The sequence below is a fragment of the Xanthomonas sp. F1 genome, from assembly GCF_014199855.1.
In genome coordinates, this window is sequence record NZ_JACHOK010000001.1 from 457562 (window position 1) to 515232 (window position 57671).

The following is a 57671-nucleotide window of genomic DNA, read 5'->3' on the forward strand; positions in this document are numbered from 1 at the left end:
CGCCTTGGCGCCCTGCTCGCGCTGCCGGTTGGCATAGACGCTGAGCGCCTCCTGCCATTGTTGGGTGGACGGCGCGGCCTGGGCCATCAGCACCTTCAGTGCCTCCGCGTCCTTGTCCTGCATGCCCAGATCCAGCACCTCCTGGTTGGCGACACGCGTACGCGCATACGCATCGTCGATCGCCTTGCGCATCTGCACGCCGACCGGGCTGGTATTGGGAATCGCGTAGAGCTTGTCGTGGATCTCGCCGTAATAGCGGCGCTGCTCGTCGACGACCTTGGCGAAGCCCTCGTTCTCTTCCCGGGTGGTCGGCAGCACGATGTTGCGCAGGTTGATCGCGATCAGCGAGCTCGCGTTGCGCATTTCGCCGGTGTAGTCGAGGATCTGCATGCGCCGATTGACGATGGTATCCATCATGTCGCGTGACTGTTTCAACGTCAGCAGGCCAGCGCCGACGAGGGTGCAGGACAACAGGATGAGGACACCGAAGGCGCAGGCAAGCCGCGTCCCGACGTTGTAGCGTTGCAGGAAACCGATCATGGGGGGTACCAAGTGAGAAAGGGGGGGAGCCCCCGTCACGACCTGGGATCGCGCACGACACTGCCAGGCGAAAAGCCCGGACGCGATGCGACGGAGAAGAAGACGAAGACACTTCCAGCACCGACCGCATCGGGGATGTCACGTGCGGGGACTCGCTTTATGTAGCGGCGGCCGCGCGCGATTCTTGATGCGTAACTGAGCACACTTTTTGAAGCCCCTCAGCATCGTGACCGCAGCGTGTACGGCGGCACCGGCAAGCCGCAAAAGACGCCCAATGGCGTCAAATCCACGTGAAACAATGGCGCCCGTACCATTCCCAGGCTAAGAACGCAGCAACGAACGCACCATTTTGGGGTTTTCGCGCTGCGCCCTACAAATGCCGCAAACGGCACACATTTTGTGACGGATATATAACAGGACAACGACGGCCTCCGCGCCATGGCACGCGGAGGCAGCGCGTCTCACTCGGCCAGGTTGGTGCCGGCACCGGCGGTGGCGATGACCTTGGCCTTGACCTGCGCGGCGGGGATCGCCGTGTACAGATAGCCCAGCGGCTCCGGATAGGTCTTGGACGAGATCCAGGTGGTGGCGTTGGCGTAGGGCTTGCTGGTGCTCTCCGGTGCGGTCCAGCTGATGCCGCTGCCGACGTAGTTGTTGATCAGGTCCCAATAGCCGATCTCGCTGCTGTCGCGCGAGGTGACCGGGTTCTTGATGTTCTCGAAGTAGTTGGCCTCGATCAGCGCCACGCCGCCCATGCGCACGTTGATGCCGGAGGTGAAGACGTTGTTGAAGTAGTTGTTGTAGATGTGGCTCAAGCCGCGCCGCTGCAGCGGCAGGCGCGATTCCACGTTCTCGAAGCGGTTGTGGTGGTAGGTGGTGCGCGCGGCGGCGTTCTGGGTGTCGCTGTCGCTGTAGCCGTTGAGCGCGACCTTCTGGTAGTCGTGGATGTAGTTGTACGAGACGGTGACGTGGTTGACGCCCTTCTTCATGTCGATGCCGCCGTCGAAGGACGCGTCGCCGGCGCCGGGGCACTTGGTCAGCGAGGCGAAGATGGTGTTGTGGTCCACCCAGATGTTGGACGGCTGGCCGCTGGAATTGCCTTCCAGCGAGATCGAATCGGCATCCTCGCCGCCCGGCAGCAGGCCGATGGTCATGTTGCGGATGATGACGTTGTGCGCGTTGCCGACCACGCGCACGCCGAAGTTGGCCGAGGAGCCGTTGGCGCCTTTGATGGTGATGTCGCGCTTGTTCTTGATCTGCACGGTCTTGGCCGGCAGTTTCCATTGCGCGCACACGTCGGTGATACTGGCGTAGTTGAAGCTGCCGGTGTAGGTGAGCACCAGGCCGCCGGAACCGGCGTAGTTGTCGATCGCCGTCTGCATCGCCTCCATCGTGGCCACGTTGAGCGGGATGGCGCTGCCGCCCCCGGTGGTATTGGCCCCATAGCCCACCGGGCCGGCGAAGGCCGGGCTGGCGCCCATGGTCAGCGCGAGCGCCAGTGCGCCCCTGCGGAACTGCTGCTGCATGATGTCTCTCCCATCTGTCGCGATGAGTGCAAAGCGCATGGCAGTGTGCGCATGCGCCGGCACGGGGGCGTGGGGGCCGGCGCATTCTTGGAATGCGCGCCGCGGCCTACGCAATCGCCACGACGCCGAACTGGAACCCCACACTCCATTCGCCGCGCGGGACAGGACAAGCGGACACGCACGGTCCGCAGGAGACAGACAGCGACAGCCAGGGACAGGCCGTCTACACACGCGCCGCGTTGCGCAGCGGTGGCCGGCAATGACGGCGAACGCACGCGCATCGCACACATCGCCAGCGACGCCAGGGCACTCCCCCGGGACAGGCGCCCACCGCTGACGTGCGACCGCAAATGTTGCGGCCGCAGCACATTTGCGCAGGCCAGCCGACGCCGACGCGGCGCGGATGGCCGCGCGCGCTCAGCTCACCGTGTCGAGCCGGTTGTCGCTGCGGTCGGCATCGGGCAGCACGTGGTCCGGATCCAGGGTCACGTGCAGCACCTTCTGCGTGCTCGGCACGCGGATCTGCGGCTGGGTCTGCTGCATCCAGGTCTCCACCGGCACGCGCTGGTCCAGGTGACTGCCGTCGGCGAAGTCGATGCGCAAGGTCGCCGGCATCACCAGCTTCTGGCGGCTGTTCAAGGTCACCAGCAGGCCCTTGGCCGGGTCGTGGTCGATATAGGCGGCCGCGCGCACGCCCATGTCCAGCTGCCAGTTGTTGAGGTACCAGCCGCGCCACCACCAGCTCAGGTCCTCGCCGGCCTCGCTCTCCATCAGCCGGAAGAAATCCGACGGCGTGGGGTGCTTGTAGGCCCAGGTGGCGATGTACTTGCGGAACGCCGGGTCGAAGCGCGCCGGGCCGAGGATCTGTTCGCGCAGCAACACCAGGCCCAGCGCGCCCTTGAAGTAGGTCAGCGGATGCCGGTATTTCTCGCTGGTGGCGTCGGCGCGATCGAGCAGGGTCGGCGCCTGCGCGTCGGCCAGCAGCGGCAGGATCTCGTCCACCGGGTTGCCGCCGCCGGGCGCGTACTCGCCATCGCGCTTGGGCGCGAATTCGCCGTGGTTGATCGCATCGGAGGCGTACACGTCGATGAAAGTGTTGAAGCCCTCGTCCATGAACGCATGGCGGCGCTCGTTGGAGCCGACGATCATCGGGAACCAGCCGTGGCCCAGTTCGTGCGCGGTGATCCAGAACAATTGCTTGCCGCCGTCCTCCATGTCGTCGAAGACGATGCCCGGATACTCCATGCCGGCGCCATGGCCACCCAGGTTCACCGCCGCCGGCCACGGGTATGGATACCACTGCGAGAAGTGCTCGATCGAGGCTTTGACGAACTCGGTGGAGCGGCCCCACTTGTCGCTGCCGACCGCGCTGCGCGGATACACCGACATCGCCAGTGCATGCTTGCCCTGGGGCAGGTCGATCCGCGCCGCATCCCAGACGAACGCCGGCGACGCGGCGAAGGCCACGTCGCGGGTGTGGTCCATGTGGAAGTGCCAGGTCTGGGTGCCGCTGGTGCCGGGTCGGCTGGCCGGGTTGCCCACTTCATCGGCGCCGCGGATGGTCACCGTCGCGTCGCTGGCGGCGGCTTGCGCCAGGCGCTGGCGCTGAGTGGCGGTGAGCACCTGCGCCGGATTCACCAGTTCGCCGGAACCGGCCACCAGATAGTTCCACGGCAGCGTCACCGCGTAGTCGAAATCGCCGTACTCAAGGTAGAACTCCGCGCCCAGGTAGGGCTGCGTGTCCCAGCCGCGCAGGTCGTCGTACACCGCCATGCGCGGATACCACTGCGCGATCTCGTAGATGTCGCCATCAGGCGTGGGCGTGACCGCAGTGCGGCCGCCCCAGGTGCCGGGCACGGTGTAGGCGTAGTCGATATGCAGCTTGAGCGCCTTGCCGCTGGCCAGCGGCTGCGGCAGGTCCACGCGCATGCGCGTGTCGTCGATCAGGAAGGTCGCCGGCACGCGCTTGCCGCCCTGCTCCAGTTCCACCTTGGCGATGCGGTAACCCTCGGTGCTCTGCGGCGCGGGCCGGTCGGCACGCGCCGCGCGCAAGGTCCTCGCGCGGGCATCGGCGCGGTACAGGTTCTGGTCCAACTGCAGCCACAGCACGTCCAGCGTGTCCGGGCTGCGGTTGCTGTAGGTGATGGTCTCCTGGCCGCGCAGCGTGTGCGTGGCCGGATCGATGGTGGCGTGCAGGTCGTAGTCGGCGCGGTTCTGCCAGTACTGCGGGCCGGGCACGCCACCGCCGCTGCGGTAGGCATTGGCCGGCTGCGGCAACTGCAGCGGTGCGAACAGCGCCTGCGGATCGTAGCTACCGGCGCTGTCCGTGGCGGCGGCAACAGTAGCGGTGCCGGCCTGGGCGGCGGCGACAAGCGGGAGGCAGGCCGCGGCGAACGCAGCGCGACGCAGAACAGGGAGCATGGTGACGTCCGTGGGGGAGGATCGCCGCCGATGGTAGGCCGATTCAGGGTGGCGCGGATGTGCCGATCGCCACCTTCGGGTGTGATGCCGTCTTGGAGGTGCCTCAGGGCACGTCTCGTCACGACGGAATATGTGCCGTAGGAGCGGCTTCAGCCGCGACAGGGGCCGGGAATGCCCCGTCGCGGCTGAAGCCGCTCCTACGCGAGCTACAGGAGCGCGACGCGCTTGCGCTCAGCCCAGCAAGGTCTCCAGCACCGCCATGCGCACCGCCACGCCGTTGGCGACCTGGCGCAGGATGCACGACTGCGCGCCGTCGGCGACCTCGTCGGTGATTTCCACGCCGCGGTTGATCGGGCCCGGGTGCAGCACCACCGCGTCCTTGGACGCGCGGCGCAGGCGCTCGGCGGTGAGGCCGTACTGGCCGTGATAGTCCTCCAGCGAGGACACCAGGCCTTCCTCCATGCGCTCGCGCTGCAGCCGCAGCATCATCACCGCGTCCACGCCGTCGAGCATGGCGTCGAAATCCTCGCCGACCACGCAGCCGTCCAGGGTGTCGTCGTCGGGCAGCAGCGAGCGCGGTCCGCACACGCGCACTTCGCCGGCACCGAGGGTGCGCAGCGCATGCAGGTCCGAGCGCGCCACCCGCGAGTGCTTGACGTCGCCGACGATGACCAGCTTGAGCTTGGAGAAGTCGCCGCCCTTGGCGTGGCGCAGGGTCAGCATGTCGAGCAGGCCCTGGGTGGGATGCGCGCTGCGGCCGTCGCCGGCGTTGATCAGTGCGGTGCCCTCGCCCGCCGCTTCGGCCAGGCGCTCGACCGCGCCGTCCTCGGGATGGCGCACGACGAAGCCGCGCACGCCCATCGCTTCCAGATTCTTCAGCGTGTCGCGCGCGGTTTCGCCCTTGCGCGTGGACGAGGTGGAGGCGTCGAAGTTCAGCACGTCGGCGCCGAGCCGCTGCGCGGCCAGCTGGAACGAACTGCGGGTGCGCGTGGACGGTTCGAAGAACAGCGTGCACACCGCGGTGCCGGCCAGCACGCTGCGCTTGCCGACCCGGCCCACCGCCGCGTCGCGGATCTGCCCGGCGCGGTCCAGCAGTTGCAGCAAGGTCGCGCGCGGCAGCCCTTCCAGGGTCAGCAGGTGGCGCAGGCGCCCGTTCGAATCGAGTTGCGGATCAGTCATGGCAGGTCCGGGCTGTGGATCAGGGAGGAGGAATGGCGTCGTCGGGCGCGGCCAGCCAGCGCTCCACGATCACCGCGGCGGCCACCGCGTCCAGCGCGGCGGCATCGCGGCGGCGCTTGCGGCCGGCGGCACGGTCCACCGCGAAGCGTTGCGCGGCCTCGACCGAACTGGAGCGCTCGTCGACCAGCACCACCGGCAGGCGGTAGCGCGCGCCGAGTTCGCGGGCGAAGGCATGCGCGCGCTTGCGGTTGGGCTGGTCGGCGCCGTCGAGGGTGAGCGGATCGCCGACCACCAGACCGTGCGGCCGCCATTCGGCCTGCAGGCGATCCAGCGCCGCCCAGTCCGGCCCCTGCGCATGCACGTCGATCACCGCCAGCGCACGCGCGCCGTTGCCGAACGGGCTGCCGACCGCCACGCCGATGCGGCGGTGGCCGACGTCGAAACCGAGCACGGTGCCGTCGCGACGGATCGTCGCGGGCGTGGCGCTGGCTGGCGCGGGAGCCCCAGCCTCAGGCAGGCCGGACTCAGGCATGCCCGCTGTAGTCGGTGAGGCGGAACAGGTCCACGCCGATGCGCCCGGCCGCGGTCTGCCAGCGCCGCTCCAGCGGCAGCTCGAACAGCAGCTCGGCATCGGCCGGCGCGGTCAGCCAGCTGTTCTCACCCAGTTCGTATTCCAGTTGGCCGGCACCCCAGCCGGCGCAGCCCAGCGCGACCACCGCGTTGCGCGGGCCTTCGCCGCGCGCCATCGCCTCGAGCACGTCGCGCGAGGTGGTCAGGAACAGGCCCTCGGCGAAGGCCAGGCTGGAATCCCAGCCGTGCGCGCCATCGTGGATGACGAAGCCGCGCTCCGGATGCACCGGGCCGCCGCTGAGCACCACCTGTTCGCGCAACGCCGCGTCGATGGTCTCGATGCCCATCTGCTCCAGCACTTCGCCCAGGGTGTATTCGGAGGCGCGGTTGACCACCACGCCCATCGCGCCGTTCTCGTCGTGCTGGCAGATCAGCGCCACGCTGCGGGCGAAGTTGGGATCGGACAGCGCCGGCAGCGCGATCAGCAGTTGGTTGGCCAGAGGCGTGGGCAAAGCGGACATGGCCCCATTCTATCGTCCCTCCCGCGTGTGCGCTGCGCCGGGCTGCGGCGGGCTGCCATAATCCGCCCGATCGCGGCCCCGACCGGTCGCCCAGGAGCACGCACGCATGGACACGCCCCCCGACCTGCCGCGCCAGACCCGCGCCTTCATCGTGCTGGTGGCCCTGCTGCAGGGCGCATTGCTGTACCTGGCGCAGCGCGGCGCCGAGAGCGGCCTGTGGCCGTTCGGCTCGCTGGGCGGACAGGTGTGCTGGTACACCCTGGTGCTGACCGTGCCGACCATGACCCTGCTGTCGGTGCGGCACCTGGGCGCGCTGCGCCTGTGGCAGCACACCATCGCGGTGGCGGTGCTGGTGGCGGCGCTGTCGGCCTGGGCCGTCTGGAACGCCACCGGCGCGCCCGGCCTGCGCGCGCGCGAGGTGCTGGGCCCGTTCGGCGCCACCGTGGCGCTGGCGATGTTCGTGCTGCTGCCATGGCTGCAGTGCCGGCTGCAGCACGGGCGCTGGCAGGCGCCGTACCGCGACCTGTTCGAGCATGCGTGGCAGAACGCGCTGACCCTGGCGCTGGCACTGCTGTTCGTCGGCATCTGCTGGTTGGTGCTATGGCTGTGGGGCGCCCTGTTCGCGCTGGTCAAGCTGACCCTGTTCCGCGACCTGTTCCGGCAGACCGCCTTCGTCTATCTGGCCACCGGCACCATGTTCGGCCTGGGCATCCTGATCGGCCGCACCCAGCAGCGTGCGGTGCAGGTGATGCGGCAGATCCTGTTCGCGATCTGCACCGGGCTGCTGCCGCTGCTGGCGTTCGTGGCGGTGCTGTTCGCGCTGAGCCTGCCGTTCACCGGTCTGCAGCCGCTGTGGGAGACCCGCGCCGCGGCCAGCATCCTGATCGCGGTGGTAGCGACGGTGGTGGTCTTCGTCAACGCGGTGTACCAGGACGGCGCCGCCGACGCGCCCTACCCGGCCTGGCTGCAACGGGTGATCGACGCCGGACTGCTCAGCCTGCCGCTGTATGCCGGGTTGGCGCTGTACGCGCTGTGGCTGCGCATCGCGCAATACGGCTGGAGTACCGAACGCTTTGCCGGCGTGTTGGTCGCGGTGGTCGCCTGCGGTTACGCATGCGGCTATGCCTGGGCGGTGCTGCGGCCGGGCGCACGCTGGCTGCAGCCGCTGGCGCCGGTGAACCGGGTGCTGTCGTGGGTGGTGATCGGCCTGGCGCTGGCGGCCAACTCGCCCCTGCTGGACCCCTACCGCCTCGTCGTCGGCGACCAGCTGCAGCGCCTGGCCGACGGCCGCACCAGCGCGGCGCAACTGGACCTGGCCTACCTGCGCTTCGACAGCGGCCGCCGCGGCTACCGCGCGGTGCAGGCGCTGCGCGAGGTGCCCGCCTTCGCCGAGGACCCGGTACAGCGCGAACGCCTGCAGCGCATGCTGCAGCGCCAGCAGCGCTGGGGCGGCGACAACGAGGATGCGCCGCGCAGCAACGATCCGCTGCAGGTGCGCCAGCGCATCGTGCTGGCCGCCGGCAGCGCCGATCCCGGCGCCGCTTGGTGGCAGGCGCTGCTGGCCGGGCAGATCGACGATGGCAACTGCCGGCGCGAAGGCGCGCAGTGCGTGGCGCTGCGCCGCGATCTGGACGGCGATGGCCACGACGACGTCCTGCTGTGCAATGCCGGCGTCGGCTACGGCGTCGAATGCCGCATCCACACCGACCTGGGCAGCGGCTGGAAGGACGTGGCGCGAACCCACCTGTTCCCGCGCCGCGGCGACAACGCCGAGGCGCTGTACCAGGCGCTGCGCGACGGCAAGCTGCAGTTGCTGCCGCGGCGCTGGCCCGACCTGCAATTGCCGGGTGCGCGGCGGACCGAGGTGTACCCCGCCGACCCCAACGACCAGACCGACTGACGGATACCCGCCGCATGAGCAGCTACTGCGATATCGCCCCCGGGCACCCGGTGCACGGCCACTATCACGACCACGAGTACGGCGTGCCGCAACGCGCCGAAGCCGACCTGTTCGAGCGGCTGGTGCTGGAGATCAACCAGGCCGGGCTGAGCTGGGAGCTGATGCTGAAGAAGCGCGCCGGCTTCCGCGCCGCCTACGCCGGGTTCGACGTGGACACGGTGGCGGCCTTCGGCGAGGCCGACGTGCTGCGCCTGCTCGGCGATGCCGGCATCATCCGCAATCGGCTCAAGGTGCAGGCGGCGATCCACAACGCGCAGGTGATCCAGGGCCTGCGCGCCAGCCACGGCAGCTTCGCCGCCTGGCTGGACGCGCAGCATCCGCGCAGCAAGGCCGAGTGGATCAAGCTGTTCAAGCGCACCTTCCGCTTCACCGGTGGCGAGATCACCGGCGAATTCCTGATGAGCCTGGGCTACCTGCCCGGCGCGCACCGCGAAGACTGCCCGGCGTTCGCGCGCATCGCGCAGCTGGATCCGCCGTGGATGCGCGCCGGCTGACGTTGCTGGTGCGCGAGGACCGTAACGACGGCGCCTTGGCGCGGCCTGCACGAGCGCTGCACGAGGCTGCCGGCATGGTCGGCGCATGGCCTTGCGCATCGGCATTTCTGGCTGGCGCTACCCGCGCTGGCGTGGCGTCTTCTACCCGTCCGGGTTGACCCAGCGGCGGGAGCTGGAATACGCCGCGCGGTGCTTCCGCTCGGTGGAACTTAACGGCTCGTTCTATTCGCTGCAGACCCCGAAAAGCTATGCCGCCTGGCACGACGCCACGCCGCGCGGCTTCATGTTCGCGGTCAAGGGCCCGCGCTTCGTCACCCACCTGAAGCGGCTGCGCGACTGCGAGCAGCCACTGGCCAACTTCTTCGCCTCCGGGCTGCTCGCGCTGGGTCCGAAACTCGGCCCGCTGCTGTGGCAACTGCCACCGTCGCTGGCCTTCGATCACGACCTGCTGGACGCCTTCCTGACGCTGCTGCCGCGTACCAGCGAGGCCGCCCTGACCCTGGCGCGCAAGCGCGACAGCGCGCGCATGCGCGATCGCAGCCTGCTGCGGATCGACCGCAACCGGCGCCTGCGCCATGCGCTGGAAGTGCGCCATCCCAGCTTCGCCACCCCGGAAGCGGTGGCCTTGCTGCGCAAGCACCGGGTGGCGCTGGTGCAGGCCGACACCGCCGGCAAGTGGCCGTACCTGGAAGACGTGACCGCCGACTTCCTGTACCTGCGCCTGCACGGCGATGCGCAGCTCTACGCCAGCGGCTACGACGACAAGGCCCTCGACACTTGGGCGCAGCGCATCGATGCCTGGCATCGCGGCGGCGAACCGGCCGACGCGCAGCGCGTCGGCCCACGCGCCCCGTCCCGCGCACGGCGCGACGTGTACTGCTACTTCGACAACGACATGAAGGTGCATGCGCCGTTCGACGCGCGGCGCCTGGCGCAACGGCTCGGCGTGCCGACGCCCTGCCCGGCACGCGGCGACAACGACAGCGGGGGCTGAGCGGCACCTGGCCGCATGTGACGTGCCGGGGCTGAACATCGCACCATGAAACTGTCCCGTAGGAACGGCTTCCGCCGCGACGCAGCGTTACCGGCCATGCCGTTCGCGGATGAAGCCGCTCCTGCGCATTGCCTGTCGTCGTGATGAAAGGATCGCCGACGTCACGCCTACGCGTGCCTGCGTCTGCCGTCGTGCTCGAAGACGCGCTTCCGACGCACTGGGCGGCTAGGCGACGCGCTCCAGTGCTGCTGCATCACCCCGCCAGCCGCGCCTGCCAGAACGGCGCCTGCGCCCAGCGCCGCTCGCGCGCGTACAAGGCCCCGCGTTCGCGCAGGTAGGCGCGGAAGCGCGCGAACACGCCGTCCTGGTACGCCGCCAGCGGTGCCGGGCCAGCACCTTGCAGATGCGCCGCCAGCGCGTGCGCGGCGGCCTCGCCGTCCTGCAAGGCCTTGACGATGCCGTGCGCGGTCAGCGGATCGTAGGCGCTGGCCGCATCGCCCACCGCCAGCCAGTCCTCGCCCACCACCCGACTGAGGATCGCCGACGGCCCCAGCGCGGCGATCAGGCCATCGGCCTCGGGCGCGCGTGCCTCACTCTGCGCCAACCACTGCGCGACGTGCCGGGTCTGTCGCGCCGCCGCCAGCCACACCTCGCGGTCCAGGTACTGCCGTTGCCGGCGCGGCTCCAGCGCCAGGGCCAGCATCAAGCGCGCGTCCGGCAGCTTCGCCGCGTACCACCAGCCGTCGGCGCAGGCCTCCAGCAAGGCCTGCGAGGGAATCGCCTCGGCCTGCTCCAGCGCGAACACACCGGCCACGAAGGCCAGGCAGTCCATCTCGTTGCGCGCCACCCCCAGCCGCCGTACCGCCGCGGCGGCGATGCCACTGGCATCCACCAGGAAGCCGGCACGCAGCCGGCGCACGCCGCCGTCCTCACCACGCAGTTCCAGCACATGGTCGCCATCGGCGGCGCGGCCGACCGCGCCCAGGCGCAGGCCGCGCAGCAGCGTACCGCCTTGTACCGGCACTGCCGCCGCCAGCATCGCGTCGAAAGTGGCGCGATCCACGTGCCAGCCCTTGCCCTGGCCGGCGACGATGAAATCGTTGTAGCCCAGCTCCGCCCTGCCCCAGCTGGCGCAACTGCCGGCCGAGGCCAGCGGCCGCTGCGCCAGGAACGCCTCCCACACGCCCAGCCGCTGCAGCGCCGCGCTGGCGGTCGGCGCCAGCGCTTCGCCCAGCCGCCAGCCCGCGGCGCGACCCATATCGACCACGACCACGTCCTCGACGCCGCGTGCCGCCAGTGCCAGCGCCGTGGCGCAACCGGCTGCGCCGCCGCCGACGATCGCCACGGCATGGCGCGCGTCGGCGGTCGTTGCGCTTGCAGGCTCGGACAACGTCATCGCGTGCGGCTCGTCCGGTGTCACACCGATGGATCGACGGGAACATTCGCCATCGGCCAGGGCGCCACGAACTCCTGGCCCGGATCGAACTGGCTCGCCACTTCGAGGAACAGTTCGGGCGGATACGGCGGCTTGCCGGGGACTTGCGCGATCTGCGCGCCACTGATGACGAAGCCGACCTTGGACCAGTTGGCGACGAAGTCCGCGTATGCCTGGAAGCGTCCAGCCCTGGTCGGATACGGGCTGTCGGTGCCAGCGCCGCGTACCGAGTAGACCTGTTGCCCCAGATACCAGGTGTCGTCGTCCGGGTCGACCTGGCATAGCGCCGCCGGGTAGACCGCGAACGGCCGCTCAGCCGGCCACGACCAGAACAAGGTGTTGTTCGGATTGACCGTTTGCTGCCCCGGATTGGGATCGGGCAGATGGGTGGCGCAGGAGTTGTAGTCGGTATGCCAGGGCACGGACATGAACTTGGACAGATCGCCCGGTTCCACCGGATGCGTTTGCAGCGGCACATAGCCGAAGCTCAGGAACGCGCTGTCCTTGGTCGCCTTGCCGTAGTCCAGCGGCGCCTGGTTGATGCGGAACGGACCGCAGTCCTGGGCCTTCCAGTCCTGCACGTAGAGGTTCACGTCGCGGATCGGAAACGACACCTCGATGCCCGGGCTGTAGCGCCCGCCCAGGCAGTTCTGCAAGGTGACCCGATCCAGCGCTTCGCCAGGACCCAGCGTCGGCGCGCCCACCTGCATGTAGTTCTTGCCGTGCCACTGGCTCAACAGGAAGTACTGGGTGGAACTGACGCTGAGGAAGCTCTTTTGCGCATCGCCCAGCGACAGCGGCATCATCGGCGAGCCGGTCTCGGTGTCCGCGGCGGAGGCCGGATCGCGGATCAGCGTCTTCAGGTTGGGAATCTTCGCGCCCGGATCGTCGGTGGGCTGGATCTGCCCGATCATGTCGTGGCCCTTGATCGCCCCCGACGGCAGGTTGGTGTTCCAGCGCTGCAGCATCGCCGCATGGAAGATCGGCTGGATGTCGTCGCTGAAGGACGGCTGGTAGGTCGCGACGAACGCGTTGTTGGCGTACAGCGACGGCACCAGGCCCAGTGCGCGCACCCACACGTCGTACACGTCGTCCCAGGTGGAGACCACGTTGCGGGTCTGCGGCGCATAGCCCGGATCGCCGGTGACGTACCAGGCGCCCTGCACGCTGGCGGTGCTGCCGTCGTCGAAGAGCAGCACGGCATTGACCGGGCCATCGGCGGCATCGTCGTACCACAGGCCGTTCTCGGTCGCATCCTGCAACGGCGGATAGGTGCCGTCGGTGCCGATCACCGCCGAGGTCCGGGCGAAGCCGCCGGCCACGATCAGCGCGCCGTTGGCCTCCACCCGCATGTCGCCCAACGAATCGAGCGTGCCGAGCGGTTCGTGCAGCGCATGGAACATCGAGGGAAAGCTGACCGGATACGCCGGCTGCGGGTGGATCACACCGCTGGCATCGGCGTAACTGGCGGTGGTGGTCATGTCGAACGCGACGACATCGCTGCCCGCGGCCGCGGCGCTGAGCGCACGCGGACCCGCATCGATCACCAACTGCCGCAGGCGCGTCGGATCGTTGGGATCGGCCGGATTGGCGGCATCGGGATACTTCGGATTGCGCAACTCCAGCAAGTCAGGCGACTCGTAGGCGCCGATGCCGCGAAACTGGCCGCCCTGGCTCACCGTCGAATAGTTGTTGAGCTTCTTGTTGGCCAGATGCACGGTCCAGACGATGTCCTTGACCGTCTTGCCGTCGATCGTGCTGCCCACGTCCACGCGCACGCCGCCGCCGTTGGGATAGCTGCCGGAACTGCCGCTGGGGTAGGCGTAGATGTGGAAGCGCGCGGCCTGGCGCTTGACGTTGCCGGCGGCATCGCGGAACTGCGCGGCGGTGATCGGCGTGGACTCGGTGCCGGGCTGCACCGGCAGCCCGCCCATCAGCCCGTCGGCACCGCGGGTGCCGGCCGCGGTCACCGGTGCGAGATAGAATTCCTGGCTGTCGCCGACGCGGCCGATACCGATCGCCGGATGCACGCGAAACACATTGCTGGTCATGGTGACTTGCTCCTGATCCGGATGAGAGGGGCGCGCCTCAACGCGACGTGGCCGGCCGCGCCGCCGGCGGTGCCTTCTGCGGCAACTGCGCCTGGAAGTAGTCGTTGATCACCACATGGCTGATGTTGACGTTCAGCCCCGGCAACGACTGCGCGCGCGGATCGGGCGAGATCACCTGGGTGGTGTTGTGGCAGGCGAAGCAGTTGTTCTGCGTGCTCTGCACCTGGGTGAAGGTCTCGATGGTGGAATTGGACAGCTTGATCGAGCCGGTGAGCAGCGGCGGCGCCCCGGCGGGCGTCGGCGAGGGAATGCACTCCAGCGCCGACCCGGGCTGGAACGTGCAATTGGGCGCCAATGCGTTCTCGGCGACGAACCAGATGGCGCCGACCTCGAAATAGTTCTTCCACACGTCGTTCAACTGGCCCTGCACCGACGCGTTGATCGACTGGATGTTGGCGATGTTGCAGTCCTGGCCGCTCGGGCACGGCTTCTGCCCGCCGTACGGCACCATGCGGCACACCTGGGTGACCGGGCTCAGCGTCTGCGTCTGCGCGTTCAAGGTCAGCGCACCGGCACCGGCGGCGTTGACGTTGCATTGTTCGATCGGGGTACCGGCTTGGTAGAAGGTCCAGTCCTTGTCGGAGACGGGCTGGCCCGGATTGAGCGGCGCGTCCACGTCCGGCGCATTGTCGCGGTGCTCGAACGTGGCCCAGATCATTTCCGGATGGCCGGCGACGGTGCCGCCGATGTGGAAGCCGACCAGCGCCACGGTCTGGATTTCGGTGTCGCCGGTGGCGACGATCTTGCCCTTGCGCATGCCCAGCTTGGCGATCTGCGCCTGGCGGGTATAGAACGTGGACACGTCCTCGCCCGGCTGCACCACCTTCCACGCCGCCTTCAGGGTCATGCTGCCGACCGGAAAGGCTTCTTTAGGATCGAAGGCGCGCAACGCCTTCGGATCCTGCAGGTGATTGCTGGCCATGAACTGGCCGAACACGTCGTTGGAATGGATCGAGTAATAGACCGCACGTCCATGCCGATCCACCAGCACGCCGTCCGGGCCGGCCTGATCGATCAGTTCCACGGTGCGGGCCTGCTGCGAGCGGCCGATCAACGGATCGAGCACGCCGTCGGCAACGCCGCCGATGCCATCGCTGCTCATGCTCAGGAAGCGCGGCTGTCCGCCCACGTCCTGGGTCAGCCACAGGAAGGCGTTCCACGACCACTGATGGAAGGCGCAATTGCTGCTGGACTGGAAGCCCGCCGAATCCGGCGCCGGCGTCTGCGCATGCGGAAACCACGACGGCGATGGCGGCGCCGGTGGCGTGCAGGTCGCCGCGCTCGGCGCCGGCCCCGGTCCGGGTGTCGGCGCGACCGCAGCGCCGACGCTGTCGGGCTTCGGCCCCGCCCCGGGATTCACGGCAGAACATGCCGCGACCACCACACAGACCACTGCCGCGAATCCCATCGCACGTTTCATCGCACTGCCCCTCGTTCCGTGGAAAAGCTGTCAGCGCCGGCATCCGCCGCAGTGCGCCGGACAGGCAGCACCGCGCCGCCGCGCAGGCGCGGCGTCGAACATCGTGGTCATGTCATGCAGGTGGATCGCGCTCCCCGCGATCGCGTGCGCCGTCGTCGCGCACTCACCCTTTCTTCGACAGCAGCATGCGCTGCGTCACACTCGGGCGGCAAGACCGTTTCGTAGACACCACGGAGATTCCGTAGACAGTTGCCGTGCTGCGCCGACGATGCCGCACGGCGCAAAAGCGAAGCGCTGGCCTGCAGGCATTGCATGCATGCGATGCATGACCAGGCGCAGCGCGTGCAGCGCGTGCGATGTCTCACGACTCTTCTCGCATCCGCAACGGAGACTCGCATGCGGCGATGCGCATGTCGCCGACCGCGCTGCGACCGGCCGTGGACTCACACGCCCATGTAGCGGCCGGCGCGGTGGTTGAACATCAGCACCAGGCTCAGCACCACCGCGCCGATCGCCGAGTACAGCACCTGCTGCGGCGCCAGCAGCCAGAACGCCACCGCCATCAGCGCCGCGTCGAAGCTCATCTGCACTTTGCCCGCGCTCCAGCCGCGGCTGCGCTGCAGGTAGACCGCGAGGATGCCGACGCCGCCGAGGCTGGCGCGGTGACGGATGAAGAACAGGATGCCCAGGCCGACCAGCGCGCCACCGACCAGCGCCGAGAACAGCGGCGTCATCGTCGCCCACTGCGCCCAGCGCGGCAGCAGGTCGGTCAGCAGGCCGCAGGCGGCGACTGCGACGAAGGTCTTGAGGGTGAACTCCCAGCCCATGCGCCGCACCGCCAGCCAATAGAACGGCAGATTGACCAGCACGAACATGAGGCCGAAGTTCCAGCCCAGCGCGTAGTGCAGCAGGAAGGCCACGCCGGCCATGCCACCGATCATCAGCCCACCATGGGCGAACACCGCCAGCCCCAGCGAGGCCACCAGGGTCGCCAGCAGCATGCCCTGCACGTCCTCGGCCACGCTGTGGCGCAGCGCGCGCGCATCCTGCATGGTGCCGGCCGAATCCGGCGGCGGAGTCAGCGGTCCGGCGGTGACGACGGTGCCGTCGTCGGGCAACGGGTCCAGGTCCGGACGCAGATCGGAATCGGGAAGGCTCACGGGAGGGGCACGGCGTGGGGGGCGGTATTAGACACCAGCGCGGCTGTGGTTGCACATGAAACTTTCAATTCAACCCGCGGATGGCTCCCCTCGTGCCTCGATCCGCGGGCACGGGCGCCTCGCCTTCCCCGCGCCACTCGCGCAGTGCGATCTCTCAGTTGGGCAGGTCGACCTGGATTTCATGCGACCCGGCCACGACCGCAATCACCATCCCGACCAGCACCAGCAGCGCCACCGGCGCGGCGATCGCCAGCCATGCCCAGGTCCATGGGCTGAACCGCTCCGCCGCGCCGCGCGGCAAGCCGCGTACCTGCTTGAACCGGGCCAGGCGCTGGTTGACTAGCAGCACCGGTGTCCAGGCCAGCAGGGTCAGCAGCGACAGCACCGAAGGCCACAGTCCGATCAGGCTCAGGCAGCCGTAAGCAAGCCCAGGCCCCAGCCAGCCGACCAGCGCGCTGCGCTGTGCGCCGATGGTGCGTTCCAGCGCACGAAAGTAGGCGAACACCCAGATCAGCGAGAACACCGAGCGCCACACCGGCGAGATGCGCCGGCGCCCGGACAGCAGGCGCAGCGCGCGCCAGTTGCGGTAGAACCAGTACAGCGCATACCAGCCGAAGCTGGTCGCGCACAGCAACGCCAACTTGGTTGCCGACGGTGCGAGCAACGCCGACAGGAGATCGGTGGGCACCGCAGCGGGCACGGCGTCGGGCAGCGCGGCGGTGGGAGCGGCGTACGGGTTATCTACTGGTATGCGTGGCATTCCTGGCTGACCGCACCCTCATCCGCCCCTTCGGGGCACCTTCCCCCGAGAAGGGGGCCATGGTCCCGGTGGGAGAAGGGACACAATCAGCGAACGGCCACGGCGCGATGCCGCCGCTTGTCCGCATACATCGCCGCATCGGCCTGATCGAGCAGTTCCTCCAGCGCCTCCGCGTCCAGATCGCGGCGGTGGCACAGGGCCAGGCCGAAGCTGGCCGACAACCCGGTCGCGAACCCATCGTCCTCGCCGGGCTTGGCAAGCGCCGCGCGCAGTGTGTCGATCAGCGCGTGCGCCCGCTCCGGCGTGGTCAACGGCAAGTACAGCGCGAACTCGTCGCCCCCTCGGCGCCCCAGCAACTGGCCCGGCCGCAGACAGTGCCGGCAACGCTTGACGAAGGCACGCAAGGCCGCGTCGCCAGCCGCGTGTCCGAACTGGTCGTTGATCGCCTTGAGGTTGTCCATGTCGGCGACGATCACCGCCAGCGGACGCGGGTCGTGCGCGGCCAGTTGCAGATCGTTGAGCACCTGCTCCAGGAATCCGGTCCGCGACAGCGCCCCGGTCACCGGATCGCGTACCAGCGCATGGCGCAGCCGCGTGTTGTCGGCATAGAGCCCGGGCACGGCCAGGCCGAAGTAGCTGTTCGCCGCCAGGCTGATCATGGCGAATTGCAGCGCCAGCGCCTGCGCCTCGAGCCGCAGCAACGGCGTGGCCAGGGCGATCAACAGGCTGAAGGCGGCGATCGCCACCAGCGCCTGCAGCATTCCGTGGGTATGCACGATCCACAACTGGATCACCACCACCACGAACAGCGCGAAGACCACCGCCGGCTGCCGCGGCAACGCCGCCGCCAGCGCCATCACCGCCAGGGTGACGCCCAGCAGCAGCGCGAGCTTGACCAGATAACCGGAGACACTTCCGGACGGCGCGATCATCCCCGACAAGCGCGGGATCCCCGGCTGCGGCGCGATCTGCAGGCGCTCGGCCAGATGCAGCACCGCCACGATCGCCAGCGGGCCGAGCGCCAGCAGGCCGGCGTAGTCGCCGATCGCCCACGGGATCAACTGCGCCAGCATGCTCGGCAGATCGATCGCTCCGGTGACGGCCAGCCCGGCGCCACCCAGGCAGGCAGACAGCAGCGAGGCCACCCCGCCGCCCAGGATGAAGCAGGTGACCACACGCGGCAGGCTGATCGAGGACACCCCGCGGCCGACGCGGCGCAGCAGCCAGGCCAGCCCGCCCCAGATGCAGAACTGTTGCGCGGTGAACAGCAGCGCATACCACAGGACTGCCCGACCCGGAACGACCGGGTGGCCACTCGTGCGATAGAAGCTCAGCAGCGTGGCCAGCACGCAGGCGATGGCGATCGCCGGCGCGCCGCGCCAGCCTAGCACCATGAATGTGGCCAGCGTCACCGCCACCGGCGGGAACCACAGGCTGGCATGCAGCTGATAGTCCAGGACCCGCGCCAACTCGAAGACCGCCAGCCACGCCGCCACCAGCACCACCGACAGCACCAGCAGCGCGCCGCGACGGCGCGGCGCCGCGGCGCGCGTGCGAAACGGCGCCTCGGCGTCCCAGCCTGTCATCCATCCGCCTCCGGCCGGCCACGGCCGATGGCCGAACCGGGGCCGACAAAAGCGGTGACCGTGCTGTCGTCGCTGCCGCCCACCACCACCGTCGCTCCGCTGCACAGGCGGATCGGCCAGCTCATGTTGTCCGTGCCATAGGACCATTGCAGCGTGCCGTCGCCCGCGTTCCAGACGCTGAACGCGCCAGGCGTGCCGTCGGGATGGCCATCGGCCAGCCCCAGCCACTGACCGCTAGGGTCGAACGCCAGGCAGTTGGGCGAGTGCGCGCTGTGCGCGGTCCACTGCAGCGTCGCCGCGGGGCCGGTATCGGCGTACACGGCGACGACGCCGCCACCCTTGAGGTTGCCGGCGATCGCGACCTTGTCGCCGGCGCGGTCGCAGGCCACCCCATAGATGGTCGTCGCCCCCTCGGGCACCGTCTCGGTCCAGGCCGGCGCAGGCGTTTTCTGGAACGCCGCCACGTCGAAGGCGTACAGCGTGCCGTCGCTGGCACCGGCATAGGCCCGGCGCCCATCGCCGGACAGCGCCGCGGCATGCACACGGGCCTGCCTGGGCAACTGCCAGCGCGTCAGCGCCGCCGGTTGTCCGGACGCGATCGAGAACAGGATGATCTCGCCCTGTGCGCTGGCCACCAGTCCGATCGTACCGTCGGCGGCGAGGCCGGTGGCGATCACGCTGTCGGCGCTGTCGCTGTCGCCACCAGCGCTCAGCGCGATGCACACGGGCGCGGCGGCGAAGGGCCCGTCGCCGTCGCGGCAGAACAGATAGCCCTGCTCGGCACCGGCCAGCAACGTTTGCCCACGCGCATCCAGCGCCACCATGTTGCCGCGGCCAGGGAGCGGATACGACAGCAGTTCCTTTCCGCCGGGAACCGCCCAGGCACTGATGAAGCCCGCATACGGCGCCTGGCTCTGCCAGCCGCAACTGGCCACGGTGCCGCCGTCCGCCGCCACGTCGACCCAGTACACGCCCTGCCAGCCCTCGAACTCCTTCTTCAGCAGAAGGTTGCCCGCCCGATCCCAGGCATAGGTGCCGAAGCACCCCTGCTGGTCGTCGCGCACGTCGCTGCGCGTGGCCGCGGGTGCGATGCGTTCGAAGATCTTGCGTTGCTCGAGCGGCACCGCTTCCAGCCCGGGAATCTGCGACAGGCCGCCGTACTGGTGGAAAAAGGTGCCGGCGACGATGACATCGCCATCGTCGGACAGCGCCACCGAGTTGATGTAGTAGCCGGCATGCGGCTGTGTCGACCAGAGCAATTCAGGCACGTCGTTCATGGCGGCTTCCCTCCCTTCGGCTGAAGCGTCCGCGATGGACTTACGGCGGACGGCTGACTGAAACACGACACCCGTGAACGCACCGGAGACGGCCGCGATGCCATGGGTTGCCCGTCATCGCACGGGCGCCTGGCCTCGCGCTCGCGCGCCGGACCGGCTCAGCGCACCTCGGCGATCTCGACCCCGTCCAGGCCCTGCGCCAGGGTGCGCGCGTCGCCGCCCTGGGCCAGCTTGATGCGCAGGCGCACCTCGTTCTGCGAGTCGGCGTGGCGCAATGCGTCCTCGTAGCTGATCTCGCCGGCCTGGTACAGCTCGAACAGGCTCTGGTCGAAGGTCTTCATGCCCAGGTTGGTGGACTCCTTCATCACGTCCTTGAGCTTGTGGATCTCGCCTTCGCGGATGTAGTCCTGCACCAGCGGCGTGCCGAGCATGATCTCCATCGCCACGCGGCGGCCCTTGCCGTCCGGGGTCGGGATCAGCTGCTGCGCGACCACCCCGCGCAGGTTCAGCGACAGATCCATCAGCAGCTGGCTGCGGCGGTCTTCGGGGAAGAAGTTGATGACGCGGTCCATCGCCTGGTTGGCGTTGTTGGCGTGCAGGGTGCACAGCACCAGGTGGCCGGTCTCGGCGAAGGAGATGGCGTGGTCCATGCCCTCGCGGGTACGCACCTCGCCGATCATGATCACGTCCGGCGCCTGGCGCAGGGTGTTTTTCAGTGCGTTCTCCCAGCTGTCGGTATCGATGCCGACCTCGCGCTGGGTGATGATGCAGCCCTCGTGCTTGTGCACGAACTCGATCGGGTCCTCGATGGTGATGATGTGGCCGGTGGAGTTCTGGTTGCGGTAGCCGATCATCGCCGCCAGCGAGGTCGACTTGCCGGTGCCGGTGGCGCCGACGAAGATGATGATGCCGCGCTTGGTCATCGCCAGGGTCTTGATCACCGGCGGCAGGTTCAGCTCGTCCACGCTGGGAATGCGCGTCTCGATCCGGCGCAGCACCATGCCAACCTGGTTGCGCTGGTAGAAGCAGCTGACGCGGAAGCGTCCGACCCCGGCCACGCCGATGGCGAAGTTGCACTCGTGGGTCTTCTCGAACTCCTCGCGCTGCGCCGGCGTCATCACGTTCAGCACCAGGTCGCGGCTCTGCTGCGGAGTCAGCGGCGTCTGCGTGATCGGGGTGATCTTGCCGTGCACCTTGATCGCCGGCGGCATGCCCGAGGTGATGAACAGATCCGACGCCTTCTGGTGCGCCATCAGTTTCAGGAAGGAGGTGAAGTCGATGGTGCTCATGGCGTGCTCCTTCGGAGCGGAGATTGGGGAGTCGGGATTGGGGATTGGTAACAGCGGGCATCCTAGGATCGGAGAGACCCGCGTTTGCGAATCCCCAATCCCGAATCCCAATCCCCGCTACTCGAACAACCGCTTGTCCTTGGCGTACTCGCGGGCCTGGTTGCGGGTGATCAGGCTGCGCTTGACCAGGTCCTGCAGGTGCTGGTCCAGGGTCTGCATGCCGTTCTGCTGGCCGGTCTGGATCGCCGAGTACATCTGCGCCACCTTGTCCTCGCGGATCAGGTTGCGGATGGCGGGGGTGCCGACCATGATCTCCCACGCCGCGGTGCGGCCGCCGCCGACCTTCTTCAGCAGCGCCTGCGAGATCACCGCGCGCAGCGATTCGGACAGCATCGAGCGCACCATCGGCTTCTCGCCGGCGGGGAACACGTCGATGATGCGGTCGATGGTCTTGGCCGCCGAGCTGGTGTGCAGGGTGCCGAACACCAGGTGGCCGGTCTCGGCCGCGGTCAGCGCCAGGCGGATGGTTTCCAGGTCGCGCAATTCGCCGACCAGGATGATGTCCGGGTCTTCGCGCAGCGCCGAACGCAGCGCCTCGTTGAAGCCGTGGGTGTCGCGGTGCACCTCGCGCTGGTTGATCAGGCACTTCTGCGAGGTGTGCACGAATTCGATCGGATCCTCGACGGTGAGGATGTGGCCGTATTCGTTCTTGTTGATGTAGTCGATCATGCCGGCGAGCGTGGTCGACTTGCCCGAACCGGTCGGCCCGGTGACCAGGATCAGGCCCTGCGGCTGGTCGATCAGCTGGCGGAAGATCGGCGGGCAGCCCAAGTCCTCCAGGGTCAGCACTTCGGAGGGAATGGTGCGGAACACCGCGCCGGCGCCGCGGTTCTGGTTGAACGCGTTGACGCGGAAGCGCGCCAGGCTGGGGATCTCGAAGGAGAAGTCGACCTCGAGGAATTCCTCGTAGTCGCGGCGCTGCTTGTCCGACATGATGTCGTAGACAAGCGCATGCACCTGCTTGTGGTCCAGCGCCGGAATGTTGATGCGGCGGACGTCGCCATCGACCCGGATCATCGGCGGCAGGCCCGCGGACAGGTGCAGGTCGGACGCCTTGTTCTTGACCGAGAACGCCAATAGTTCAGCGATATCCATACGCTGCTTTTCCCCTTGGGCTGCGACTGGAAGGATGATTCCCCGGCCGGCAGTATAGCGCCCTTCCCTTTGCCGGAACGCCGCCCGTGCCCCTCTCTCCGCTGCAACAGATCCGCCTGGACATGGACCGCGCCGCCGACGCCGCAGGTCGCCCGCACGCGCAGTTGCTGGCGGTGTCCAAGACCCAGCCGGCCGAGGCCGTGGCGGCGCTGGCCGCACAGGGGCAGCGCGCCTTCGGCGAGAACTACGTGCAGGAAGCGGCGGCCAAGATCGCCGCGCTGGCCGAGGCCGGACTGGAGTGGCACCTGATCGGCCACCTGCAGTCGAACAAGGCCGAACTGGCGGCGACGCTGTTCCACTGGGTGCAGACCGTGGACCGGCCCAAGCTGGTCGCCGCCCTGGCCAAGGGCCGCACCGCCGCGTCCGCGCCGCTGAACGTGCTGATCCAGGTCAACATCGACGACGAGGCCAGCAAGCATGGCTGCCAGCCCGACGCCGTGGACGCCCTGGCCGCGGCCATCGCTGCGCAGCCGACGCTGGCCCTGCGCGGGCTGATGGCCATTCCCGCGCCCTGGCCCGAGGCCGAGCGCCGCATCGACGCGTTCGCGCGCATGCACGCCCTGTTCGCGCGGCTGCGCGCGGCCCATCCGCAGGTCGACACCTTGTCGATGGGCATGAGCGGCGACTTCGCCGACGCGATCGCTGCGGGCGCCACCATGGTGCGGGTCGGCACTGCGCTGTTCGGCGCGCGCGGTCCACGCGTTGCTGGCTGATCCCGCTGCTGCGGGCGCCGCATTACCGCACTTCCCGTGACACTGTGATGATTTGTCTACGGGCGCTTCAAAGACGATTCACCAACATCGGAATTCTGTCGTAGCCGATCCTGTTGAAAACCATAGAGTTTCGGGATGAATGAAAGGTTCGCTCCGACAGCGCTTGCTGAACCATGCGACACGGTTGCGAACCGTTAATTCAGTCACGTTTCAGACGTGCACGCTTCGGCTTCCATGGCGGCCGACCGCGGGTACTCCGCAGTCCATTGCCGAATGCGCTCGGCTCGAACGAGGTCACAGATGCAAGCATCCACCCGATTGCTGTTCGCCTCCTGCGTCATTGGTCTGCTGCACGTCCCCGCGGCCATGGCCGCGCCGACGGCGACGCCGGCCTGGACCAACGAAGAAGCGATGATGTCGCCCGCACAAGTCCAGGCCCGCACCGCCTGGCGCGAAACCATGGCGCATCAACCGACGCCGGCGGAAGGCTGCTTCCATGCCAACTTCCCCGATACGCAGTGGCAAGCGGACACCTGCAAGACCCTGACCCGCCGCGTGCATCCGATCCCGCACAAGATCCTGTTCGGCGCCACCGAAACCACCGGCAACGGCTACGACTACGCGCTGCGTTCCAGCAGCCTGATCAGCAAGGTCGTAGGCAGCTTCCCGCAGGTCACCGGCGTGACCTCGGAACAGGGCGTCGGCGTGGCGTCCTTCGGCGGCGGCGGCATCCTCGGCCCGAACGAGTACTCGCTGCAGATCAACTCCAACTACAACGCCACCACCAGCGTGTGCGGCGGCCGCTCCGGCTGCACCGTGTGGCAGCAGTTCGTCTACGCCACCGACTACGAGACCCAGGGCCAGGCCGCGGTGTTCATGCAGTACTGGCTGATCGGCTACGGCAGCAGCTGCCCGAGCGGCTGGATGAGCGGCGGCGGCTCGGACTGCTACCGCAACAGCAACGCGGTCAGCGCGCCGGACGTGCCGGCCACGCAACTGGCCAACCTCAAGCTGACCGGCTCGGCCACCGCCAACGGCAACGACACCATCACCTTCACCAACAACGGCACCGCCTACAGCGTCAGCGCCAAGGACAGCGTGGTCAAGCTGGCCACGGTGTGGAAGGACGCCGAGTTCAACGTGGTCGGCAACGCCGGCGGTTCCAGCGCCAATTTCAACTCTGGCTCGTCGATCACGGTGAAGGTGGCGGCCACCAACGGCTCCACCGCCGCCCCGACCTGCGCGGCCAATGCCGGCAGCACCGGCGAGACCAACAACCTCAACCTGGGCAGCTGCTCGACGGCCGGCGGCAGCACCCCGTCGATCTCCTTCACCGAGTCCAACTGAGGCCACCGCGCCAGACCGCACACCGCGGCTGGCGCGTTCTCGCCTGACACGATCCGGTTGCGCCGCAACGCAGCACTGCGGCGCGGCGCAACCGCTACCATGGCGCTCCCTCTTCGCGACGGTGTTGCGCCATGGCTCCCGCTTCCCACGATTCCCACGCCGCCGACATCGCCTTCATCGGCGGCGGCAACATGGCGCGCAGCCTGATCGCCGGGCTGGTTCGCCAGGGCGCCGATCCACGCCGCATCCGCGTGGCCGAACCGGTGGCGGCGCTGCGCGAAGCATTGGCGGCCGAGTACGCAGTGCAGGTGTTCGCCAGCGCAGCCGAGGCCGTGGACGGTGCGGCGCTGTGGATGTTCGCGGTCAAGCCGCAGATGCTGCGTGGGGTCTGCAGCGAACTGGCCGCGCTGGCACAAGCCCAGCGGCCGCTGCTGGTGTCCATCGCCGCCGGCATCACCATCGCGCAACTGGACCGCTGGCTCGGCGGCGGCCACGCATTGGTGCGGGCGATGCCCAACACCCCCGCCCTGCTCGGCGCCGGCGTCACCGGCCTGTTCGCCAACGCCGGCGTCGACGCCGCACAGCGCACCCGCGCCGAGCACGTGCTGGCCGCCGCCGGCGTCACCGTGTGGGTCGAGGACGAAGCGCTGATCGATGCGGTCACCGCGGTGTCCGGCAGCGGACCGGCCTACGTCTTCCTGCTCGCCGAGGCGATGGAGGCGGCGGGCATCGCCCAGGGCCTGTCCGCCGACACCGCGCGCACCCTGACCCTGCAGACCGTGCTCGGCGCGGCGCGCATGCTCACCGAGTCCGGCGAAGCGCCCAGCGAACTGCGTCGCCGGGTGACCTCGCCCAACGGCACCACCCAGGCCGCGATCGAGACCTTCCAGCACGGTGGCTTCGAGGCGCTGACCGCGGCCGCGATCGCCGCCGCGGCCGAACGCGGCCGTGCCCTGTCCGCCGCCAACGACGACTGAGCGCGGCCAGCAAACTGCTGCACGGCCGCCAGGTGGGCGCGCACGGCGCTCGGCATCGGCATGTAGCGCTTGTACACTGCGGTCCTGCGCGCCGTCCGCCCGCCTGGCGACTGCTTGCGATGTTTTGTCAGCCACTCCAAGCCGGAGAACGCCGATGCGTGTCCTGCCCACTGCGCTGTTGTGCCTGGCCCTGGCCGCCTGCGCGGACCAGGACACCCCACGCCCGGCGACGCTGCTCGCCGCCACCCCGGCGCAGGCCGATTTCGGCACGCTGCGCGTGCACTACAACGCCTTGCCCACGCTGGCGATGAGCGAGGACGTGGCACGTCGCTACGGCATCGCCCGCGAAGCCGACACCGCGCTGGTGATGATTGCGCTGCGCACCCTGCACGGCAGCGAGGAAGCGCCTGCAGTCGGTACGGTGGAGGCGGTGGCGACCGACCTCAGCGGCCAGCGCCAGCCGGTGGCGCTGCGCGCGGTCCGTACCGACGCCTACACCGACTACGTGGGCACGGTACGCAGCAGCGCCCACGACCAGTTGCGCTTCGTCGTGCAGGTCCGCACTGCCGACGGCGCCGGCACGGTGCGCTTCACCCGCAATTTCTAGCGCGCGTCCACGCTGCGCGGGCAACACAAACCGTCGCAGGAGCGGCTTCAGCCGCGACGGGGCTTTCCCGGTAACGCCAGGTCGCGGCTGAAGCCGCTCCTACGGAAAGATCGACAGACCGACCTAAGCTCACAGAGCTGGGTAAGTACGGACGTGCGTTGTGGGAGGGACTTCAGTCCCGACTGCATGCAGCGTCAGACGCCTTTCCGCTTCGCTCGTCGCGACTCAAGGGCACGATGAAAACGACGTCTCCATCATCCTCGACAAGCGAGCACCTGTGGCCACGCGCGCGCTGCACTCATAGCAATCAGCCTTCGCGTCATCCGAGCACACACACGCCGCAATGCCGCGACTTCCACCGGCATCGCGTCGGGACTGAAGTCCCTCCCACACCGTCTCGATCCCATATCGCAGCGCCGTTGCTTGCCGGGGGGCGGCTTCAGTCGCGACCGGGCTTTACCGGGAAAGGCCGTTCGCAGCTGAAGCCGTTCCTACGGACAGACCGACTTGCACACCAGGACGATCACAGACGCCCGTTGTGGGAGGGACTTCAGTCCCGACTGCATGCAGCGTCAGGCACCTGTCCTCTTCGCTCTTCGCGCTGACGGGCGCGGTGAAGCGCCACGTCTCCACCATGCTCGACAAGCTCGGCAACCGCGATGGCCACCGGCATCGCGTCGGGACTGAAGTCCCTCCCACACTGCCTTGATCCCACATGGCCCACCGTCGTATGCCGTAGCAGCGGCAAACGCAGCGACATCACACGTATTCGCCACGCACAGACGCGCCGCTCAATCCTCCGCCCAGCGCTGCGGCCCATCGCCGTGCGCGGCCAGGGTGTCGGCCGGGTTGCTCAGGCGGCAGCGGCGCAGCGACAGGCAGCCGCAGCCGATGCAGTCGGTGAGCTGGTGGCGCAGGCGGGTCAGCTGCAGAATGCGTGCGTCCAGCTCCTCGCGCCACACCGCCGACATCCGTGCCCATTCGGCGCGGGTCGGGGTGCGCGCGTCGGGCAACTGCGCGAAGGCGGCCTTGACGCTGTCCAGCGGCACGCCGACGCGTTGCGCCACGCGGATCACCGCCAGCCGGCGCAGCACGTCGCGCGTGTAGCGGCGCTGGTTGCCGGCGGTGCGCATGCTGCGGATCAGGCCCTTGCTCTCGTAGAAGTGCAGCGCCGACACGGCCACGCCGCTGCGCGCGGCCACCTGCCCCACGCTCAGTTCCTCCTGCATCGCTTGACCTCGAGTCCGGTTGAGGTTGCATGCTGCACGGCCTGCAGGCACCCACGCAAGCCGCCGCCTGCACACGTCCAACCGCTTTCCCAGGGATTCCGATGCAAGACCACGCCACTGCCACCGATGCCCCACCCGCTCCGGCCGCTGCCGGCTCCGTGCTGGCGCCGGCCCACCGCGCCACCACCATCGGCATGGTCGCGCTGGTGTCGCTGATCGCCTTCGAGGCGCTGGCGGTGGCCGCGGCGATGCCGACCGTGGCCCGCGAACTGGAGGGCCTGCGGCTGTACGCGCTGGCCTTCGGCGGCACCCTGGCCACCAGCGTGATCGGCATGACCGTGGCCGGGCGCTGGAGCGACCTGCACGGGCCGGCGGCGCCGTTATGGGCCGGCCTGGCCTGCTTCGTCTGCGGCCTGCTGCTGGCCGGCTTCGCTCCATCGATGGGGATGCTGCTGGCCGGTCGACTGGTGCAGGGCCTCGGCGCCGGTGCGATCTCGGTGGTGTTGTATGTGCTGGTCGCGCGGCTGTATCCGCAGGCGATCCGCCCGCGCATGTTCGCCGCGTTCTCCGCCGGCTGGGTGGTGCCGTCGCTGATCGGCCCCAGCATCAGCGGACTGATCGTCGAGCACGTCGGCTGGCGCTGGGTGTTCCTGGCAGTGCCGCTGCTGGCGCTGCCGGCGGCGGCGCTGCTGTGGCCAGCATTGCGACGGCTGCCGCCCGCCGCAACCACGGACGGCGCCAGCGGCGCATCGCGGCTATGGTCGCTGGGCGCCGCGGCCGGGGTCTGTCTGCTGTACCTCGGCGGCCAGCAGCGCGGGCTGTGGGCGGCGCTGCTGCTGCCGTCGGCGTTGGCGCTGCTGGTGCTGTGCGCCTGGCGATTGCTGCCGGCCGGCACCCTGCGCGCCGCGCGCGGCCTGCCCAGCGTGATCGCGCTGCGTGGCGTCGCCGGGTCGGCATTCTTCGGCTGCGAGGCGTTCCTGCCGCTGCTGCTGTCGCGCGAACGCGGGCTGTCGCCGGTGTGGGCCGGCGTGGCGTTGAGCGCCGGTGCGCTGGGCTGGTTCGCCGGCTCCTGGTACCAGGGCCACTACGGCCGCGACGCCACCCGCCTGCGGCGGCTGCGCCTGGGCTGCACGCTGATGGCGCTGGGCATCGCGACCACGACGCTGGCGCTGCTGCCTGCGGTGCCGGCGGCACTGGCGATCGGCGGCTGGACCGCCACTGGCCTCGGCATGGGGCTGATCTATCCGACCCTGGCGGTGCTGACCCTGACCCTGTCGCCACCGGCGCGGCAGGGCCGCAACAGCTCGGCGCTGCAGTTGAGCGAGGCGATCGCGGTGGCGACCACGCTGGCGGTCGGCGGCTCGCTGTTCGCCGCGCTGCTTGCGTACTCGGCCGCTGCGGCGTATCTGTCGACCTTCGCCGTCGCCGCATTCATGGCCCTGCTCGGCCTTTGCATCGCCGGACGCACCCAGCCGGCGCCTGGCTAGTCCATCTCATCCGTTTTCGCGCATGGCGCGCCGTGGTGACGCACACGTGCGGCAGAGACGAGCGAGGCAGCGATCCTTTGCCCGCCTCCGAACGATGACGCGGCCATGGATGCGGGGATTGCAGCACTTCTGGTGGGCTCCGACCGGTGTGCCGCCGACGCCGCGCGGCTTGCGCTGACCGCCATCCAGGCCCTGCGCCACGCAACGCTTCCGGCGCATCTGCCAGACGACGCGGCGTGCTCGCGGATCGGGAAAAGCGCTACGTCGCGTCCTCGCGCCTGGCCCAGGCCTGGATGATGTCGGCGATGGCGCGCACGCCGTCGGTGAGCGCGGCCGGCCCCGGCTGCAGGATCAGCGGCGACTTGATCTCGAACAGTTGTCCGTCGCGCACCGCCGGAATCGCTGCCCAGCCCGGTCGCGCGGCGACGCGCTCGGGACGGAAGCGCTTGCCGCACCAGGAGCCGAGGATGATGTCCGGCGCACGCCGCACCACCTCGTCGCCGTTGGCGAGGATCCGCGCCTTGGCCAGCGGCTGCACCGACAGTTCCGGGAACACGTCGTCGCCGCCGGCGATGCCCACCAGTTCGGCAACCCAGCGGATGCCGGTGATGATCGGCTCGTCCCATTCCTCCAGGTACACCCGCGGCCGCCGCGGCAGCGTGGCGGCCTGCGCGGCGATGGCGTCGAGGCCGCGCTGCAGATCGTCGGCGTAGTCCATGGCGCGCTTGCCAGCGCCGACCAGGGCGCCGAGGCGGCGGATGTAGTCGAGGATGCCGTCGACGCTGCGGTGGTTGGCGATCCACACCTCCACGCCATGCCGCACCAGTTCGGCGGCGATGTCGGCCTGGATGTCGGAGAAGCCGATCGCCAGGTCGGGCTGCAGCTTGAGGATCTCGCCGATCTTGGCGCTGGTGAAGGCGCTGACCTTGGGCTTGTCGCGGCGCGCCTGCGGCGGGCGCACGGTGAAGCCGCTGATGCCGACGATGCGCTGCTGTTCGCCGAGCGCGTACAGGGTCTCGGTCGGCTCCTCGGTCAGGCAGACGATGCGCTGCGGGCCCATCCTCAGCGCGCCTCGCCCGAACACGCGCGCGCTGCGGCGGCGGCGCCGCGGCGGGCCGGGCCGGCGCCGCTCACGGGAACAGCATCCGCTTGCTCCAATGGCCCGCGGCATCGGCCTCGTAGCGCCAGCGCTCGTGCAGGCGGTACTTGGCGCCGTACCAGAACTCGAAGCTGCGCGGCACCACGCGGAACCCGCCCCAGCCGTCCGGACGCGGCACCTCGCGGCCCTCGAAGGTGGCCTCGGCCTTGGCCACGCGCTCTTCGAACTCCTCGCGCGACTCCAAGGTGCGCGACTGCGCCGAGGCCCAGGCGCCGATCTGGCTCATGCGCGGGCGCGAGGCGAAATAGGCATCGGCCTCGGCCGCGGCGACCAGTTGCACCTCGCCGTCGATGCGCACCTGCACCCCGTCCTCGCGCATGCGCCGCCACAGAAACAGCAGCGAGGCCTGCGGATTGGCCTGCAGCTCGCGGCCCTTCTGGCTGTCCAGGTGGGTGTAGAACACGAAGCCGCGCGCGTCGTAGGCCTTGAGCAGCACCACCCGCGACGACGGGCGCGCCTCCAGCGTGGCCGAGGACACGACCATGGCGTTGTATTCGGCCTCGTCGCTGGTGCGCGCCTCGGCGAACAGGTCGGCGAACGTGGACAGGGCTTCGGCGTAGAGATCGGGCATGGCGACAGGCACTCGGCGGACGATGCGCCATTGTCGCGCCATGCACCGCGCGACGCACGCCTCACCGCACGATGGCGCGTGCGGGGCCTGCGCAGCGCGCGAGGCGGCGCCGGTCTCTGCTAGCATCGGCGGATGAATCCCGCCCCCAACCTGGTGCTGGTCGGCCCGATGGGTGCCGGCAAGAGCGTCATCGGCCGCCGCCTGGCCGAGCGCTTCGGCCTGGTCTTCGTCGACAGCGACCAGACCATCGTCGAACGCACCGGCGCCAGCATCGCCTCGCTGTTCGAGCACGCCGGCGAAGCCGGCTTCCGCGAACACGAGCGCGCGGTGCTGGAAAGCATCCTGAGCACGCCCGGCCACCTGATCTCCACCGGCGGCGGCGCCGTGCTCAATGCCGACAGCCGCCGCGAGATGCGCGAGCACGGTTTCGTGGTGTACCTGCGGGTCGGCGTGGCCGCGCAACTGCAGCGCCTGCACCGCGACCGCAGCCGCCCGCTGCTGCAGCGTGGCGACCGCGAGCAGGTGCTGCGCGACCTGCACGCGGTGCGCGAACCGCTGTACCGCGAGGTCGCCGACCTGATCCTGGACACCGACCACTTCACCCCGGCCGAGGCCACCGCGCAGCTGGTCGTGCGCCTGGCCGCGTCGTGGAAACTTCCGGAACCCACTGCATGACGGCAGCATCGCGCACGGTCCAGGTCGCTGGCGACCCGGCCTACACCATCCGCATCGGCCCTGGCCTGCTCGACGACGGCGCCGCGCTCGCCGCGCACGTGCGCGGCCGCCACGTGCTGCTGCTCAGCGACAGCCAGGTGGCGCCGCTGTATGCCGCGCAGGTCCGCAGCGCGCTGTTGGCAACGCGCCCGGAGCTGCAGATCGGCGACTTCGTGATCCCCGCCGGCGAAGCCTCCAAGACCCTGGACCACTTCGCCGCGGCGATCGCCGCACTGGCCGCACTGGGGGCCACCCGCGACGCCTGCGTGCTGGCGCTGGGCGGCGGCGTGGTCGGCGACCTGGCCGGCTTCGCCGCCGCCTGCTGGATGCGCGGCGTGGACTGCGTGCAACTGCCGACCACGCTGCTGGCGATGGTCGACTCCTCGGTCGGCGGCAAGACCGCGGTGGACATTCCGCAAGGTAAGAACCTGGTCGGCGCCTTCCATCCGCCGCGCGCGGTGCTGGCCGACACCGCCACGCTGCGCAGCCTGCCGCCGCGCGAACTGCGCGCCGGGCTGGCCGAGGTGATCAAGTACGGCGCCATCCGCGACCCGCTGTTCTTCGAATGGCTGCATGCCGAACGCCGCGCGCTGCTGGCCGGCGACCCGGCGGCGCTGGCGCAGGCGATCGCGCGCAGTTGCGAACACAAGGCCGAGATCGTCGCCCGCGATCCGCTGGAGAAGGGCGAGCGCGCCCTGCTCAACCTCGGCCACACCTTCGGCCACGCCATCGAGACCGAACAGGGCTACGGCGCCCCGGACAACGCCAACCTCAACCACGGCGAAGCGGTGGCGGTGGGCATGGTGCTGGCCGCCGAACTGTCGGCGCGGCTGGGCATGGCCAGCGCGCAGGACACGGCGCAACTGCGCGCGTTGCTGCACGACTTCGACCTACCGACCGCACTGCCGGCCGGCTTGGCGCCGGAAGCGCTGCTGGCGCGCATGCGCCTGGACAAGAAGAACCTGGCCGGACGCCTGCGGCTGGTGCTGTGGCGCGGCATCGGCCACGCCGAGATCGTGCCCGACGTCGACGAGGCCGAGGTACTGGCGGTGCTGACGGCCGGCTGAGCGCAGGCACGGCCGCGCCAGCGCGCGATCCCGTGCGCGGCGTCTGCAGGGCACGCTGATCCCGGCGGGAAGCGCGCTTGCAGCAGCGGCGCTTGTTCCCTTTTGCGGGATGAGCCGCGACGGGTGCTTGTCGGGAACGCCTGCCGCGACTGAAGGACACCGCTCATCACTTGCGTTGTCGCGCCTCGGCCGGAGACATCGCACCCCTCGCAGGAGCGGCTTCAGCCGCGAAGGGCATTCCCGGGAAAGCCCGTCGCGGCTGAAGCCGCTCCTACGGAGGGGGTCACGACGTGTCCGCTTGAGCCGCGGCAAAGCGAGTGATAAGCGGTGCCCTGAAGTCGCTCCTGCAACGCAATGACGCGTCTGGCTGCGCCGATGGCAAGACGCGTGATGAAACGTGCCGTGCGCTCCGCCAGTCGCACGCGCACTCAGCGTGCCTGCCGCCAAGCCCGCGGGGTCTGCCCCACCTGCGCCTTGAACACGCGCGACACCGCGGCCTCGCTGCCGTAGCCCACTTCGTCGGCAAGCTGCTTCAGCGGCCGCCCTTCGCGCAGGCCGCGCTGCACCAGGGCGATGCGCCAGTCCTGCAGGTACTGGCCCGGCGTGCAGCCGAGAGTCTCGCGGAAGCTGCGCGCGAACGCGCTGCGCGACATGCCGGCACGGGCCGCCAGGCTCTCCAGCGTCCAGGGCTGCGCCGGGGCGTCGTGGATGCCGGTCAGCGCCAGCCGTAGCCGTGCATCGGCCATGCCGGCGAGCATGCCGCCGTCGGCGAGTCCCTGTTCCATCAACTCGCGGATCACGTGCACCAGCACCACCTCGAACAGCCGGTTCAACACCGCCTGGCGCCCGCAATGCTGCGCGAACGCTTCCTCGAACAGGAGCTGCAGCAGCGCCTCGCCCTGACGCAGTGCGTCCAGCGGCAGGCAGATGCAGGCCGGCAAGGCGCGCACCAGCGGATTGGCCGCGCCGCCGCTGAAGCGCAGGTGCGCGCAGGCGAAATCCGCACCGCGTTGCGCATCGATCTCGAAGCGATGCGGCATGGCCTGCGGGTATAGCAGCAGGCTGGGCCGATCGATCCGCAGCACGCCTCCGTCGCCGTTGTGGACGACCACGCTCCCCTCGCGCAGCAGGTGCAGCTGGCCGCGGTCGCCATCGTCGAGCCGGTGCAGGCCGCACAGCGTGCCGGCGTGGAAGACCTCGGCGCTGACCGAGAAGTGGGTCAACAAGGCGGCCAGGCGGTCGGTCACTCAGGACTCCAGGTAAAGTTTTATGGACGATTCGCCACCTATCGTACCGTCCTGGCGCGCAAAGTCACTCCTGTCGCCGGCACCCGCCCGGCATGCCCCAGGAACCGCCATGAAGACCCTGCTTCCCTTGCTCGCCACCTCGCTGCTGGCCGGCGCGATCGGCACCGCCACCGCCGCAACGCCCGCAGATCAGCCCGCGCCGTTGCGCCCGGTCGCGAAGTTCCTCGATGCGCTCAACGGCAGCGGCGGCAAGCCGATCGAGCAGCTCACCCCGGCGCAGGCGCGCCAGGTGCTGGTCGGTGCCCAGGCCAATATGCCGTTGCCGCCGGCCGAGGTGAGCCGCACCACCATCCAGGCCGACGGCAAGCCGCTGAACCTGGTGATCGTGCGGCCGCCGCACACCACCGGCCAGGTATTGCCGGCCTTCATGTTCTTCCACGGCGGCGGCTGGGTGCTGGGCGATTTCCCGACCCACGAACGCCTGATCCGCGACCTGGTCAATGCCTCCGGCGCGGTGGCCGTCTATGTGGACTACACGCCATCGCCGGAAGCGCAGTATCCGGTCGCCATCCACCAGGCCTATGCCGCCACCCGCTGGGTCGCCGAGCATGGCGCGCAGATCGGCGTGGACGGCAAGCGCCTGGCGTTGGCCGGCAACAGCGTCGGCGGCAACATGGTCGCGGCCGTGGCGCTGCAGGCCAAGGCGGCCGGAACACCGGCGCTGCGCTACGACCTCATGCTGTGGCCGGTGACCGACGCCCGCTTCGACGACGGGTCGTACCAGCAGTTCCAGAGCGGCTACTTCCTCACCCGCAACATGATGACGTGGTTCTGGGACAACTACACCACCGACCCCAAGGCCCGCGCCGAGATCACCGCCTCGCCGCTGCGCGCCACCCCGGCGCAGCTGGCCGGCCTGCCTCCGACACTGATCCAGACCGCCGAACTGGACGTGCTGCGCGACGAGGGCGAAGCCTTCGGCCGCAAGCTGGACCAGGCCGGGGTGACGGTCACGGTGACCCGCTACAACGGCCTGATCCACGACTTCGGCCTGCTCAATGCCCTGCGCGACGTGCCCGCGGTGCGGACCGCGATCCAGCAGGCCGGCGACGGGCTGCGCGAACACCTGAAGTAAGCCCACCACCGGCGGCACGCCATGCAGCGCTCCCGGCTGCGGCGTGCCGCCCACCCGCGTCCAGCGCATTCAAGGCTGGGCAGGCTCCAGCGACGCATCCCCGCCCAGCGTGCGATACAGCGTCACCCGATTGGTTGCCGCGGTCAGTTCGACCGCGACCAGGCTGCGCTGCGCCGCGTAGTAGCTGCGCTGCGCATCCAGGTTGGACAGCGCGCTCTCCACGCCGACGCGATAGCGCTGCGCGCTGGCGTCGTAGGTGTTGGCGGCATCGGCGAGCAGATCGCGCTGCGCCTGCAACTGCGCATCGATGGTGCCGCGCCGGGCCAACGCATCGGCCACTTCGCCGAAGGCGGTCTGCACGGTCTTTTCATAGCTGGCCACGGCGGCATCGCGCTGGGCCTCGGTGTAGCGCACGTTGGCGCGCGCCGCACCGCCATCGAACAAGCTGTAGGCGGCGCCGGCGCCGACCGAGCCGTTGAACGCGTCGTGGGTGAACAGGTCCGACAGCGCGGTGCTGGTCAGCCCGAGCAGGCCGCTCAGGCTGATGCGCGGAAACAACGCGGCGCGGGCAGCGCCGATCTGGGCATTGACCGCGCGCAGTTCGTATTCGGCCTGCACCACGTCGGGCCGGCGCAGCAGGATGGCCGTGTCCAGGCCGGCCGGCGGATCGCCGATGTGCGCCGCGGCCTCGTCGATCGACGCCGGCAACAGCGCCGGATCCACCGGAGCGCCGACCAGCAGCTGTAGCGCATTGACGTCCTGCGCCATCGCCGTGGTCTGCGCGGCCAGGTCGGACTGCGCGGCATGCAGCACCTGGTTGGCCTGGTCCAGCGCCGAGTGCGGCACGATGCCGCCGTCCACCCGCTGCGCGGTCAGCGCCACGCTGGCGCCGGCGCTGCGCACGGTGTCCTGCGCGAGCGTCAGCAGACTGCGGTCGCTGGCGTAGGTCAGCCACGCCGTGGCGATGTCGCCGATCAGGGTCAGGCGGGTGGCGCGTGCCGCCGCTTCCTGTTCCAGGTAGCGCTGCTGCGCGGCCGCGGTCAGCGCGTGGATGCGGCCGAACAGATCCAGTTCGAAGGCGGTGACGCCCACGCCCAGGTCGTAGTTGCTGGCATAGCCCGCGGCCGGCGCGGCCGCTGCGTTGCCGCCCTGCGTCGCGTCGTTGCCCGGGGCCGCGCCCTTGCCGCGATAGGAGCGCGTGGCGTTCGCGCTGGCGCCCACCTCGGGCAGCAGGGCGGCGCGCTGGATCCGGTACTGCGCCCGTGCCTGGGCGATATCGGCGAGCGCGATCCGCAGATCGCGGTTGTTGTCCAGCGCCTGGACGATCAGCGCCTGCAGGCGCGGGTCGCCGAACACCTGCCGGTAGCTCAGCGATGGCAGCGTCGCCTCGTGTTGCGCCAAGTAGGCATCGCCCACCGGCCACGACGGCGGGATCGGTGCGGTGGGCCGCACATAGGCCGGCGTCAGGCTGCACGCCGACAGCAGGCACGCGGCAGCGAGTACGAGCGCGCGCATCAGGCCGGCTCCGGCAGCGTCGGCGCGGATGGCGGCGCCGCACCGCCGCGGCGTGTGCGGCGGCGCGCCAGCCACTCGGCCATCGCGATATGGAACGCTGGGGTCAGGTACAGGGTCAGCGCCTGCGAGAACAGCAGCCCACCGACCACCGCGATGCCGAGCGGGCGGCGCGCTTCGGCGCCGGCGCCCACGCCCAGCGCGATCGGCAACGACCCCAGCACCGCCGCCAGGGTGGTCATCATGATCGGGCGGAAGCGCACCGTCGCCGCTTCCAGCATCGCCGCACGCGGCTGCTTCCAGCGCGCGTCGCCCGAACGCTCCAGGTCCAGCGCATAGTCCACCATCATGATGCCGTTCTTCTTGACCAGCCCGACCAGCAGGATCAGGCCGACGAAGCTGAAGAGATTGAGCTCCTGGCGGAACAGCACCAGCATCAGGATGGCGCCGAACCCGGCCAGCGGCAGCGAGGTCAGGATGGTGACCGGATGCAGTGCGTTTTCGTACAGGATCGCCAGCACGCCGTAGATCAGCAGCACGGTGATCAGCAGCAGCATCGGCAGCGTCTTCATCGAATTCTCGAAGGCCTGCGCCGAGCCGGCGAACTGGCCGCTGATCGCGCGTGCGTCGCCCTTTCCCAGGGTCTGTGCCATCAGGTTGCCGATGCCGGCGGCGGCATCGCCCAGTGACACGCCGGGCGCCAGGTTCATCGACAGCGTCACCGCCGGCAGGCCGGCGTAATGGTTGATCGCCACCGGCCCCACGCCCATGCGCACGTCGGCCACCGCGCGCAGCGGCACCATCGGGCCGCCGGCCGCGGTCAGTACCGCACTGGTGCCGGAACTGCTGTTGGAGGTCTGCGTGCCGATCGCGGTGATGCCCGGGTTCTGATTGCCGTTGAACGACAGCGCATCCAGGCCGTTGAGGTCGGCCTGCGCCGCGGGGTCGACCTGCAGCAGCACTTCGTACTGATCGGTGTCGCCGTAGATGGTGCTGATCTTGCGGCCGCCGTACGCGCTCGCCAGGGTGTCCTGCAGGCCGGCGGCGGTGACGCCCAGCGCGGCGGCCTGCTCGCGGTGCAGCACCACCTCGATCTCCGGGTTCTTGAGCTGCAGGTCGCTCTGCGGATCCTGCACGTCGCGCAGTTGCCGGATGCGTTGCAGGATGCTGTCAGACTGGGCGTACAGCGCCTTCTGGTCGGTGGACTGCAGCACGTACTGCAGCGATCCGTTCGACGCCGTCGGCCCCATGTCGATCGCCGGCGGATTGCGCATGTTGAGGGTGATGCCCTGGATCGCGGCGACCTGCTTGCGCACGTCCTGGATCACCTCCTCGGCGCTGCCGCTGCGCTCGGACAGCGGCTTGAGCCCGATCAGCAGGCGCCCGCTGTTGCTGAGCGAATTATCCGAGCCGATCACCGATTCGACGTTGGCCACGTTGGGATTGCGCTGGATGATCTTCACCACCGCCGCCTGCTTGGCGACGAAGTCGGCGAAGGCGGTGCCCTCCGGCACGCGGGTGTCGCCGTCGATCTTTCCCGAGTCCACCTGCGGGATGAAGCCCTTCTCGACCACGGCGTAGACGCCGGCGGTGCCGACCAGGGTGGCCACGCCGATGACGCACATCAGGCCGATGCGTTCGGTCGCCCAGGCCAGCGAGCGCGCGTAGCCGCGTTCGCTGGCGTCGACCAGCCGGTCGAAGCGCTCGAACACCCAGCCCGTGCTCTTCTTCGGGTCGAGCCAGCGGCTGGCGAGCATCGGCGTGAGCGTCAGCGAGACGATGCCGGACAGGATCACCGCGATCGCGATCACCATGCCGAACTCAGAGAACAACCGCCCGACCAGCCCGCCCATGAACACGATCGGCAGGAACACCGCCGCCAGCGACACCGTCATCGACAGCACGGTGAAGCCGATCTCGCGCGAGGCGGCGATGGCCGCGTCCATGCGGCTGGCGCCCTGCTCGGCGTGGCGCACGATGTTCTCGATGACCACGATGGCATCGTCGACCACGAAGCCGACCGACAGGGTCAGCGCCAGCATCGAGATGTTGTCGAGGCTGAAGTGCAGCAGGCGCATCACCGCGAAGGTGCCGATCAGCGAAGTCGGCAGCACCAGCGCCACGATCAGGGTCGCCATCCAACTGCGCAGGAACAGCAGGATCACCACGATCACCAGCGCCAGCGAACCGAGCAGGGTCCACTCCACGTCCTCCACCGAGGCGCCGATGTAGTCGCCGCGGTCGTAGAGCACGTCGAGCTGGGCGTCGCCGGGCAACTGCGCGCGGATCCCCGGCAACGCCGCCTGGATGCCCTGGGTCACCGACAGCGTGTTGGCGCCGGGCTGGCGGTGGATGTTGATCTCGATCGCGCGCTGGCCGTTGAGCGAGGCGGCGGTCTGCAGGTTCTCGACGCTGTCCTCGGCATGGCCGACGTCGCGCAGGCGCACTGGCGCGCCGTCGGCATAGCTCAGCACCATGGCATCGAAATCGGCCGCGCGCTTGAGCTGGCCATCGGCACGCACGGTGTAGGAGCGCGCGCGCCCCATCAGCGTGCCGGCCGGCGCATTGCTGTTGCCCGCCTGCACCGCCGAGACCACCTGGTCGAAGCCCAGGTGGCGGGCGGCGAGCAGGTGCGGATTGACGAACAGGCGCACGGCGTACTTCTGCGCGCCGTTGACATCGATCTGGCCGGCGCCCGGCACCGAGGCCAGGCGCAGCGCCACGCGGTCCTTGGCGAACTGGTTGAGCAGCGGCAGCGCGATGGTCCTGGAGCGCAGGATCAGGTGCATGATCGGCGCGGCGCTGGGATCCTCCTTCTGGATCTGTGCCGGGTTGATCTCGCGCGGCAGCAGGCCGGCCGCCTGCGAGACCGCGTTCTGCACGTCCTGCGCGGCGGCATCGACATTGCGGCTCAACGCGAACTGCAACACGATGCGCGTGCTGCCGACGCTGCTGGTCGAGCTCATCGTGTCCAGCCCGGGCAGGCCGCTGAACTGGCGCTCCAGCGGCGTCGCCGCCGCCGCGGCCATGGTCTCGGGATTGGCGCCGGGCAGCGACATGTTGACGGTGATGGTCGGGAAGCTGACGTCGGGCAGCTCGCTGACCGGCAGCGCGAAGTAGGCCATGCCGCCGGCCAGCACCAGCCCGATCATCAGCACCGAGGTCATCACCGCGCGGCGGATGAACAGCGCCGACAGGTTCACGCATGCCGTCCGGTCGCCGCCGCGTTCGGCGTGGCGTGCGGGTTGCCGGATTGCACCGCGCTGCCGTCGCGCAGTTCGTTGGGCACGGTGAGGATGACGCGGTCGCCCGCACGCAGGCCCTTGGCGATCACCGCCTGCCCGTCGACCATCCGCGCCACGGTCAGCGGCCGCGCCGCGGCGCGACCAGCGACCACGCAGTACACGTACGGGCCCTGCTGTCCCTGCTGCAGGGCGCTCTCGGGCACCGACAAGGCCTGCGGGTCCTCGGCCAGAATCACCCGCACGGTGACGAACTGGCCGGGCCACAGCATGGCGCCGCTGTTGGCGAAGCGTGCGCGCAGCTCCAGGGTGCCGCTGCTGGTGTCGAAGGCGTTGTCGAGGAACGCCACCTCGCCGCGATCGAGCAGCCTGCCGCTCACCGCATCCAGCGCCAGCACCGGCAAGCCCAGGCCCTGGCGCCCCAGCGGCGCCGCCCGCACCGCGTCGACCTGCACGTGCGCCAGGGCGAAGCGCACCTCGATCGGCGTGCTGACGTTGAGCGTCACCAGCGCCGTGCTGGAGCCGCTGGACACCAGGTTGCCCGGCTTGACCGCGATGGCGCCGGCGCGGCCGTCGATCGGCGCGCGGATCTGGGTGTAGGCCAGCGACAGTTGGGTCTGCTCGACCTGCGCCTGGTCGGCGGCGACGGTGCCGCGCAGTGAGCGCAGCGTGTCGGCCGCGGTGGTGTAGGTCTTGGGATCGACCGCGCCGGTCCTGGACAGCTTGGCGTAGCGCGCCTCGGTATCGGCCGCATCCGCCGCCAGCGCCTGGTCGCGGGTCAGTGTGGCGCGCGCCTGCGCCAATGCCGCCCGCAGCGGCCGCGGGTCGATGGTGAACAATAGTTGCCCGGCGTGGACCTGCTCGCCGTCATGGATCAGCACCGACTGCAGCACTCCGTCGGCCTGCGCGCGCACCTCCACGGTCTGCGGCGACAGCAGCGTGCCGGAGGTCTCGATGATGTCCGGGACCCGGTGCGGTGCGACCGTCATGGTCTGCACGCGCAAGGGTTCGGGCGCCGGCGCGGGTTGCTGGCGGTGTGCGCGCCAATACCAACCGCCGAGGATCAGCAGGCACAGCAAGGCCAGTCCGGCGGAGACGGTGGTCCGTCCCAGTCCGCGCGCCTTGCGTGGCGTTTGATAAGCGCTCGCGCGCCGACGCGGCGCGCGCAACGGCGTGACATCGTTGAAGGTGGCAGCAAGCGACGCGGGATCCCGTCCCGCGCCGACATCGAGGTGCTGCCCAGGGAACCGCCCATCGCTCTGGCTTCGCATGCCGGCCGCGTCCGCACTCGTGGTGAATGGCCATGCCGTGACACCAGGATCTCTGTGCGCACGCAGCGGCATAGCCTGTTCCAATGACGCCAGATCGCCAGTGATGGGGCCGTGATAGAACGCACATCGTCACGCGCGGTGTGCGTCGCCCTGTGCACGCGTCATCGACAGCGGCACGTCCTGGGCAGCAGCGCGGCGCCTGCCGGCCAGGCGCGCGTCCCAGCGTTCACGGACTGCTGTCGCGCTCCACCACCAGCACCCGCGCCGGCCCCTGCGGATGCGCCACGTGCTCGGTGCCTTCCGGCGCATGGAACACGTCGCCGGCCTGCAGCAACGCCGCCTGTTCGACGCCATGCACGCGCCAGCGCATCTGCACCTGCCCATCCAGCACCACGACCACCTCCTGCCCGTCGTTGACGTGCCAGACGTAGGGCGTGCCCTCGCTCCCCGAGCATGCCGCGCCGCGGTTGCGCGCGCCTGTGGCAAGGAAGAGCGAGGAAGTGGACGTCCGTCCACGCCCGAGCGATAACGCAGCGACGGGCACGCGCAACCGCGGCCCTTCGGGTTGGGTCTCTCAGGCGCGGCTGCTGGTGAACTCCCGCGCACGCAGCACCCGCGGCGCACCGCTCATGCCAGGCCGCGCGCGCGGCGGTTGGACTGCAGCACGTTGGCGCGCGGCAGCGGCAGCCCCGCCTCCACCGCTGCGATCCACTGCGCGGTGTCGGCGACCGCGGCGAAGTTGCTGTGGAACACCACCCCGAACACGCGGTGGATCTCTTCGGCGCTGGCCTGGCCGGCGGCGTTGGCGTACGCCAGCGCGCCGCTGGCGTCGCCCAGCACTTCCACCGCCAGCCCGCGGTGGAAAGCCTCGTACACGGTGGAGGCGTTGCAGTTGTGGGTCATGTAGCCGACCACGGTGAGGGTGTCGATCGCCTGCGCCTGCAGCCAGGCGGCCAGGTCGGTGTCGGCGAACACGCTGGGCCGGGTCTTGCGCAGCAGCCGCGTGTGCGGCCGAGCGGCGACCTGCGGGTGCAACGCCCAGCCGGCGCTGCCGTCGGCGAACACCGGTGACTGCGCCGGCGCGGTGTGCTGCACCACCAGCACCGGCACGCCGTGCGCCTGTGCCGCATCCATCGCCTGCAGGATGTTGGGCAGCGACTGCGCCACCGGCGGATGCGCGATGGGCAGTGCGCCGTCGAAGTACTCGTTCTGGACATCGATGACCAGCAAAGCGCGGCGGGGAGAAGACATGGGTGACTCCGGCGAAGGGGCAGCCAGTTTCGGCAACCGCACCCGCGCCGACGAGTGGCCCGAAACACCATTTTCGCTAAAATCAGGCCATGTCGCCGCATCGCATCGCCGTGGTCGCCTTCGACCGCATCAGCCCCTTCCACCTCGCGGTGCCCTGCCAGGTGTTCGAGGCGCGGCCGGACACCGACCTGCCGGCCTTCGATCTGCGCGTGTGCGCCGCCGAGCCGGGCCTGCTGCGCACCGACGCCGGCTTCGCCATCCAGGTGCAGCATGGCCTGGAGGCGCTGGATGGCGCCGACACGGTGATCGTGCCGTCCTGGCGCGATGCCGCCGAACCGGCCCCGGCGGCGCTGTGCCAGGCGCTGCGCCGCGTCCACGCCGGCGGCGCGCAGGTGGTGGGTCTGTGCCTGGGCACCTTCGTGCTGGCCGACGCCGGCCTGCTCGACGGCCGTCCCGCCACCACCCACTGGGCGGCGCTGGCGCGCTTCGCGCAGCGCCACCCGCAGGTGCGGCTGCAGCCGGACGTACTGTACGTGGACGACGGCGACGTGCTGACCTCGGCCGGCACCGTGGCCGGCATCGATTGCTGCCTGCACCTGGTGCGACGCCGCCACGGCGCCGAGGTCGCCAACCGCATCGCCCGGCGCCTGGTGGTGGCGCCGCACCGCCAGGGCGGGCAGGCGCAGTACGTCGAACAACCGCTGCCGGCCAGCCGCCGCGACGCCCTGCTCGGCCCGACCCTGGACTGGATGCTGCAACGGCTGGAGCAGCCGCTGCGCCTGGACGCGCTGGCCGCGCATGCGCGGATGAGCCGGCGCAGCTTCACCCGGCAGTTCCGCCAGGTGACCGGGACCACCGTGGTGCAGTGGCTGGCGCACCAGCGCCTGGTCCGCGCCCAGCAGTTGCTGGAAAGCACCGACCTGGCGCTGGAGCGGATCGCCGCCGCCTGCGGCTTCGGCAGCGCCGGCGCGCTGCGCCAGCAATTCGCACGCGCCCTGGGCGTGCCGCCCTCGGCCTACCGCCGTGGCTTCCGCGCCGGCTGACGGCAGCCCGCTGCGTTCCGCCGGTCGCGCCACGTCACCCCCACCGGCAACCGCTACAATCGGCGCATGCGCGTCTTCCTCCAGCAACGCCCCGACGGCAACGAGCCGCCACGCTACCTCCAGTTGACCCTGCAGCCGGACCTGCTCGGCGGTTGGGAGCTGTTGCGCGAAAGCGGCCAGATCGGCGGCCGCGCGCAGCTGCGGCGCGAGCTGTACCTGCAGCAGGACGACGCCCACGCCGCCTTCGAGAAAGCCCGCGACGCGCAACTCAAGCGCGGCTTCCAGGTCATGTTCACCCGTGGCGCCGACGCGCCGCGCTAAGGAATCCCCATGCTCAAGAACGACCGCCTGCTGCGCGCGCTGCGCCGCGAGCCCGTGGACCAGACCCCCGTGTGGCTGATGCGCCAGGCCGGGCGCTACCTGCCCGAGTACCGCGCCACCCGCGCCCGCGCCGGCAGCTTCCTGGCCATGGCCAAGACCCCGGAACTGGCCTGCGAAGTGACCCTGCAGCCGCTGGCGCGGTTCCCGCTGGATGCGGCGATCCTGTTCTCGGACATCCTCACCATTCCCGATGCGATGGGCCTGGAGCTGTACTTCGTCGAAGGCGAAGGCCCCAAGTTCCGCCACCCGGTACGCGACGCCGCGGCGATCGCCCGGCTCGGCGTGCCGGACATGGAAACCGAGCTGCGCTATGTGATGGACGCGGTGCGGGTGATCCGTCACGAACTGGACGGCAGCGTGCCGCTGATCGGCTTCTCCGGCAGCCCCTGGACCCTGGCCTGCTACATGGTCGAGGGCGGCGGCAGCGACAACTACGCGCGGATCAAGGCGCTGGCGCTGAACGACCCGGCGGCGCTGCACCAGCTGCTGTCGGTCAACACCGACGCGGTGATCGCCTACCTGGCGGCACAGCGCGCGGCCGGCGCGCAGGCGCTGCAGGTGTTCGACACCTGGGGCGGCGTGCTGAGCCCGGCGATGTACCGCGAGTTCTCCCTGCCCTACCTGCAGCGCATCGCCCGCGAACTGGCGCGCGGCGACGGCGCCGAGCGCACCCCGCTGATCCTGTTCGGCAAGGGCAATGCGCCCTACCTGGAGGAACTGGCCGGCTCCGGCGCCGAAGGCGTGGGCGTGGACTGGACCATCGACTTGGCCGACGCCGCGCGCCGCACCGGCGGCCGCGTCGCCCTGCAGGGCAACCTGGACCCGGCGATGCTGTACGGCGCGCCGGAGGCAATCGAACGCGAAGTGCAGCGCGTGCTGCGCAGCTATGCCGAAGGCAACGGCGGCTCGCTGGACGGCCATGTGTTCAACCTCGGCCACGGCCTGTCGCCGGACATGCAGCCCGAACACGTCGGCGCGCTGGTGGAGGCGGTACAGCGGCATAGCCGGCGCGCATGAGCGCGCCGGTCACGCGTGCTTGAAATGGACTGGCGTACGCCGCAGCGCACCTGACGAACAATCTGCACGCCGTCGGAAAAGTACGAGAAGAGCACGAGGGAACAGGCCGACCCGCGCCTGACCCTTCGATTGCGACTGGCATCATAACGCGCGGCGATATCGGCACCCGGTCCGCGGCAGCGTTTTGCTTTGCTGATCTTCAGTCCCTGCCGGCCGGTATCGGAACCTGCGCCGTTTGATGCGCAGACACGGCGCCGCTACAGTGACGCCTTCGCTAGCGCGCTTCATCTGTTTGCACCGCCTCTGCGCGCCCCGTCTTCAACACGACAACGCCAAGAGACTACGGATGAGTGAACAACGCTTGAGCCGTTCGCGCCGGGACTTCATGCGCGTGGCGGTCACCGCCGCAGGTTTCGCGTCGCTTCCGTGGCTCACGCAGGCGCGCGCCGGAACGTCCGCCGACAACAAGGCGCCTTCTTCCGGCGGCCCAGGCCACACCGACGGCGGCAGCGCACGCGGCACGAAACTGATCCTGCTCGGCACCAAGGGCGGCCCCACTCCCTCCGCGTTGCGGGCGGCGCCGGCCAATGTGCTGCTGGTCGATGGACAGCCATACGTCGTGGATTGCGGCAACGGCGTCGCGCAGCAACTTACGAAAGCCGGAATCAGGCTGCCGGCTATCCGCGACATCTTCATCACGCACCACCACTCCGATCACAACGCCGATCTGCTGAACCTCGTGTTCCTCGCATGGGCGAGCGGGCTGCAGACGCCGGTGCATCTGTATGGGCCGCCGCGTATCGGGAAGATGGTCGACGATTTCGTCGATATGAATGCCATCGACCTCGACGTGCGAACCCGCGAGGAAGGCCGTCCGCCTTTCCGGCCGCTCGTCAACGTCCACGAATTCGATGCGCCGCGCACGGTGCTCGAAAACGATCAGGTACGCGTGAGCGCGACGCTCGTCGATCACTACACGATCAAGCCGGCATTTGCCTACCGCTTCGAAACGCGTGAGCGCACCATCGTCTTCTCAGGCGACACCCAATATGACGAACGTCTCGCCAGTTTCGCCAAAGGGGCCGACGTGCTCGTGCACGAAGTCATGTATCTGCCAGCCCTGGAAAAGCTGCTGAAAACGAACGACAACGCGCCCACACTGCTCGACCACCTGCTCAAGAGCCACACGACGACGGAGCAGGTCGGCAGAATTGCCGCGGCAGCAGGCGTGGGGACGCTGGTGCTCAACCACTTCGTGCCGGGCGGCGACCCGACCATCACCGACGACATGTGGACCAAGGACGTGCGTCGGCACTTCAAGGGCAACATCGTTGTCGGCAAGGACCTCATGGAAATCTGACGACACGCCATGACGATGCCCCGGCCTCCTGTCGCGTTGACCGTCCTGACCGGCTTTCGGCTCAGACAAGACAGCCTCTTGAACCGCCTGCTACCGCAGGCGGCGACGAGTCGTGTGCGCGACACTGCGGTCCCGTCGGCCAGGCCACGCGCATGAATCCGGTCAGTTACTTCGAAATCCCGGCCGCCGACCTGGAGCGCGCCATCGCCTTCTACAGCGCCGTGTTCGATACCACGTTCGAACGTGCGCAAGTGGATGGCAACGCCATGGCGTTCTTCCCCTACGCGCCGGGCCGCCCAGGCGCCAGCGGCGCGCTGGCCCAAGGCGACAGCTACACGCCCGGCCAGGCCGGTGCGCGCCTGTACTTCACGGTACAGGACGTCCGCGCCACGCTCGACAAAGCGATCGCCGCCGGAGGCCGCGTGCTGTATCCGCCGACCTTGGTCGGCGCCTTCGGCGAGGTCGCCGAAATCGAGGATTGCGAAGGCAATTGCGTCGCGCTACACGGGCCGCCGGTCGCCGCCGACACCGCGTCCTGACGGGACGCGGGAAGCCCGGAGTTCCGAGCAAAAGCGTTATCGCGCGACCCGATGGGAACGTGGCGATTTTCTTGTGGGAGGGACTTCAGTTCCGACGCGCTTTCCCGGTAAGGCCGTCGGGACTGAAGTCCCTCCCGCAGTGCAGTCGCAACCCCGCTGCACGTGCGGAAGAATCCCGGGTCACGGGTCCCACCCTTCAGCGTCATCGCTGAGCGCCGACTGGATGACGCACGCGCCGCGAGCGCGGCTGCACGGCACGGCGACGCGATCTGCGCGATCCTATTGCTCCCCCGCGTCGCCCTGCATGCCGATGTCCGCGCCCTCCTCCGATCCGATCGCCGTTCCCAACGCGCGCAGTTTCCGTCCGCTGCTGTGGCTGGTGTCGCTGGCCATCTTCATGCAGATGCTCGATGCCACCATCGTCAACACCGCGTTGCCGGCGATGGCGCGCAGCCTCGGCGAGAGCCCGCTGCAGATGCAGTCGGTGGTGTTCAGTTACGCGCTGGCGGTGGCGATGTTCATTCCCGCCTCCGGCTGGATCGCCGACCGCTACGGCACCCGCCGCACCTTCCTGGCCGCGATCGTGCTGTTCACCCTCGGCTCGCTGCTGTGCGCGGCGGCGCCGCGGCTGCCCTACCTGGTGGCCGCGCGCGTGCTGCAGGGCATCGGCGGCGCGATGCTGCTGCCGGTCGGCCGGCTGGCGGTGATGCGCTCGGTGTCGCGCGCGCAGTTCCTCAGCGCGATGAGCTTCATCGCCATCCCCGCGCTGATCGGGCCGCTGGTCGGGCCGACCCTGGGCGGCTGGCTGGTGCAGGTGGCGTCCTGGCACTGGGTGTTCCTGATCAACCTGCCGATCGGCGCGATCGGCTTCGTCGCGGCGCTGAAGATCATGCCGGACTTCTACGGCGAGCAACGCACCCGCTTCGACCTGATCGGCTACGCGATGCTGGCCTTCGGCATGGTCGCGCTGTCGCTGGCGCTGGACGGCATCTCCGAGCTGGGCCTGCGCCACGCCTTCGTGATGTTGCTGGCCATCGCCGGGCTGGCGGCGCTGATCGGCTACTGGCTGCACGCGGCCAATGCGCCGGCGGCGCTGTTTCCGCTGCACCTGTTCAAGGTCATCAGCTTCCGCATCGGCATCCTCGGCAACCTGTTCTCGCGCGTGGGCAGCGGCAGCATGCCGTTCCTGATCCCGCTGCTGCTGCAGGTCGGCCTGGGCATGAGTCCGATGAACGCCGGGCTGATGATGATCCCGGTGGCGCTGGCCGGCATGGCCTCCAAGCGCGCCGCGGTGAAACTGGTGGAACGCTTCGGCTACCGCCGCGTGCTGATGACCAACACCGTGCTGGTCGGCACCGCGATGGCCAGCTTCCTGCTGTTCGACGCCGGCCAGCCGCTGGGCTGGCGGCTGCTGCAACTGGCCCTGTTCGGCGCGGTCAACTCGCTGCAGTTCACCGTCATGAACACGGTGACCCTGCGCGACCTGGACCGCGACCAGGCCAGCGCCGGCAACAGCCTGCTGTCGATGGTGATGATGCTGGCCACCGGCTTCGGCGCCGCGGCCGCCGGCAGCCTGCTGGCGGCGTTCAACACCCACCTCGGCGACACCCACGGCGCCACCGCGGCGCTGCATGCGACCTTCGTGTGCGTGGGCGCGATCACCCTGACCTCGACGCTGATCTTCTGGCAGTTGCCCGATACCCGGCCGCATCCGAAGCAGGTAGAGGAAGTGGCGGAGTGAAGCCGGGACCCGGGACCCGGGACCCGGGACCCGCAAAAGCCTAGAACGAAGCGCTTTCGGCTGTACGCGCGAAGCCGTTCCTGTAGCGAAACCGCACCACGCACCGCCTACGCGCGGTCGCCTTTGCCGTCGCTCTCTCCGGGTCCCGGGTCCCGGGTCCCCGGTCCCGGCTTCCCTTCCACCGCCTCCGCCAGCATCTCGCCGGTCACCGGCTTGCGCAGGAAGCCGCTGAAGCCAGCGGCGCGGGCCTGCGGTTCGGCGTCGGCGTCGGCGCGGGCGGTGACCGCGATCAGCGGCATGCCGTAGCCGAAGGCGCGCAGCTGCCGCGCCAGCGCCAGGCCATCCAGGCCGGGCAGGTCCAGGTCCAGCAAGGCGATGTCGAACGTGCTGGCCGCCGCTTCGGTCAACGCGGCCAATGCATGCACGGCGTGGGTGACGTGGTGCCCGCGCGCGCGCAGCAGGCCGCCGACCACCTCGGCCACGGTCGGGTCGTCCTCGACCAGCAGGATCCGCCGCGGCGTCGCGGCACTGTCGGGCGCGCGGGTGTCGCGCGGTGCCTGCGGCAACGGCTCGGGCGTCCACGGCAACGGCAGCTCAACCATGAAGCGGGTGCCGGCACCGAGGCGGCTGCGCAGTTCGATGCGCCCGCCCATTGCCACCGCCAGTTCCTGGCTGATCGCCAGGCCCAGGCCGCTGCCGCCATAGCGCGCGGCGGTGCGCGGCCCGTCGGCCTGCTCGAAGCGCTGGAACAGCCGCGCCTGCTGTTCGGCATTGATGCCTGGCCCGGTGTCGGCGACCTCGAAGCGCACGCCTTGCTGCGGCTGCAGCGGCGCCACCCGCAACTGCACGCTGCCGTGCTCGGTGAACTTGATGGCGTTGTTGAGCAGGTTCAGCAGGATCTGCCGCACCCGCGTGGCGTCGCCGCGCGCGGTGACCTGCGGCGGCATGGCGTTGTCCAGGGCGAAGGCAAGGCCGCGGCCGCGCGCCATCGGCCCCATCATCGCCTCCAGTTCGGCGATCAACCGGCCCAGGTCGAACGGCTGCTGTTCCAGTTCCAGCCGCCCGGCCTCGATCCGCGCCAGGTCCAGCGCATCGTTGACCAGGCGCAGCAGATGCGAACCGGCGTCGCGGATCGATTCGGTGTAGCGGCGCTGCTTGGGATCCAGCGGCGTGGCCAGCAGCAGTTCGCTCATGCCCAGCACCCCGGTCATCGGCGTGCGCACCTCATGGCCGAGCGTGGCCAGGAAGCGGGTCTTGGCCAGCGAGGCCTGCTCGGCCACCTCCTGCTTGTGCACCGCCAACTGCCAGGCCGCGCGCCGGCGCAGGCGGCGCCGGTACAGGTAGGCGAGCAGCCACAGTGCCAGCACCGCCAGCACCGCCAGCCCGGCCAGACCCCACGGGCTGCGCCACCACGGCGGCAGGACGCGGAAGTGCAAACTGACCACGTTCGACCACACCTTGTCGGCGGTACGCGCCTGCATCTCCAGGGTGTAGTGGCCCGACGGCAGCCGCGAGAACAGCCGCTCGCCGCTGGCGCCGACATCGACCCAGTCCGGGTCGTAGCCGCTGAGGCGGAAGCGGTAGGTGTTGGCGTCGGTATCGGAGAACGACAGCAGCCGCGCGACCACGTGCAGATCGCGGTCGCCTTCCTGCAGCACGATGCGGTCGGCGTGCAGCAGGTCCATCCCGCGCTCACCGCGGCGCACGCCGATGCGCTCGATCACCAGCGGCGGCTGCCGCCGCGACGGCACCACCTGCGCCGGCTCGAACAGCACCACGCCGTCCGGGGTGCCGCCGAGGATCTGCCCGCTGCGCGCCTGCACCAGGGTGCGGATCTGGAATTCCTGGTTGGGCAGGCCATCGTGCACGCCATAGGAGCGGATCGCCCTGCTCGCCGGATCGACCCGGATCAGCCCGCGTACGCTGCTCAGCCAGGCCACGCCGCTGGCATCGACCACCAGGCCGTTCGGCGCCAGCGCCGGAAACTCCTGTTCGGCGTCGATGCGGTCGAGCAGGCTCAGCCGGCGGCCATCCCACAGATAGCGCTCCAAGCAGCCGACACTGGCCAGCCAGACCACGTTGCCGTCGCTGATCGCCAGAGCGCTCAGGGGGCGTTGCGGCGCCCCGGGCACCGGCTCGAACCGCGCGCGCTGCGGGTTCCAGGCGAGCAGGCCGTGCTGCCCCAGCAGCCAAGGCTGGCCCTGCGGCCCGAGGCTCGCCTCCTGCACGGTCAGATCCGCAGGCAGGCCGGCGCTTCCCGGGGCCATGTTGCGCAGCACGTGGCCATCCAGGTCGCGCACCTGCACGCCGGTGATGTCGCTGAAGATCCAGATGTGGCGGTCGCTGCTGAAGACGATCCGGTCCACCTGGTCCAGCATCGGCGCGTCGGCGCCGGCGTCCTTTCCCCAGCGCCGGACCTCGCCGCTGGCCGGATCGTAGCGCAGCACCGCCCCCGCGGCCGCCGCCCACAGCCGGCCCTGCGGGTCCTCGGCGAGCGCCCGCGTCCAGTCCAGGCCGAACATCGCCCGCATGTGCCGATGCACGGCGCCGGTGGCCGGGTCGAGCTTGTCCAGCACCCCGCGCGTGCCGGCCAGCCACACCCCGCCGTCGCGGGAGGCGGCGGTGGCGAGCACGTACGGATTGCCCATCGACTCCGGGTCGTCCACCCGGTAGGACAGCACCGAGAACTGCTGCCAATTGGCCGGCAGGTGCCACAGGCCGGCATTGGTGCTGGCGAACCACAGGCCGCCCTCGCGGTCCTCGAAGGCCAGCGACCAGTTCGGCTTGACCAGCCCATGCGCGGAATTGCTGTACAGCGGCACGTTGCGGATCACCCCGGACTCGCTCTCGCGGCCCAGCCCTTCCATGGTGTCGAACCAGCGCGTGCCGTGGCGGTCGTGGACCAGCATGCCCAGCACGCTGTCGTCGGGCATGTTGCGCCAGTACGGCTCCACCACGCTGGCGTCGGCGCGCAGCAGGCGCACCCCGCCCAGGGTGGAGACCCACAGCGTCTCGTCGCGCTCGGGGGTCAGCCCCTGCACCTCCGGCCGCGGCAGCGCGGCGGCGTCGAGCCGCTGGAAATCGCGGCCCGTCCAACGTGCCAGGCCGCCGCGCGTCCCCACCCACAAGGTGCCGTCGGGCGTGGTCGCCAGATGGGTGACGCTGGCCGAAGGCAGGCTGCGCGCGTCGCCGGGGATCGGCATGAAGCGGCGCAGGCGGCCGTCCGGCTGCAGTTGATGCAGGCCGCCAGCGGAGGTCCCGAACCAGACGCTGCCGTCTGGCGTGGAGGCGATGGCCCACACGGTGGTGGAACCGATCTGCGGATAGGTGCTGCGATCGTAGTAACGGAACTGGCGGCGGTCGGCCGAGAGCATGCCCAGGCCGGCGCCGTCGGTGCCGAACCAGACCCGGTTCTGCGCATCGACGTGCACCGACCAGATCTTGTTGTGGTGCAGGCCGTCCTCGATCCGCCAGATGCGGTAGCCGCGTCCGTCGAAGCGCGCCAGGCCGTCGCTGCTGGCCAGCCACAGGTAGCCGAGCTTGTCCTCGGCGAAGCCATTGATGCTGTTGGACGGCAAGCCGTCGGCCACGGTCAGTTGCCGCGGCTGCGGCGTCGGCGGCACTGCCGCGCCGGCGACCGCGGTCCACGCCAGCAGCAGCCATCCCAAGATCCGTCTCGACCGCATCGCCTCTGTCTCCCCCGACGGGCATCCGTCCCGCACCACCGCGCCATCGTCGGCGATAAGCGCCGGCGCTGGCAACCGCGGCCCTGCATCGACTCAGAGCGGCGGCGGCGCGCCGTCCAGCACGGCGTCGATCGCGGCTTCGAGCATCTGCCCGGTGACCGGCTTGCGCACGAATCCAGCGAAGCCCGCGGCGCGCGCGGCGTCCTCGGCCTCGCCATCGGAACGCGCGGTCACCGCCAGCAGCGGGAAGCCGTAGCCCAGCGCACGCAACTGCCGCGCCAACGCCAGGCCGTCCAGCGCCGGCAAGTCCAGGTCGAGCAGGCCGATGTCGAAGCTGCCCTGGCTGGCTTCGGTCAGCGCCTCCAGGCCGTGCGCGGCCCAGGCCACCTGGTGGCCGCGGCCGCGCAGCAGTTCGACCATCACCTGGGCCACGGTCGGTTCGTCCTCGACCAGCAGGATGCGCAGCGCGGTGCGCGCCCGCGGGGCCGCCACCGGCACCGCCGCGGGTTCCTGCGCCGGGCGCCAGCGCAGCGGCAGGCCCACGCGGAAGCGCGCGCCGTGCCCGAGCCGGCTCTCGACCTGGATGCGCCCGCCCATCGCCATCGCCAGTTCCTGGCTGATCGCCAGGCCCAGGCCACTGCCGCCCTGGCGCACCGCTGTGCGCGGGCCGTCGCCCTGTTCGAAGCGCTGGAACAGCCGCGCCTGCTGCTCGGCGCCGATGCCCGGGCCAGTGTCGGCCACCTCGATGCACAGCCCGTGGCCGTCCTGCGCCGGCGCCACCCGCAGCGCCACCGAGCCGCTGCTGGTGAACTTGATCGCGTTGCCGAGCAGGTTCAGCAGGATCTGCCGCACCCGCAGCGCATCGCCTTCCACCGTGGTCGGGCCGGGCATCGCGTCGTGCAGATCGAAGCGCAACCCGCGCGCCTGCGCCAGCGGCGCCATCAGGTTGACCACCTCGGCGATCAGCGCCTGCAGCGCGAACGGCTGCGATTCCAGGCGCAGGCGCCCGGCCTCGATCCGCGCCAGATCCAGCGCATCGTTGACCAGGTGCAGCAAGTGGGTGCCGGCGCGGCGGATCGACTCGGTATAGCCGCGCTGCTTGGGGTCCAGCGGCGTGGCCAGCAACAGTTCGCTCATGCCCAGCACTCCGGTCAGCGGCGTGCGCACCTCGTGGCCGAGCGTGGCCAGGAAGCGGGTCTTGGCCAGCGAGGCCTGCTCGGCCAGTTCCTGCTTGTGCAAGGCCAGTTCCCAGGCGTGCTGGCGGCCCAGGCGGCGCCGGTAGGCGCGCAGCGACACCAGCAGCAGCAGGCCGGCCGCGGCGAGCAGCCCGACGATGCCCCAGACGCTGCGCCACCACGGCGGCTGCACCCGGAACGGCAGACGCAGCGTCGGCGACCAGGCGCCGTTGCGGGTGCGCGCCTGGATCTCCAGCACCTGCGCGCCATCCGGCAGTTGCGGCAGGGTGCGTTCGCCGCTGGCGCCGGTGCTGACCCAGTCGCGGTCGTAGCCCGGCAGGCGGAATCGGTAGACGATGTGTTCCGGATCGATGTAGGACAGCAACCGCACCGCCACGCGCAGGTCGCGATCGTCCGATCGCAGCACGAAGTCGCCGCGCGTCGGCAGCGCCAGCAGGCGCGGGCCGCGCCGCACCTGCACGCTCTCCATGCTCAGCGCCAGCGGCACCGGCACCGGATCCGGCTGCTGCGTGTCCAGCAGCGCCACGCTGCCGTCGGCGGCGGCGGCCACCAGCACGCCGTCGGCGGTCATCAGCAGGCCGCGCCGCACCAGTTCCTGGCTGCCGAGCCCGTCGCGGGTGCCGAACGCGCGCACCGCCGGGGTGCGCCGCGGATCGACCCGGAACAGGCCGCGGCGCATGCCCAGCCAGGCACGCCCCTGCGGATCGGCGACCAGCGCACTGGACTCGGTGGCCGGCAGCCCGTCGGCCACTGCGTAGCGCTGGCTGCGCTGCCAGTGCGTGCCGGTGCGCCGCCACAGTTCCAGGCCGGACAGGCGATGCACCCACAGCGTACGCGCGTCGGCGAAGGCGAACGACTGCACCTTCTCGCCGGCCAGTTCCGGCGGCGTGCGGAACTGGCCGGCCGCCTCGTCCCAGTGCTGGAACTGTTCGTCGGCCACCCACGGCAGCCCGTCCGGTGCCATCGCGAACGCGGCGATGTCGGTGCCGGCCAGGCCGTGCTGGCCGCCGGGAATGTTCTGCAGCACGTGACCATCGCCATCGCGCACCTGCACGCCATAGCCCGGCGCGGCGATCCACAGCCGCTGGCGCGCATCAAGTTGCAGCCAGGCGAGCGTGCCGTCCGGAATCGCATCGGCCTCGCCGGCTTCGCGGGTCCAGCGCTGCAGGGGGCCGCCGTCCAGCGGGCCGCGCAGCAGCGTGCCGCTACCACCGATCCACAACGCGCCGCGCGGGTCGTCCAGCACCGACAGCATGCGTCCGCTGGGCGCGCCATTGGCCCAGTGCGGCGCGCTCAACGCACCGTTGGTGGTGTCGAGGCGGAACACGCTGGCGCCGGAACCGAGCAGCCACACGCCGCCGGCACGGGCCGGCGCCAGGCCGACGTACTGATCGGCGGGCAGGCCCTGTGCGGTGCCCAGCACCGCCAGGCGACGCCAGTCCGGACGCAGGTAGCCCAGGCCGCGCGTCGGCAGCGGTACCCACAGGCCGCCTTCGCGGTCGCGCAACACCGCCTCCACCACGCTGGCGCCGGATACCGCCGCACCGCCGGTGTCCACCCGCCGCGCCGGCCCGTCGGCCGGCTTGTGCCACAGTCCCTCGCCGTTGCCGAGCCAGTAACCGCCGGCACCATCCTCGGCGATCGCGCTGACCGCGCGATGCAGGCCGTCGACCCAGTCCGCGCGCAGCCAGCGCCCGGCGCGGTCGCGTCGGAACAAGCCGGTGTTGCCGCTGAACCACAGACCGTCGCCGAGCGGGGTGATCGCTGTGATCACCTGCGCCTTGTCCGGCATGCCGTCGTCGATGCGATAGGCGCTGATGCGCTGGCCGTCGTAGCGCAGCAGGCCCTTGAAGGTGCCCACCCACAATACCCCGGCCTCGTCGAAGGCCAGGGTCAGCACGGCACTGTCGAGCAGCGCGTCCACCGTCGGGTCGCCGGCGCGGATGCGCTGCACCCGGCCGTCGCCGCCCAGCCGGTACAGGCCGCCGCGGTAGGTGCCGAAGAACACCGCGTCGCCGCGACTGGCGATGGCGAACACCTCGTCGCTGCGCATCGCCGGCTGCGTGGCCATGTTGAAGTGGCGGAACCCGCGCCGGTCCGCGCCCAACATGCTCAGGCCGCCGCCCTCGCAGGCCACCCAGATGCGGTCGCGCGCGTCGATGTGCAGGTCCTGCACGTAGTTGCAGCGCAGCGAGGCCGGATCGGCCGGATCGTGGCGCCAGACCCGGAACTCGCGCCCGTCATAGCGGGCCAGGCCATCGCCGCTGGCGATCCACAGATAGCCGTCGCCGTCCAGTTGCAGCGCGGAGATGTCGCTGGACGGCAGCCCTTGCTCGCTGGAGAACACCCGGAAGCGCGGCAGTTCCGGCACGCTGGCCCAGGCCTCGGCGCACAGGCCGGCCAGCGCCAACAGGCACAGCAGCCCCCAGCGGCGCCACGGGCGTGGGGAACGCGGGATGGGGGGCATGGACATCGGCTCCGGCAAAGGACGTCGGCGGATGAACACCGGCGCACTGCCGGGGCCGGACGCGCAGGGCGGCCGCTCCGTGTGCCGCTCGCCGCGGCAGCGCTCTTATACCCCGCGGCGCCGCAAAAATCACACCTGCCACCGCGTGCAACGAACCGTTACGCGGCGCAGGTACGCAGCCGGCCCGGACTGTGACTAGAATCCGGCGACCTCCCAGCGCGGCCCGCTTCATGCTCAGACCCTCTCTCGTGGCCCTCCTGCTGGGCCTGCCCGGCGCCGCCTTCGCCGCGCCGGCGCAGTACGCGCTGGACCCGGTGCACACGCGGGTGCTGTTCGCGATCGAACACGCCGGGTTCTCCAAGGCGCTGGGCACCGTGTCCGGCAGCACCGGCACCCTGGTGTTCGACCCGGACGACTGGCGCAGCGCGCGGCTGCAGGCGCGGTTGCCGTTGCAACGGCTGGACCTGGGCGACGAGAAGTGGAACCGCGCCGCGCTGGCGCACAACCTGCTCGACGGTGAGCACTACCCTGAAGCGCAGTTCGTCTCCACCCGCGTCGAGCCAATCGACGCGCAGCACGCCAAGGTGATCGGGCAGTTGACCCTGCACGGCGTCACCCGCGAGGTGACCCTGGACGTGACGCTGAACGCGGTCAAGCGCCATCCCCTGCCGCCGTTCCGCCGCACCGCCGGCTTCTCCGCCACCACCACGCTGCAGCGCGCCGACTTCGGCATCAGCGCCTGGCCGTCGGTGATCGGCGGCACGGTGGAGCTGCGCATCGAGGCCGAGGCCACCCGCGAAGGCGGCGCCAAGGCCGAGCCGGATCCGGCACCGGGCACTCCGCCTGCCGCGCCCACCGACACCCCCACCGCGCCGACGGCGCAGGACGGCACGCCATGAGCGCACGCAATACCGCCGACCGCTGGGGCAGCGTCAGCCAGACCCTGCACTGGCTGATCGCCGCGCTGATCCTGCTGCTCGGCGTGGTCGGCCTGACCATGGGCGAGCTGCCGAAGACGCCCAAGTATTTCTGGGTCTACACTGCGCACAAGTCGCTGGGTCTGACCGTGCTGGCGCTGGTGATCGTGCGGCTGGGCTGGCGCCTGTACGCCGGCGCGCCCAAGCCGGTGCCGGGCACGCCCGGCTGGCAGGAGCGCATCGCCGGTGCCACTCACGTGCTGCTGTACGTGATGATCTTCGCCATCCCGCTGTCCGGCTGGCTGTACGACTCGGCCAGCGGCCTGCGTCCGTTCCGCTGGTTCGGCCTGGTCGCGGTGCCCAAGCTCAGCGCCCCGGACGAGCACCTGCGCGACCTGTCGCACGCGGTGCACGAATGGGGCTTCTGGCTGCTGATCGCGGTGGTCCTGGCGCATGCCGGCGCGGCCTTCTACCACCACCTGTTCCAACGCGATGCCACCCTGGCGCGGATGCTGCCGCGCGGCTGGCTCACCCCCAAGTCCTGAGGAGCCGTTTCGATGTCCATCCGTTTTGCGTCCCCCGCCGCCGTCGCCGCCAGCCTGGTGGCCCTGCTCGCCGCCGCCCCCGCGGCGCAGGCCGCCGACTATGTGCAGGCCCCCGGCTCGACCCTGGTGTTCGCCAGCAAGTACGACGGCGAAGTGTTCACCGGCCAGTTCCCCGGCTTCGACACCAAGCTCAGCTTCGACCCGGCCAACCTGGCCGGCGCCAAGCTCGACGTGACCATCCCGCTGGCCGGCGCCAAGAGCGGCAACACCGACCGCGACTCCACCCTGCAGGGTGCGGACTTCTTCGACGTGGCCAAGTTCGCCACCGCGCACTACCGCGCCGACAAGTTCCGCGCGCTGGGCAACAACCAGTTCGCCGCCGACGGCACCCTGGAACTGCGCGGTGTGTCCAAGCCGGTGACCCTGACCTTCACCTGGACCCCGGGTGCGCAGCCGGTGCTGGCCGGCAAGGCCACGGTCAAGCGCCTGGACTTCGGCGTGGGCGGCGGCGACTGGGCCGATACCAAGACCATCCCCAACGAAACCGCAATCAGCACCAAGGTGGTGTTCAAGGCGAAGTGATTCGCCACAGGCCGCGGCGTGCGGCCGCTGAGCGGCGGATTTCCTCGTCGGGTCCGCCGCTTTTTTTATGCGCGGCTCAGGCGACGTCGGCGCACTGCACCAGGAAAGCCGCGCGGTCGCTCAGGCGCCGGTAGTAAGCGTCCACCGCCTGCAGCGGCGGATGCTCGAACGGCGTGCGGTACCAGCGGTGCACCGACAGGCCGATGGCGA

47 protein-coding genes and 1 other RNA gene (2 of these 48 running past the window's edge) are annotated in these 57671 nt (G+C 70.1%); 21 read left to right on the top strand and 27 right to left on the bottom strand.

The window, feature by feature from the left end; translation table 11 throughout:
* From GGR71_RS02030 to GGR71_RS02055, 6 genes are all read right to left on the bottom strand, one after another.
* A protein-coding gene (locus GGR71_RS02030) for a methyl-accepting chemotaxis protein (protein ID WP_160959999.1) crosses the window boundary here: on the bottom strand, positions 1 to 540 show its 5' portion. Its footprint begins 1719 nt before the window's first position; only the first 540 of its 2259 coding nucleotides appear in the window; the start codon lies at positions 538 to 540; its stop codon lies beyond the left edge, outside the window.
* A 461-nt stretch (positions 541 to 1001) separates the two neighbouring features.
* Positions 1002 to 2066, bottom strand: a complete 1065-nt coding sequence (locus tag GGR71_RS02035) for a pectate lyase family protein (protein WP_160959997.1) — start codon at positions 2064 to 2066, stop codon at positions 1002 to 1004.
* Between the two features lie 417 nt (positions 2067 to 2483).
* Positions 2484 to 4487, bottom strand: a complete 2004-nt coding sequence (locus tag GGR71_RS02040; RefSeq protein WP_160959994.1) for a M1 family metallopeptidase — start codon at positions 4485 to 4487, stop codon at positions 2484 to 2486.
* Between the two features lie 231 nt (positions 4488 to 4718).
* Positions 4719 to 5666, bottom strand: coding sequence for an aspartate carbamoyltransferase catalytic subunit (locus GGR71_RS02045; protein WP_160959991.1), 948 nt, complete (start codon positions 5664 to 5666; stop codon positions 4719 to 4721).
* 19 nt (positions 5667 to 5685) lie between these two features.
* Positions 5686 to 6183, bottom strand: a complete 498-nt coding sequence (gene ruvX / locus GGR71_RS02050) for a Holliday junction resolvase RuvX (protein ID WP_160960061.1) — start codon at positions 6181 to 6183, stop codon at positions 5686 to 5688.
* A gap of 7 nt (positions 6184 to 6190) precedes the next feature.
* On the bottom strand, positions 6191 to 6757 hold the full coding sequence (locus GGR71_RS02055; protein WP_048490394.1) for a YqgE/AlgH family protein: 567 nt from the start codon (positions 6755 to 6757) through the stop codon (positions 6191 to 6193).
* Between the two features lie 106 nt (positions 6758 to 6863).
* On the opposite strand from GGR71_RS02055, the gene GGR71_RS02060 reads away from it, so the two are divergent.
* From GGR71_RS02060 to GGR71_RS02070, 3 genes are all read left to right on the top strand, one after another.
* The gene (locus GGR71_RS02060; protein WP_184451597.1) at positions 6864 to 8657 is read left to right on the top strand and encodes a DUF4153 domain-containing protein; all 1794 of its coding nucleotides are present in this window, start codon (positions 6864 to 6866) and stop codon (positions 8655 to 8657) included.
* Positions 8658 to 8671: 14 nt separating this feature from the next.
* Positions 8672 to 9211 carry a DNA-3-methyladenine glycosylase I gene (locus GGR71_RS02065; protein ID WP_160959985.1) on the top strand — a complete coding sequence of 180 codons (540 nt, stop codon included), beginning with the start codon at positions 8672 to 8674 and terminating at the stop codon, positions 9209 to 9211.
* Between the two features lie 85 nt (positions 9212 to 9296).
* Positions 9297 to 10205, top strand: a complete 909-nt coding sequence (locus tag GGR71_RS02070; protein WP_160959982.1) for a DUF72 domain-containing protein — start codon at positions 9297 to 9299, stop codon at positions 10203 to 10205.
* Between the two features lie 253 nt (positions 10206 to 10458).
* Here the strand turns inward: GGR71_RS02070 and GGR71_RS02075 are convergent, their stop codons facing one another.
* The 9 genes from GGR71_RS02075 to GGR71_RS02115 form a co-directional block, all read right to left on the bottom strand.
* A complete protein-coding gene (locus GGR71_RS02075) occupies positions 10459 to 11601 on the bottom strand; it encodes an FAD-dependent monooxygenase (RefSeq protein WP_202405048.1) in 1143 nt (380 codons plus the stop codon).
* Between the two features lie 20 nt (positions 11602 to 11621).
* On the bottom strand, positions 11622 to 13691 hold the full coding sequence (locus GGR71_RS02080) for a LodA/GoxA family CTQ-dependent oxidase (RefSeq protein ID WP_160959979.1): 2070 nt from the start codon (positions 13689 to 13691) through the stop codon (positions 11622 to 11624).
* Positions 13692 to 13728: 37 nt separating this feature from the next.
* Positions 13729 to 15111, bottom strand: coding sequence for a hypothetical protein (locus tag GGR71_RS02085; protein WP_343160816.1), 1383 nt, complete (start codon positions 15109 to 15111; stop codon positions 13729 to 13731).
* 503 nt (positions 15112 to 15614) lie between these two features.
* Positions 15615 to 16289 (bottom strand): YitT family protein, encoded by a 675-nt coding sequence (locus tag GGR71_RS02090; protein ID WP_160960052.1) that lies wholly within the window; start codon positions 16287 to 16289, stop codon positions 15615 to 15617.
* Between the two features lie 196 nt (positions 16290 to 16485).
* On the bottom strand, positions 16486 to 17019 hold the full coding sequence (locus GGR71_RS02095; protein ID WP_343160815.1) for an MFS transporter permease: 534 nt from the start codon (positions 17017 to 17019) through the stop codon (positions 16486 to 16488).
* Positions 17020 to 17177: 158 nt separating this feature from the next.
* Positions 17178 to 18677 carry a GGDEF domain-containing protein gene (locus GGR71_RS02100; RefSeq protein WP_160959976.1) on the bottom strand — a complete coding sequence of 500 codons (1500 nt, stop codon included), beginning with the start codon at positions 18675 to 18677 and terminating at the stop codon, positions 17178 to 17180.
* Positions 18674 to 19954 (bottom strand): WD40 repeat domain-containing protein, encoded by a 1281-nt coding sequence (locus GGR71_RS02105; RefSeq protein ID WP_160959973.1) that lies wholly within the window; start codon positions 19952 to 19954, stop codon positions 18674 to 18676. Before GGR71_RS02105 ends, GGR71_RS02100 begins: the two co-directional genes overlap by 4 nt.
* A gap of 158 nt (positions 19955 to 20112) precedes the next feature.
* Entirely contained in the window at positions 20113 to 21243 is a 1131-nt protein-coding gene (locus GGR71_RS02110; protein ID WP_010344137.1) for a PilT/PilU family type 4a pilus ATPase, read from the bottom strand.
* A 117-nt stretch (positions 21244 to 21360) separates the two neighbouring features.
* Positions 21361 to 22398, bottom strand: a complete 1038-nt coding sequence (locus GGR71_RS02115; protein ID WP_010344138.1) for a type IV pilus twitching motility protein PilT — start codon at positions 22396 to 22398, stop codon at positions 21361 to 21363.
* A 122-nt stretch (positions 22399 to 22520) separates the two neighbouring features.
* On the opposite strand from GGR71_RS02115, the gene GGR71_RS02120 reads away from it, so the two are divergent.
* From GGR71_RS02120 to GGR71_RS02140, 5 genes are all read left to right on the top strand, one after another.
* Positions 22521 to 23171 carry a YggS family pyridoxal phosphate-dependent enzyme gene (locus GGR71_RS02120; protein ID WP_202405055.1) on the top strand — a complete coding sequence of 217 codons (651 nt, stop codon included), beginning with the start codon at positions 22521 to 22523 and terminating at the stop codon, positions 23169 to 23171.
* A gap of 318 nt (positions 23172 to 23489) precedes the next feature.
* Positions 23490 to 24518 carry a hypothetical protein gene (locus GGR71_RS02125; protein WP_048490400.1) on the top strand — a complete coding sequence of 343 codons (1029 nt, stop codon included), beginning with the start codon at positions 23490 to 23492 and terminating at the stop codon, positions 24516 to 24518.
* A 131-nt stretch (positions 24519 to 24649) separates the two neighbouring features.
* Entirely contained in the window at positions 24650 to 25495 is an 846-nt protein-coding gene (proC, locus tag GGR71_RS02130; RefSeq protein ID WP_160959962.1) for a pyrroline-5-carboxylate reductase, read from the top strand.
* A gap of 60 nt (positions 25496 to 25555) precedes the next feature.
* Positions 25556 to 25628: non-coding RNA, sX9 sRNA (locus tag GGR71_RS02135), on the top strand.
* Positions 25629 to 25649: 21 nt separating this feature from the next.
* Positions 25650 to 26102, top strand: coding sequence for a DUF4426 domain-containing protein (locus GGR71_RS02140; RefSeq protein WP_160959959.1), 453 nt, complete (start codon positions 25650 to 25652; stop codon positions 26100 to 26102).
* Positions 26103 to 26893: 791 nt separating this feature from the next.
* Here GGR71_RS02140 and soxR read toward each other — a convergent pair.
* Positions 26894 to 27331 carry a redox-sensitive transcriptional activator SoxR gene (gene soxR / locus GGR71_RS02145; protein WP_048490403.1) on the bottom strand — a complete coding sequence of 146 codons (438 nt, stop codon included), beginning with the start codon at positions 27329 to 27331 and terminating at the stop codon, positions 26894 to 26896.
* Positions 27332 to 27432: 101 nt separating this feature from the next.
* Here soxR and GGR71_RS02150 point away from each other — a divergent pair, with 101 nt between their 5' ends.
* Positions 27433 to 28818, top strand: a complete 1386-nt coding sequence (locus GGR71_RS02150; RefSeq protein WP_160959956.1) for an MFS transporter — start codon at positions 27433 to 27435, stop codon at positions 28816 to 28818.
* Positions 28819 to 29077: 259 nt separating this feature from the next.
* Here GGR71_RS02150 and GGR71_RS02155 read toward each other — a convergent pair whose 3' ends face one another.
* Positions 29078 to 29878: a cobalamin-binding protein gene (locus GGR71_RS02155; protein ID WP_160959953.1), complete on the bottom strand. Its 801-nt coding sequence runs from the start codon at positions 29876 to 29878 to the stop codon at positions 29078 to 29080.
* Between the two features lie 70 nt (positions 29879 to 29948).
* The gene (pdxH, locus tag GGR71_RS02160) at positions 29949 to 30548 is read right to left on the bottom strand and encodes a pyridoxamine 5'-phosphate oxidase (protein WP_048490406.1); all 600 of its coding nucleotides are present in this window, start codon (positions 30546 to 30548) and stop codon (positions 29949 to 29951) included.
* A 132-nt stretch (positions 30549 to 30680) separates the two neighbouring features.
* Between pdxH and GGR71_RS02165 the strand changes: the two genes are divergently transcribed.
* Together GGR71_RS02165 and aroB are read left to right on the top strand one after the other, a co-directional pair.
* Positions 30681 to 31223 carry a shikimate kinase gene (locus GGR71_RS02165; protein WP_017910873.1) on the top strand — a complete coding sequence of 181 codons (543 nt, stop codon included), beginning with the start codon at positions 30681 to 30683 and terminating at the stop codon, positions 31221 to 31223.
* The gene (aroB, locus tag GGR71_RS02170; protein ID WP_160959950.1) at positions 31220 to 32329 is read left to right on the top strand and encodes a 3-dehydroquinate synthase; all 1110 of its coding nucleotides are present in this window, start codon (positions 31220 to 31222) and stop codon (positions 32327 to 32329) included. The genes GGR71_RS02165 and aroB overlap by 4 nt, the downstream gene beginning before the upstream one ends.
* Before the next feature lie 428 nt (positions 32330 to 32757).
* On the opposite strand, the gene GGR71_RS02175 is transcribed toward aroB, so the two are convergent.
* The gene (locus tag GGR71_RS02175; RefSeq protein WP_160959948.1) at positions 32758 to 33576 is read right to left on the bottom strand and encodes a cupin domain-containing protein; all 819 of its coding nucleotides are present in this window, start codon (positions 33574 to 33576) and stop codon (positions 32758 to 32760) included.
* Positions 33577 to 33685: 109 nt separating this feature from the next.
* On the opposite strand from GGR71_RS02175, the gene GGR71_RS02180 reads away from it, so the two are divergent.
* On the top strand, positions 33686 to 34711 hold the full coding sequence (locus GGR71_RS02180; protein WP_160959946.1) for an alpha/beta hydrolase: 1026 nt from the start codon (positions 33686 to 33688) through the stop codon (positions 34709 to 34711).
* A gap of 69 nt (positions 34712 to 34780) precedes the next feature.
* On the opposite strand, the gene GGR71_RS02185 is transcribed toward GGR71_RS02180, so the two are convergent.
* The 5 genes from GGR71_RS02185 to GGR71_RS02205 all read right to left on the bottom strand — a co-directional run bounded on the left by GGR71_RS02185 (position 34781) and on the right by GGR71_RS02205 (position 41987).
* A complete protein-coding gene (locus tag GGR71_RS02185) occupies positions 34781 to 36226 on the bottom strand; it encodes an efflux transporter outer membrane subunit (protein ID WP_184451601.1) in 1446 nt (481 codons plus the stop codon).
* Positions 36226 to 39426 (bottom strand): efflux RND transporter permease subunit, encoded by a 3201-nt coding sequence (locus tag GGR71_RS02190; RefSeq protein WP_160959944.1) that lies wholly within the window; start codon positions 39424 to 39426, stop codon positions 36226 to 36228. The genes GGR71_RS02185 and GGR71_RS02190 overlap by 1 nt, the downstream gene beginning before the upstream one ends.
* Positions 39423 to 40544, bottom strand: coding sequence for an efflux RND transporter periplasmic adaptor subunit (locus tag GGR71_RS02195; RefSeq protein WP_237474364.1), 1122 nt, complete (start codon positions 40542 to 40544; stop codon positions 39423 to 39425). Before GGR71_RS02195 ends, GGR71_RS02190 begins: the two co-directional genes overlap by 4 nt.
* Positions 40545 to 40962: 418 nt before the next feature.
* Entirely contained in the window at positions 40963 to 41280 is a 318-nt protein-coding gene (locus GGR71_RS20940; protein ID WP_343160814.1) for a cupin domain-containing protein, read from the bottom strand.
* An 83-nt stretch (positions 41281 to 41363) separates the two neighbouring features.
* Positions 41364 to 41987 (bottom strand): cysteine hydrolase family protein, encoded by a 624-nt coding sequence (locus tag GGR71_RS02205; protein ID WP_160959943.1) that lies wholly within the window; start codon positions 41985 to 41987, stop codon positions 41364 to 41366.
* A gap of 89 nt (positions 41988 to 42076) precedes the next feature.
* Between GGR71_RS02205 and GGR71_RS02210 the strand changes: the two genes are divergently transcribed.
* From GGR71_RS02210 to mdtD, 6 genes are all read left to right on the top strand, one after another.
* Entirely contained in the window at positions 42077 to 43030 is a 954-nt protein-coding gene (locus GGR71_RS02210) for a GlxA family transcriptional regulator (RefSeq protein WP_160959942.1), read from the top strand.
* A gap of 66 nt (positions 43031 to 43096) precedes the next feature.
* Positions 43097 to 43351 carry a WGR domain-containing protein gene (locus tag GGR71_RS02215; protein ID WP_160959941.1) on the top strand — a complete coding sequence of 85 codons (255 nt, stop codon included), beginning with the start codon at positions 43097 to 43099 and terminating at the stop codon, positions 43349 to 43351.
* 9 nt (positions 43352 to 43360) lie between these two features.
* Positions 43361 to 44428 carry a uroporphyrinogen decarboxylase gene (gene hemE, locus GGR71_RS02220; RefSeq protein WP_160959940.1) on the top strand — a complete coding sequence of 356 codons (1068 nt, stop codon included), beginning with the start codon at positions 43361 to 43363 and terminating at the stop codon, positions 44426 to 44428.
* 346 nt (positions 44429 to 44774) lie between these two features.
* Positions 44775 to 45788: an MBL fold metallo-hydrolase gene (locus GGR71_RS02225; RefSeq protein ID WP_160959939.1), complete on the top strand. Its 1014-nt coding sequence runs from the start codon at positions 44775 to 44777 to the stop codon at positions 45786 to 45788.
* 152 nt (positions 45789 to 45940) lie between these two features.
* Positions 45941 to 46327: a VOC family protein gene (locus GGR71_RS02230; protein ID WP_160959938.1), complete on the top strand. Its 387-nt coding sequence runs from the start codon at positions 45941 to 45943 to the stop codon at positions 46325 to 46327.
* 310 nt (positions 46328 to 46637) lie between these two features.
* Complete coding sequence (gene mdtD / locus GGR71_RS02235) at positions 46638 to 48068, top strand: multidrug transporter subunit MdtD (protein ID WP_048490418.1); 1431 nt, start codon at positions 46638 to 46640, stop codon at positions 48066 to 48068.
* A 107-nt stretch (positions 48069 to 48175) separates the two neighbouring features.
* Here mdtD and GGR71_RS02240 read toward each other — a convergent pair whose 3' ends face one another.
* Positions 48176 to 51736, bottom strand: coding sequence for an ATP-binding protein (locus tag GGR71_RS02240; RefSeq protein WP_160959937.1), 3561 nt, complete (start codon positions 51734 to 51736; stop codon positions 48176 to 48178).
* Positions 51737 to 51847: 111 nt separating this feature from the next.
* Entirely contained in the window at positions 51848 to 55417 is a 3570-nt protein-coding gene (locus GGR71_RS02245) for an ATP-binding protein (protein ID WP_184451604.1), read from the bottom strand.
* Positions 55418 to 55647: 230 nt separating this feature from the next.
* Here GGR71_RS02245 and GGR71_RS02250 point away from each other — a divergent pair, with 230 nt between their 5' ends.
* Genes GGR71_RS02250 through GGR71_RS02260 form a run of 3 tightly spaced genes read left to right on the top strand, consistent with a single transcriptional unit; the run spans position 55648 to position 57461 of the window.
* Positions 55648 to 56316 (top strand): YceI family protein, encoded by a 669-nt coding sequence (locus GGR71_RS02250; RefSeq protein ID WP_160959935.1) that lies wholly within the window; start codon positions 55648 to 55650, stop codon positions 56314 to 56316.
* The gene (locus GGR71_RS02255; protein WP_160959932.1) at positions 56313 to 56879 is read left to right on the top strand and encodes a cytochrome b; all 567 of its coding nucleotides are present in this window, start codon (positions 56313 to 56315) and stop codon (positions 56877 to 56879) included. Before GGR71_RS02250 ends, GGR71_RS02255 begins: the two co-directional genes overlap by 4 nt.
* A 12-nt stretch (positions 56880 to 56891) precedes the next feature.
* Positions 56892 to 57461, top strand: coding sequence for a YceI family protein (locus tag GGR71_RS02260; RefSeq protein WP_048490422.1), 570 nt, complete (start codon positions 56892 to 56894; stop codon positions 57459 to 57461).
* Between the two features lie 76 nt (positions 57462 to 57537).
* Here GGR71_RS02260 and GGR71_RS02265 read toward each other — a convergent pair whose 3' ends face one another.
* Positions 57538 to 57671, bottom strand: the 3' portion of a protein-coding gene (locus tag GGR71_RS02265) for a glutathione S-transferase family protein (protein WP_160959929.1). The gene runs 499 nt beyond the window's last position; the window shows 134 of its 633 coding nt (coding positions 500–633); its start codon lies beyond the right edge, outside the window; its stop codon occupies positions 57538 to 57540.

Coding starts and splice junctions, on each gene's coding strand:
- GGR71_RS02225 (WP_160959939.1), top strand. CDS start 44,775: ATGAGTGAACAACGCTTGAGCCGTTCGCGCCGGGACTTCATGCGCGTG.
- GGR71_RS02185 (WP_184451601.1), bottom strand. CDS start 36,226: ATGCGCGCGCTCGTACTCGCTGCCGCGTGCCTGCTGTCGGCGTGCAGC.
- soxR (WP_048490403.1), bottom strand. CDS start 27,331: ATGCAGGAGGAACTGAGCGTGGGGCAGGTGGCCGCGCGCAGCGGCGTG.
- GGR71_RS02115 (WP_010344138.1), bottom strand. CDS start 22,398: ATGGATATCGCTGAACTATTGGCGTTCTCGGTCAAGAACAAGGCGTCC.
- GGR71_RS02205 (WP_160959943.1), bottom strand. CDS start 41,987: ATGTCTTCTCCCCGCCGCGCTTTGCTGGTCATCGATGTCCAGAACGAG.
- GGR71_RS02070 (WP_160959982.1), top strand. CDS start 9,297: ATGGCCTTGCGCATCGGCATTTCTGGCTGGCGCTACCCGCGCTGGCGT.
- GGR71_RS02155 (WP_160959953.1), bottom strand. CDS start 29,878: ATGGGCCCGCAGCGCATCGTCTGCCTGACCGAGGAGCCGACCGAGACC.
- GGR71_RS02110 (WP_010344137.1), bottom strand. CDS start 21,243: ATGAGCACCATCGACTTCACCTCCTTCCTGAAACTGATGGCGCACCAG.
- GGR71_RS02180 (WP_160959946.1), top strand. CDS start 33,686: ATGAAGACCCTGCTTCCCTTGCTCGCCACCTCGCTGCTGGCCGGCGCG.
- GGR71_RS02165 (WP_017910873.1), top strand. CDS start 30,681: ATGAATCCCGCCCCCAACCTGGTGCTGGTCGGCCCGATGGGTGCCGGC.
- proC (WP_160959962.1), top strand. CDS start 24,650: ATGGCTCCCGCTTCCCACGATTCCCACGCCGCCGACATCGCCTTCATC.
- GGR71_RS02100 (WP_160959976.1), bottom strand. CDS start 18,677: ATGACAGGCTGGGACGCCGAGGCGCCGTTTCGCACGCGCGCCGCGGCG.
- GGR71_RS02260 (WP_048490422.1), top strand. CDS start 56,892: ATGTCCATCCGTTTTGCGTCCCCCGCCGCCGTCGCCGCCAGCCTGGTG.
- GGR71_RS02055 (WP_048490394.1), bottom strand. CDS start 6,757: ATGTCCGCTTTGCCCACGCCTCTGGCCAACCAACTGCTGATCGCGCTG.
- GGR71_RS02140 (WP_160959959.1), top strand. CDS start 25,650: ATGCGTGTCCTGCCCACTGCGCTGTTGTGCCTGGCCCTGGCCGCCTGC.
- pdxH (WP_048490406.1), bottom strand. CDS start 30,548: ATGCCCGATCTCTACGCCGAAGCCCTGTCCACGTTCGCCGACCTGTTC.
- GGR71_RS02250 (WP_160959935.1), top strand. CDS start 55,648: ATGCTCAGACCCTCTCTCGTGGCCCTCCTGCTGGGCCTGCCCGGCGCC.
- GGR71_RS02120 (WP_202405055.1), top strand. CDS start 22,521: ATGGACCGCGCCGCCGACGCCGCAGGTCGCCCGCACGCGCAGTTGCTG.
- GGR71_RS02105 (WP_160959973.1), bottom strand. CDS start 19,954: ATGAACGACGTGCCTGAATTGCTCTGGTCGACACAGCCGCATGCCGGC.
- GGR71_RS02040 (WP_160959994.1), bottom strand. CDS start 4,487: ATGCTCCCTGTTCTGCGTCGCGCTGCGTTCGCCGCGGCCTGCCTCCCG.
- GGR71_RS02215 (WP_160959941.1), top strand. CDS start 43,097: ATGCGCGTCTTCCTCCAGCAACGCCCCGACGGCAACGAGCCGCCACGC.
- GGR71_RS02210 (WP_160959942.1), top strand. CDS start 42,077: ATGTCGCCGCATCGCATCGCCGTGGTCGCCTTCGACCGCATCAGCCCC.
- GGR71_RS02075 (WP_202405048.1), bottom strand. CDS start 11,601: ATGACGTTGTCCGAGCCTGCAAGCGCAACGACCGCCGACGCGCGCCAT.
- GGR71_RS02045 (WP_160959991.1), bottom strand. CDS start 5,666: ATGACTGATCCGCAACTCGATTCGAACGGGCGCCTGCGCCACCTGCTG.
- GGR71_RS02080 (WP_160959979.1), bottom strand. CDS start 13,691: ATGACCAGCAATGTGTTTCGCGTGCATCCGGCGATCGGTATCGGCCGC.
- mdtD (WP_048490418.1), top strand. CDS start 46,638: ATGTCCGCGCCCTCCTCCGATCCGATCGCCGTTCCCAACGCGCGCAGT.
- hemE (WP_160959940.1), top strand. CDS start 43,361: ATGCTCAAGAACGACCGCCTGCTGCGCGCGCTGCGCCGCGAGCCCGTG.
- GGR71_RS02065 (WP_160959985.1), top strand. CDS start 8,672: ATGAGCAGCTACTGCGATATCGCCCCCGGGCACCCGGTGCACGGCCAC.
- GGR71_RS02255 (WP_160959932.1), top strand. CDS start 56,313: ATGAGCGCACGCAATACCGCCGACCGCTGGGGCAGCGTCAGCCAGACC.
- GGR71_RS02230 (WP_160959938.1), top strand. CDS start 45,941: ATGAATCCGGTCAGTTACTTCGAAATCCCGGCCGCCGACCTGGAGCGC.
- GGR71_RS02060 (WP_184451597.1), top strand. CDS start 6,864: ATGGACACGCCCCCCGACCTGCCGCGCCAGACCCGCGCCTTCATCGTG.
- aroB (WP_160959950.1), top strand. CDS start 31,220: ATGACGGCAGCATCGCGCACGGTCCAGGTCGCTGGCGACCCGGCCTAC.
- GGR71_RS02150 (WP_160959956.1), top strand. CDS start 27,433: ATGCAAGACCACGCCACTGCCACCGATGCCCCACCCGCTCCGGCCGCT.
- GGR71_RS02035 (WP_160959997.1), bottom strand. CDS start 2,066: ATGCAGCAGCAGTTCCGCAGGGGCGCACTGGCGCTCGCGCTGACCATG.
- GGR71_RS02245 (WP_184451604.1), bottom strand. CDS start 55,417: ATGCCCCCCATCCCGCGTTCCCCACGCCCGTGGCGCCGCTGGGGGCTG.